We start from the raw sequence: 54,772 nt of genomic DNA, 5'->3' as shown, positions 1-54,772 counted from the left end.
AGCTGGTGCTGTACCTGTTCGGCACGCCGGGCCAGCAGCGCTTCGTCGAGCTGTGGGAGGACATGGCGCGGGGCTCGCTCGGCGCGCTGCTCCTCGTCGACCCGGCTCGTCTCGCCGACACCTTCCCGGTGATCGACCTCGTCGAGACGTACGGGCTGGAGTACGCGGTCGCGGTCAACAGCTTCGACCCGTACTCCCGGCATGCCGAGGACGAGTTGCGCGAGGCTCTCGATCTGCTGCCGGACACCCCGGTCGTCTACTGCGACGCCCGGGACGAGAAGTCGTCCGCGCAGGCCCTGATCCATCTGGTTCAGCACCTTCTCGCACGGGTGGCCTGACCTCTGCTCCGTACGCCGGCACGGGGTCCCTGACCCCGTTTTCCGTCCACCGTCCGGGCCCTGCGAGGCCCGCGATCACACCGAGGAATCACACATGGACTCTCAGCCGGGAGCCACCCCGTACAGCGCCCCCACCGGGTGCCCGATGCGCGGTGAGCGGCAGACATCGCTCTACGGGCCGGAGTTCGCGTCCGATCCGCAGCGTGTGTACGACGAGTTCCGGGCGCACGGGCTCGCCGCTCCGATCGAGCTGGCTCCCGGAGTGGAGGCCACCCTGGTCGTGCAGCACGAGGCCGCGCTCCGGGTCCTGCAGAACCCCTCCTTCTTCGCCCGTGACTCACGACGGTGGGCGGCGCTGCGGGAGGGCCGCGTACCGCTCGACAGTCCGGTGCTGCCCATGATGGCGTACCGGCCCAACTGCCTGTTCACGGACGGCACCGAGCATCTTCGCCTGCGCAAGGCGGTCACCGAGAGCCTCGGCCGCCTCAACACCACCCGGCTCAGCCGGGATGTCGAGCGCATCGCCGACTATCTCATCGACCAGTTCATCGAACGCGGCAGCGCCGACCTGCTGGGCGACTACGCCAAGCTTCTGCCGCTGCTGCTGTTCAACCAGCTCTTCGGCTGCCCCGGTGACATCGGCGACCGGCTGACCCGTGGCATGTCCGCGATCTTCGACGGCGAGGACGTGCTGCGGGCCAACGCCGAGCTGACGGAGTGCCTGATGGAGCTCGTCGCGCTCAAGCGGCGGCAGCCCGGCGACGACATCACGTCCTGGCTCATCCAGCACCCGGCGGGCCTGCGGGACGAGGAGCTCAAGGACCAGCTCGTCATGCTGATGGGCGCGGGCATCGAGCCGGAACGCAATCTCATAGCCAACGCGCTGCTTCTCCTGCTGTCCGACAGCGCCGGGGGTCCGCAGCGGCGAGGTACGGGGATGCTGGTCGAGGACGCCCTCGACGACGTGCTGTGGAACAACCCGCCGATCGCCAACTACGCGACGCACTACCCGGTCCAGGACGTCGACCTGGGCGGCGTGACGCTGAAGGCGGACACCCCCGTACTGATCAGTTTCGCCGCCGCGAACAGCGATCCCGCGCTCACCGATGCCCGCCAGACCCTGAGCAAGGGCGCCCATCTGGCCTGGGGTGCGGGCCCCCATGTCTGCCCGGCGAAGTCCCCTGCGCAGCTCATCGCCCTCACCGCGATCGAGAAGATCCTCAACACCGTGCCGGATCTCACCCTCGCCGTGCCGGCCTCGGCGGTCGAATGGCGGCCGGGTCCGTTCCACCGGGCGCTGGTGTCCCTGCCGGTCCGGTTCAGCCCGAGTGCCGCGCGCCATGCGGCGACGGCCGCACAGTCGCCCGTTTCGTCCCGGATCGCCGCCTCCGAGGAGGTTCCCGCCGCGCGCTACGACCATGTGGAACCGCAGAAGAAGGCGAAGGGCTGGTGGAGTTCCTTCCTGGACGTCTTCCGCGTGTGACGGAGGGGCGACCCATGGATCCTGGCGACTCGCGCGCATAACTGCGCGTCATACAGGCTTGAGGCAGGGACTGTTCGACATATGGCAAGGGGTCAACAAGCCGTTTTCCTGTGACACGGGCAACAGAGAACGACGCATGGCACACACATGCGGAGGGGTAGGTTCTGGCCGTAACCATGAGCCCAGGACAAGGAACTCTGCGTGAGCGCAATATGTGGCACAGACAGGCCCACCACCGTCGACCGCCGTGCCCTCATTTCCCTCCTGCGGCGTCTCAAATCACCGGAGGGGCAGGGTGATCCCTACGCCCTCCTGGGCGAGCTGAGATCCATGGGTGATGTCGTACGCGCTCCCTGGGACGCGTACTTCGTCACCGGCTTCGACACCTGCAGCGAGGTGCTGCGCGGCCGCAACTGGCTGGCACCGGACTTCGCCTGGCAGGAACGCCAGGCGGACACCGAGCGCTGGGACGCGGTCGCCACGCAGGAGATGACCAAGACGCTCTCTCGCCTCAACGCGCCCGAGCACACATGCCAGCGCCGCAGCCTCGGCAACCTCTTCGACCGCTCCACCATCCAGCGGCTTACCCCTCAGGTCGAGGAGCATGTGACCCGCCTTCTCGACGAGCTGGCCGACAAACTGCGCTGGGGCGAGACCGACTTCGTCAGTACGGTCAGCGAGCAGCTCCCGATCAGCACCATCGGCTCCTGGCTGGGCATCCCGCCCGAGGACTACGCCCACATCCTGGAGATCACCCACAACCAGGTGCACGCCCAGGAGCTGTTGCCCACCAAGAGCGAGCTCGCCGTGTCCGCCGAGGCGACCGTTCATCTGCGCGCGTACTTCACCGAGATGGTGAAGCAGCGCCGTGCGAACCCCGGCAACGATATCCTGACCGGCTGGATACACACCTGGGACGCCATGGAGCCCGACCGCGAGGCGGCGGACGAGATCCTCTACCGTCTCACCATGTTCGTCACCATCGCCTCACTGGAGACCACCGCGACCCTGCTGTCGACCATGGTGGGGCTGCTGCTGAGGGAGCCCGGCCGGTGGGCGTGGCTCGCGGAGCACCCCGGATACATCGACGCCGCCGTCGACGAGGCCCTCCGGTACGACCCGCCCATCCACATCAACACCCGGATCGCCGCCGACGACACGGTCCTGGCGGGCGTGCCGATCGCGAAGGACAGCATGGTCCACGTCATGTACGGGGCCGCCAACCACGACCCCCGGCGCAACGAGGACCCGGATTCCTTCGACATCGAGCGCGCCGGCACCCACCTCACCTTCGGGGGCGGTGTGCACTACTGCCTGGGCGCGGCCCTCGCCCGCCTTGAGGCACGTACGCTCCTGACCCAGCTACTGAAACGTTTCCCCACCCTGCGCGCCGTCACGGGGCCCAGTTACGCGTCCCGTCTGGTCTTCAGGCGTGTGACCTCCATGGGCGTGGCGATATGAAGCTCGCGCTCCCCGACTACCTTTCCCCCTACCGGCGGCCGCGCACGGTACGCACCGTGCGCGAGGGCCCCGTCCTGCGCGTGGAGCTGAACTGCCCCGACACCGGCAACGCGGTCACCGAAGCGATGCTGGACGATCTGCTGACGGTCCTGGCCGTACCGGACCCCGACGTCCGGGTGCTGGTGCTCAGCGGTGCCGGGGACGACTTCTGCCTGGGCGGGGACCGGAACGAGTTCGCCGACTGGCTCGACCAGGATCCCACCGGGCGGGGCATCCGGATCGCGGGCGACAAGGCCCGCCGCGTCTGCGAGGCGATCTCCACCAGCCAGGCGGTCACCATCGCCAGGATCCAGGGCAAGGCGATCGGCGCGGGACTGGCGCTGGCCCTCGCCTGCGATCTGCGCGTCGGCGCCGACACCGCCGGTTTCCGGCTGCCGGAGCTGGCGCTCGGGCTGCCCACCGCCTGGGGCGGCGTGCTGCCCCGACTGATTCATGAGGTCGGCGCCGCCCGTGCGCGCGAACTCATCCTGACCGGACGCGCCTTCGACGCCGCCGAGGCGTACGAACTGTCGGTCCTCCAGCGCATCGTGCCCGCGGACGCCCTCGACGAGGCGGTCACCGCATGGACCAAGCCCATCGTGCGCCGCCCCGAGGCCGCCCTGCGCGTCACGAAGGCACTGCTCAACTCGTACGCCGCCCCGACGCGGCTGGCCGATCCGTCCGTCCTGGACGCGGAGCTGATGGCCACCGTCGCGGCCGCGACCCGCCGGACCCGCGATGCCGGGGGGACCGTACCGGTGCGCTAGGCCCGGTGCTCACGAGCTCCGACCGCACCCCTTCTGTGACGCGGGTCACGGGAACCCTCCCCGGGGTGCCGGACAGCTGAGGGAGGTGAGCACAGATATGCGTACCCGGGTACGGGCCGGGGAGCCGAGCGCGTTCGCGGAGCTTTTCGACAGCTACGCCCGCACGGTCTACAACCATGCGTTCCGGCTGACCGCCGACTGGGCGACGGCGGAGGACGTGATGGCCGCGACGTTCATGGAGGCCTGGCGGCTGCGCGACAGGGTCGACCCCGAGGGCGGCTCGCTGCGGCTCTGGCTGCTGGGCATCGCCACCAACACCGCGCGCAACCAGACCCGGAGCAACCGCCGCTACCGGGCCGCGGCCACCGCCGCCGCCCGGGCCGAGACGGCGGCGCCCGATCACGCCGAGGAGGTCGCGGGCCGGGTCGACGACCGGCGGCGCCTCGCGGCCGCACTCACCGCACTGGCGGCGCTGCGCAGACCGGAGCGCGAGGTCCTCACCCTCTGCCTGTGGGAGGGCCTGGAGTACACGGCCGCCGCCGAGGCGCTCGGAATCCCGGTCGGCACGGTCCGTTCCCGTCTCTCCCGGGCCCGCGCGAAGCTGCGCAGGCTCGCCGACACCGAACTGGCCTCGACGGCGACCGGACCGATGGTGAGAAATCGGGAACCCGTGCCGGGTCTCGGACAGGTAAGAGGCGATCGCGGAACCGCGGTCCGGCCCGCACAGGAAGGAATCCGATGACCGCGAACCCGTCCCGGCAGAGTCCGGCCGAGTGGGAGGAGAGCGCACAGCTGCTCCCGCTGACGACTCGCGAACTGCCGTCGGGCCGCCACCAGTTCCACAAGGAGCGTCTGATGGCCCGGATCCAGCAGGAAGAACGTACCGCGACGACAGCAGCCGCCGAGCCGAAGGCGCGGCGCTTCACGATGCCGCGCCGCGCCTTCGCCGTACCCGCGATGGCATGCGCCCTGGCCGGGGCAGTCGTCGTGGGAGCCTCGGTGTTCACCTCGGACGGCGAGGGCACAGGTGCGGCCGACGGGTCGGTCCTGACCACGTCGGTCGGCGCGGCCACCACCAAGGGCGTGCCCCAGTTGCTCGACCAGATCTCGTTGGCGGCGGCCGAGGTGCCCGACCCGAAGGCGGGCCAGTACGTCTACATCGAGTCGAAGACGGCCAACAGCTACGAGAAGGTCGTCGCCGGCGGGTCCAGCCTGGCCATCGACAAACTGCATCGGCGTCAGATCTGGATGTCCCTCGACGGCACCAAGGGGTGGCTGATCGACCCGGCCGTCAACGAGAGCCCCGAGGGCGAGACGCTGAGCCTTCCCGACGAGCAGGGCAACGTACCGGTGGCCACGTTGAACGGGCCGTCGTACGACTACCTGGCCAAGCTGACCACCGACCCCGACAAGCTGCTGCAGAAGATCTACAAGGAGACCGAGGGCCAGGGCAACAGCCCCGACCAGGAGGCCTTCGAAACCATCGGCGACCTGCTCGGCGAGAGCTACCCGCCGGCCAGGCTCTACTCCGCCCTGTTCAAGACCGCCGCGAAGATCCCCGGGGTCGTGGTGGTGGAGGACGCGGTGGACGCGGCGGGCCGGCACGGGGTGGCGGTGGCCCGGCTGGACGAGACGAGCGGTGAGCGCATGGAGTGGATCTTCGACAAGAAAACCCATGTCTTCCTGGGCGAGCGCAGCGTTCAGGTGAGGGAGGACGGCGGAGACAGCGGTGTCATCAAGCGCGGCACGGTGACGAACACCAGCGCCATCATGAAGCGGGCCATCGTCGACGACATCAAGCAGACCCCGACCGAGGGCGGCTGAGGTCTCCCGCCTTCGCCCATGGGCCTCCGGTGGCAGCCCCCGCCACCGGAGGCCCGCGTGTTTCACGCGCACGGCAGCGGATCGGCCGTCGCCTCGACGAGCCGGTCGAGTACGTGGCGGATGGTTGCACAGCCCACGTGGCGGATGGTTGCACAGCCTGCCAGTGACATCCGACACAGAGCTTTTCGTGGCTCAGGGCATTGGTTAGTAGATGCCGCCTCGACGGCATGGTGCCGTTTGTCCGTCTTGGCGCAGATATGCGCGTGCGAGCTCCGTCCGCATGCGGTCCGCTCGTCGTTCCCGCCCGTTCGGCGGGCGACCAGAGGCTTCTGACGGCGCGACAGCGCCTTTCCGAAGCGTGAAGGCCGTCGTCGGCACGCCCCTGCGCCGGTTTCAAGCGCCGTCCGGATCTACGAGCGGAGGTAGTACTTCCGCTTGTTGCCCCGCCCCGAATGCCGTTCCAAGAATGACGACCGCAAGGCGCCTGCGAGCCAGGGCGCGGGAGCGCGCGGAGCCGGCCGGAACTGCTCCGCGACTATCGAGCGAGGTCACACGCATGAGGAAGCACCGCAGGAAGACGTCCTACCGGAAGATCACCGTCGCTGTCGTCGCCGTGGGAGCCGTGGGTGTGCCCTCTGCCGCCATGGCCTGTTTCGCCCCCCACGAGAAGCCGGCTGCGGAGGCGTCGCGGACCCACACCGCACACCGCACCGCACACTGGGGCGCACCGAAGACCGCCGCACCCGCGAGCGCACCGAAGCCCGCCGCATCCACAAGCACACCGGAACCCGCCGCTCCGGCGTCAGGTGCCGCCGCCCGCATATTGACGCTCGTCAACAGCGAGCGCTCCAAGGCCGGTTGCTCGCCGCTGACCGTGAACGCGAAGCTGACGAAGGCCGCCCAGGACCACAGCGCGGACATGGCTTCCCACCGGAACATGTCCCACACCGGCTCCGACGGCTCGGCCCCGGGCGACCGGATCACGCGCGCCGGATACCGGTGGAGTGCGTACGGCGAGAACGTCGCCTACGGCTACACCACCCCCGAGAGCGTCATGGCGGGCTGGATGAACAGCCCCGGCCACAAGCGCAACATCCTCGACTGCTCGTTCAAGGAGATCGGCGTGGGCCTCGCGCAGCCCGGCAGCTACTGGACGCAGGACTTCGGAACGGCCCGATAGAACTTCGGAAACAGTCCGATAATCAGCCCACTTCACCGCGGTCGCGGTGAAGTGGGCTCAGACGCGTACGGAATTCTCGACCTCACTCCTGCGAGTCTGCAATGCACCAAGCGATCAAAAGTCTTCACTTACAGGGAAATGTCTGACACCCGTCACTGACAACCGGGAACGTTCCGATGCGGGTTTGCTCGTCGCAGCGTGGGCCAGGTGCGGACCGCCGGAGGCGGCGAGGACACCGGAGGCCAGGCTGCGTGCAGGTCGTTCACGAGTCGGACGCTTCCCGCAGCACCCTCTTGAAGCCGTTCCCACGCGAACATCGAGTATCGAGTGAGGTCACACACATGAGGAAGCACCACGCGAAGAGGTCCCGCCGAGGGACGGTCACTGCTGTCGTCGCCTTGGCAGTCGTGGGAACCCTCGGCGTCGCGGAAACCGCAGAAGCCGCGGATATGCCCGCCGCCTCCGCCGCCTCGGCCGCATTCGGCGCTCATGCGAAGGAAGCCGCCCGCCTGCTGAAGCTTGTCAACAGCGCGCGCAGCGCGGTCGGTTGCTCGCCGCTGACGTTGAACGCGAAACTCACGAAGGCCGCCCGGAAGCACAGCGCGGACATGGCTTCCCACCGGAACATGTCCCACACCGGCTCCGACGGCTCGGACCCGGGCGACCGGATCACGCACGCCGGATACGACCGGAGCGCGTACGGCGAGAACGTCGCCTACGGCTACACCACCCCCGAGAGCGTCATGGCGGGCTGGATGAACAGCCCCGGCCACAAGCGCAACATCCTCGACTGCTCGTTCAAGGAGATCGGCGTGGGCCTCGCGCAGCCCGGCAACTACTGGACCCAGGACTTCGGACAGCCCGACAGGCAATCGGCCGAGTAGGCGCCTCGCTCAGCAGACACCGTTCCCAGCCAGTGTGCATGAGTGGGTCCTGGACCCACTGCTGCGTTCTGGGCGCCGACGGCATGCGCACGCATGCGTACGGCGTACGCCACCGGGTCGGCGGCCCCGATTCCAGCGCGCGGGCGGGCGGTCGGCTGGCTAGCGTGAAAAGCCGGACAACCCCACCGAGCACGAAGGAGTCGAAGTCATGGCTGTACACCCGGAGGGCACGCCGTGCTGGGCCGACGCGATGTTCCCCGACCTCGACGGCGCGAAGAGCTTCTACGGTGATGTGCTGGGCTGGACGTTCGGCGAGTCCTCGTCCGAGTTCGGCGACTACACACAGGCGTACGCCGACGGCAAGGCGGTCGCCGCCGTCGTGCCCCCGATGCCCGGCCAGGAGGGACAGTCGGCCTGGTGTCTGTACCTCGCCTCACCGGACGCCGCCGCCACCGCCGCGAAGATCCGCGAGAACGGCGGCGAGACTCTGATGGACCCCATGGAGGTGGGCGAGTTCGGCACGATGCTGCTGGCCCGCGACCCCAGCGGTGTCGTCTTCGGCGTGTGGCAGGCGGGCAGCCATGAGGGCTTCGAGTCCCAGGGCGTGCCCGGTGCGTTCTGCTGGGCCGAGGTCTTCACCCGGGAGCCCGAGAAGTCGGACGCCTTCTTCTGCGCCGTCTTCCCGTACAGCATGGTGAAGATGGAGGACGACGCCGTCGATTTCAGGATGTTCAACCTCGGCGACAAGACAGTCATGGGACGGATGAAGATGGGCGACGAATTCCCGCCCGAGGTGCCGCCCCACATGAATGTGTACTTCACTGTCGCGGACTGCGACGCGGCCGTGGCGAAGGCGACCGAGCGCGGCGCGGTCCTGCGGTTCGGCCCGATGACCATGCCCTTCGGCCGCTTCGCCGCGCTGACGGACCCGCAGGGCGCGGCGTTCTCCGTGATCGACGTCGACACGACCGAGGGCGAGGTGCCCAGGACGTCCCCGGTGTCCTGACCGGTCCGGGACCATGCGTCCCTGCCCCGGCTCACCCCCCGGCGCCCGGCACCACCAGACCGGATTCGTACGCCGCGACCACCGCCTGGGTGCGGTCGCGCAGACCGAGCTTGTTCAGGATGCGGCTGACATGGGTCTTGACCGTCTCCTCGCTGACGCTCAGCCGGGCGGCGATCTCCGGATTGGACAGGCCCTCGGCGAGCAGGCGCAGTACCTCCGTCTCACGCGGCGTGAGCGCGGTGAGCGGGGCGGTGGGCACGGCGGGGGGCCTGCGGCGCAGGCGGGCGAATTCGCCGATGAGGCGGCGGGTGACGGTGGGCGCGAGCAGGGCCTCGCCCGCGGCGACCACCCGTACCGCGTCGAACAGGTGCTCCGCGGTGACATCCTTCAGCAGGAAGCCGCCCGCCCCGGCGGCCAGCGCGTCGTAGACGTGCTCGTCGAGGTCGAACGTGGTGAGGATGAGGATGCGCGGGCCGCCGCCGTCCGGGGCGGCGGCCCGGATCTGCGCGGTGGCCTCGATGCCGTCCGTGCCCGGCATCCGGACGTCCATCAGCACGACGTCGGGGCGCTGTTGCGCGCAGACACGTACGGCCTCCGCTCCGTCGGAGGCGGTACCGACCACCGTGAAGTCCGGCTGGGTGTCCAGGAGTCCGGCGAAACCGGCCCGTACCACCTCGTGGTCGTCCACGACGACGATCCGTGTGGCCGTCGCGGTCATCGCAGAGCCTCCTTCGTGCCGGTGGGGAGCCGTACTTCGATAAGGAATCCGCCGCCCGGCGCCGGGCCCGCACTCAGTTCGCCGCCGACCGCCGCGACGCGCTCGCGCATGCCGAGCAGGCCGTGACCGGAGGCCCGGGCGCCGGACCGGTCCGGTCCCGGTCCGTTGTCCCTGATGCGCAGGTCGAGGGTCTGCGGGGCGTAGCGCAGCTCGACGTCCACGGCCGCGCCGGGAGCGTGTCTGCGGGCGTTGGTGAGGGCTTCCTGGACGATCCGGTACGAGGTGAGCTCGATGCCCGGGTCGAGCGGGGCCACGGGGCCGCTGACGATCAGCCGGGTGCTCGCGCCGCCGGCCGCGCGGGCCTCGTCCAGCAGTTCGTTGAGCTGGGTGAGGCCTGGCTGGGGCTTGCGGGTGACCGGTGGTGCGCCGGCGTCCTCGCGCAGTACGCCGAGCAGCCGGCGCATCTCCGTCAGCGCGGCGCGTGCCGTGTCGCCGATGTCCAGCAGCCGTTTCGCCCCGGCCTCCGGCATGTCCGGGGTGGTGAGGCGGGCGGTCTCCGCCTGGACGGAGATCATCGAGATGTGGTGGGCGACGACGTCGTGGAGCTCGCGGGCGATGCGGGCCCGCTCGCCGCGTGCCGCGTGTTCGAGGAGCGTGTTCGCGATGGCCCGTTCGGTGGCGTCGCGGGCCACCGCCTCGGCCCGGGTGCGACGGCCGTTGCCGTCCGCGACCGCTGCCGCCGCGAGTACGGCGGCCGGAACGGCGTACCCGCGCAGTCCCGTGTCGTCGGGGTCGGTGAGCGCCACCGCGACGTACGGCAGCACGAGCAGCACGGCCAGGCGGCGGGAGCCCCGGCTGCCGAGGTGGTGCAGTACGAGCAGCTGGGCGACCAGTCCGGCGAGGGTCAGGTCCCGGTAGCCGACGAGTGCCAGGAGACTCGCCGCGGTGACGGCGGTGGCCGCGGCGGCCGGGTGGACGCGCAGGAGCGCCAGCGGCACCGTGGTGCACAGGCCGAGCAGTATGGCGAGCGGCAGCGTGAGCGGAAGGTCCGACGGCCCGGCCGCGGCGCGGACGGCGCTCTCCACGGCCGCGAGCAGCCCCAGCGCGGCCGCGGCCACCGCCGGGCCGTCGGGCGAGTCGGCGATCCTCCGCGTCCTCCGCGTGATTCCTTCGCTCATGCACGCCATTGTCACGGCGTCGGCGCCCATTGGCGTCCCCCTGCCCAGCCGTCCTCGCCGTCCCCCGCGCGGGGGATGGCGACAGGCCGCCGTCCCCCGCGCAAGGGGCGTTGAAGAGCCCTCCGTCGCGTGACGACCGCGGGCCTGCCGTCTCCCTAGCCTTCTGCACCATGGAAGCAACCGTGGCAGCAACCATCCAAGTCCGGGGACTGCGCAAACAGTTCGGGCAGACCGTCGCCGTCGACGACCTCTCCTTCACCGTGCACCCCGGCCAGGTCACCGGCTTCGTCGGACCCAACGGCGCGGGCAAGTCCACCACCATGCGCATGCTCCTCGGTCTGGACGCACCCGACGCGGGCAGCGCCCTGATCGGCGGGCGGCCCTACGCGTCGCTGCGTCGGCCGCTGACCGAGGTCGGGGCCCTGCTGGACGCGGCGGCCGTGCACCCGAGCCGGCGCGGCCGCGACCATCTGCTGTGGCTGGCGCACACGCACGGGCTGCCGGGCCGGCGGGTGGAGCAGGTGCTGGAGCAGGTCGGTCTCGCGACGGCCGCACGGCGGCGGGCGGGCACCTACTCGCTGGGCATGCGGCAGCGGCTGGGGATCGCGGCGGCACTGCTCGGCGATCCGCCGGTGCTGCTGCTCGACGAACCGGTCAACGGGCTCGACCCGGAAGGCATCCGGTGGATCCGCGGCTTTCTGCGGGCGCTGGCCCGCGAGGGCCGTGCGGTGCTGGTCTCCAGTCATCTGATGAGCGAGCTCCAGGACTCCGCCGACCATCTGGTGGTCATCGGCCGCGGCCGGCTCATCGCCGACACCCCCGTGGCCGAACTCCTGGCCGCCGCCTCCGGCGACCGGGTCGCGCTGCGCACCTCCGCACGTACGGATGCCATGTCGCTGCTGGCCCGGGAGGGCGGGACCGTCGCCGCCAACGGGCGGGACTCGCTGACCGTCACCGGCCTGCCCGCGGAACGGATCACCGCGCTGCTCGGCGCGGCCGGGGTGCCGTTCTCCGAAGTCGGCTCGGACCGGGCGACGCTGGAGGAGGCGTACATGGAACTGACCCGGGACGCGGCGGAGTTCCGGGCCGCGGAGGGGTTCCCGGCCGACACCGCCCGCGACGGCCAGGAGCTGACCTCATGACCGCACCCGCCGTCACCCCCTACCGATCCCCACTGCCACCCGCACGCGACGGATTCCCGCAGTTGCTGCGCTCCGAGTGGACCAAGGCCCGCAGCGTGCGCCGGTGGAGCGTCACCCTGCTCGCCGCCGTCGTGATCACCGTCTTCGTCTCACTGCTCTCCGCCCTCAGCGGCAGCTTCGACGTCAACGGCAGTCCGCCGCCACCGACGAAGGGCCCGGACGGCGCCCCCGTCACCGACAGCTTCCCCTTCGTCCACCAGCAGCTGACCGGCGACGGCAGCATCACGGCCCGGGTGTCACCGCTCACCGGCCGCGAAGGGCACATCGCACCCTGGGCCAAGGCCGGGGTCATCATCAAGGCGAGCACCGACGCGGGAGCGCCGTACGCGGCCGTCATGCTCACACCGGCGCACGGGGTCCGGCTCCAGTCGGACTTCACCCACGACACGGCGGGCAGCAGCGCCTCCGGCGCCGAGCCGCGCTGGCTGCGGCTCACCCGCTCCGGCAGCGTACTCACCGCGTCCGAGTCGGCCGACGGCAAGAAGTGGAGCGAGGTCGGCAGGGCCACCCCGGCCGGACTGCCAAGAACCGTCCAGGCGGGCCTGTTCGCCGCCACGCCCGAACTCGTCACGGTGCAGAGGCACTTCGGCTCCACCTCCGTCGGCGGCGGTCCGTCCGAGGTCACCGCCTCCTTCGACCGGATCACGGTCGACGGCGACCGGGGCACGGTGGTCGACGGCGACCAGGGCACCGGCACCTGGCGTCAGGACCGGGTCGGTGCCGATCCCACCAGGGCCGCCGGGAGCCCGGACCGCTCGACGCGGACGTCCAGCGCCTGGACCCTGACCGGCTCCGGCGACATCGGCCCTCTGATCCCGGACGCCGATCTCACCCAACGGTCTCTCAGCGGGGCCCAGATCGGGCTGATCCCGCTGGCAGCGCTGGGGGTGCTGTTCATCACCGCCGAATACCGGAGGGGCATGATCCGTACGACGCTGACGGCGGGCCCGCGCCGGGGCCGGATGCTCGCCGCCAAGGCCCTCGTACTCGCCGGAATCGCCTTCCTGACCGGGCTGCTCGCCGCCGTGCTCTCCTTCCTGCTCGCCGAACCGGCACTGCGGGACAACAGACCCAACCCCGCGTCGTACCCCGAAGCCGCGCTCAGCGACGGCCCGGTGCTGCGCGCCGTCCTCGGCACCGCCCTGCTGCTGGCCGCCGTCGCCGTGCTGGCGCTGGCCGTGGGCGCACTGCTGCGGAACACGGCCGCCGCGGTGACGCTGATCGTGGTGGTGTTCGTACTGCCGATGGTCCTGCTCGCCGGACTGCCCGTCGACGCGGCGCACTGGGTGATGAAGGTGACTCCGCTCGCCGGGTTCGCCGTGCAGCAGACGACACCGCGATACGACTTCGTGAACACCGTCTGCCTGCCCGAGAACAGCTGCTACCCGCAGGGCCCGTGGACCGGACTCGCGGTGCTGTGCGCGTACGCGGCTGTCGCCCTGGGCCTCGCCATGTGGCGGCTGCGCAGGCGGGACGCATGAGGGGCGCCCTGCACGCGGAGTGGACGAAGCTCCGTACTCTGCCCAGCACTTGGTGGCTGCTGCCGGCCGTCGCCGCACTCACGGTGGCGCTCGGCGCGACGGCCACCGGCTCCGTCTCGACCGACCAGTGCCCGTCCCCGGCCGAGTGCCACGAGGACACGGTCGAGCTCTGCCTGACCGGTGTCTGGCTCGGCCAGGCGGCGGTCGCCGTTCTCGCGGTGCTGGCGATGAGCAGTGAGTACGGCACGGGCACCATCCGCGTCACGCTGGCGGCGGTACCCGGCCGCGCCCGGGTCCTCGCCGCGAAGGCGACGGTCGTCACCGGGGCCGTCGTGGCGGCGGGCACACTCGCGGTCCTCGGCTCACTGCTGGCCGGCCGTCTCCTCCTCCCCGGCAACGGCTTCGGCACGGCCGCGCTCTCCCTCACCGAACTCCCGACCCTGCGCGCCGCCGCGGGCTCGGTGCTCTACCTGGCCCTGATCGCCCTGCTCTCCCTGGGGACGGCGACAGTCGTACGGGACACGGCCGGTGCGATCACGGCCGTGCTCGGCCTGCTGTACGCCTTTCCCGTGGTTGCGCTGATGGTCGCCGACGAGACCTGGCGGGAGCGCCTGCAGGAGCTCGCCCCCTCGTCGGCGGGCCTGGCGGTCCAGGCCACCCAGAACCTGGACACCCTGCCGATCGCTCCCTGGCCGGGCCTCGGCGTCCTCGCGGCCTGGGCGGGAGCGGCGCTGCTGGCGGGGGCGGCGATGTTCCGGCTGCGGGACGCGTGAGGGGCGGTTGCCCGGCTTCCTCACGTCCCCGGCCGCTCCAGCAGGGCGGGGAGATCGGCGAAGGAGTCGATCACATGGTCCGGGGTGCCGTCGGCCGCCCGGTGTGTCTCGGGGAGGTACTTGCCGGTCCTGACGAGTACGCCGGTGAGCCCGGCGCGCTGGGCCGCCAGGACGTCGGACTCGATGTCGTCGCCGACCATCAGGGCGTGGGGCGCGGTGGCGCCGAGATGTGCCAGGGCCGTGGCGAAGAACGACCCGGCGGGTTTTCCGGTGATCTCCGCCTCGACGCGGGCGGCTCGCTCCAGTCCCAGGAGGAAGGCCCCGGTGTCGAGGTCGAGCCCGGCGGCCGTGCGCCAGTACATGCTCCGGTGCATGGCGACGAGCCGGGCACCGCGCTGCACATGGCGGAAGGCGCGGTTGAGCGCCGCGTAGGTGAAGGCATCCCCGGCCCCGCCGAGGACGACGACATCCGGCGCCCCGCCATCAGCCGATTCCTCCTCGTCCTCGTCGACGAGTGTCACGCCCGTCAGATCGTCCCGGATGTCGCCGGTGTTGATCAGCAGGCAGCGAGCTCCGGGATGGTGTTGTCGCAGGTGAGCGGCGGTGACGGCGGGGGCGGTGAGAATGTCGTCGGCGGAGACGGGGAAGCCCTCGCCCACCAGTTTCCGGGCGATCGAGGCGCGGGTGCGGGAGGTGGTGTTGGTGACCAGCGCCAGCGGGATGCCCGCCTCGCGCAACCGTTCCATGGCCGCCACGGTGCCGGGCAGCGGCTTCCAGGACACCGTGAGCACACCGTCGATGTCGATCAGGACCGCTCCGATTCGTTCCATGCAACCGACCCTGCCCGAGTTGCGCGGCCACCGCACATGGAGTTGTTTCGAAGTAGGGAACCAGGTGGGGTGCGTACTCACGTGGTCCCTGACTCTCCCCTGGTTGGGGGTGAACAACCGTGTTGTTCGCCGATCGCGAGGACGCGGGACAGCAGCTGGCCGAGGCGCTCCGGCATCTGGAGCGGGAGAACCCCGTCGTGCTGGGCCTGCCCCGCGGCGGAGTCCCGGTGGCCTTCCAGGTGGCGCGGATGCTCGGCGCCCAGCTCGATGTGATCGTGGTCCGCAAACTCGGTGTGCCGCACCACGAGGAAGTGGCGTTCGGCGCCATCGGCGAGGGCGGGGTACGGGTCATCAACGAGGACGTCGTCAGCCACCTCTGGGCCGGGAAGCAGGATCTCGCGGCGGTCGAGCGGGTCGAGGCGACGGAACTCGTACGCCGGGCGCAGGCCTACCGCGCGGGCAGGCCACGGACGCAGCTCGAAGGCCGGACCGTCATCGTCGTGGACGACGGCGTCGCGACCGGCGCCACGGCCGAGGCCGCCTGCCAGGTGGTACGGGCGCAGAACCCGGCGCGTCTGCTGGCGGCCGTACCGGTGGCGCCACCGGACGCGGTAGCCCGGCTGCGGCAGTGCGCGGACGAGGTGGTGTGTCTGTCCACGCCTCGCCTGTTCTTCGCCGTCGGCGAGTGGTACCGGGACTTCTCGCAGACCTCCGACGAGGAGGTCGTCTCCCTGCTGGCACAGGCCCGGTACACCGGACATGTGCCGCCCGGCAGCGACTGAACGGCGGACGGCCGGGCCGCCGTCCGTGAAGCAGGCGCGGCGGAGGATCTGTGCGACAGAGCGGCGCCGGCCCACGGCGGGCGCTGCCCCGCGCAGTCCGTTCAGTCCGCGCAGTACGTGTCCCGCTCCGGCCGCTTCCCCGTCGTCAGGAACGTGGTGACCGCGCTGTCGCCGCAGGCGTTGCCGTTGCCCAGGTAGACGGCGTGTCCTCCGTGGTCGACGGCGACGAGGCGGGCCCGGTCGCCGAAGGCCTCGCGCATCTTCAGGGCGCCGGAGTACGGGGTCGCCGGGTCGCGCAGGCCCTGGATCATCAGGATGTTGGACGGCCCCTCGTCCGTGATCCTGGTCGGCCGGTCCACGGGGGCGTCCTTCCAGAAGGCGCACGGTGTGATGTTCGCCGTCATGCCGGCGGTGAGCGGGTGCTTCACGCGGTCGGCGGCGACGGCGCGCCGGTACGACGGGATATTGCCCGGCCAGCGCACGTCGTTGCAGATCACGCCGACCGTGACCGCCGCGTCCTGGTCCGGCATCGGCCCGGCCAGTTCGGCGGGCAGGACGGGCTTCACCGACGCGTCCCGGGCCTCCTGGACGAGCCCGGCCAACCGGCCGAAGGCACTGTCCCTGTACAGGGCGAGCTGGATCGCCTGCCGCAGCCGGTTGCCGGTCAGCGGGACGCCCGCCGTGGTGGACTCCTTCGGCTCACGGTCCAGCCGCGCCGCCAGCTCCAGGACCAACGGCCTTACGTCCTCGGCGCGTTCGGCCAGCCGCAGCCCCTCCGCCTCCCGGGCCGGATCTGCGGCCCATCGTGCGAAATCGGGGAAGCGGTCGTCCGCGCCCACCGCCATGTTCGCCAGCCAGCCCTGCTCGACGCGGGACGGGTCGGGATCGCCGCTGCTGTCCAGCACCAGGCGGTCCGTGTGTCGCCCGTACTTCTGGGCGTACACGGCAGCCACATAGGTGCCGTACGAGCTCCCCCAGGCCGACAGCTTCTCCTCGCCCAGCGCCTGCCGGAAGCGGTCGATGTCCCGCACCTCGTTGGCCGTGGTCAGGCTCCGCAGCACCGCTCCCCCGTTGCGGGCACACGCCTCGGCGACCCGCCGCGACCGCTCCACGTTCTCGGTGATCGAGCCGTCCGCGGCGGGCCAGGACCGCAGGTTCACCATCTCCCGGTCCTCCGGGGCGAGCCCGCAGCTCGCCTTCGTGCTGCCGCCGACGCCGCGCGGGTCGAGGCTGACGATGTCGTACTGCCCCGCCGTCTCCCGCTGCAGCTGCTCCCCCTTCTGTGTCACCCGCTGCACCCCTGACGAGCCGGGACCACCGGGAATCACCAGCAGCGTGCCGCGCCGGGCCGAGGGGCGGTCGCTGCGCAGTCGGGTCACGGCGAGGGTGAGCTGCGGGCCGTCCGGCGCCCGGTAGTCGAGCGGTACGGGCAGATCGGCGCACTCCTGCGCGGCGGGGCCGCCGGACTCGGCGCAGGGCCGCCAGTCGAGTGCGGGTAAGGCGCCGGCGGCGTGGGCCGGCGGGGTCGCGGCTCCGGTGAGAGCGGTGGTGGCCACGGTGACGGACAGGGCGATGAACGCGGCGGATCTGCGGTAAGTCGTCATGGCGCAAGCCTTGTTGAACCGAGGCCGTCGGCCCATCCGGGAGGCACGACGGAACGGGGTGGGGTTAGCCCCCGAACTCCCGTCCCGAAATCAGTGGTTGTTCCTGCCGAACAACAGCTTCCACGGCGCCAGCGCGGACTCGATCTGCACGCTCAGGCCGAGCTTCGATTCGCCCTCGACCCGCTCCTCGAATCGGATCGGCACCTCGACGATCCTCAAATGACGCCTGACCGTGCGGTAGTTCATCTCCACCTGGAACGAATAGCCGTTGCTGCGGACCGAGGAAACATCGATCGCCTTCAGCGTCGATGCCCGCCAGGCCTTGAAACCGGCGGTCGCGTCCTTCACCCGCAACCGCAGGATCGCGTTCACATAGAAATTCGCCCATGCGGAGAGCGCCTTGCGGTGCCAGGGCCACTCCGTGGCGAGCGAACCGCCCGCCACATAGCGGGAGCCGATCACCACGGCGGCGTCCTCGGCGAACAGTGTCTCGATCATGACCGGGAGCCGCGACGCCGGGTGGGAGAGGTCGGCGTCCATCTGGACCACCACGTCCGCACCCTCGGCGAGTGCGCGGGTGATGCCCGCCACGTAGGCGCGTCCCAGCCCGTCCTTCTCCTTGCGGTGCAGCACGCCGACCGTTTCGGCGGTGTCGGCCGAGAGCTTGTCCGCGACCTCGCCGGTGCCGTCCGGCGAATTGTCGTCCACCACGAGAATATGCAGGTCGGGCAGGCCCAGATCCATAAGGAGACTCACGAGGACGGGCAGGTTCGTCCGCTCGTTGTAGGTGGGCACGACCACCACAATCTTCGGCGAGGTCTTCTCCACGGCCATTTCCTCGTGCCCCCTTGAGGTGCTTTTGCGTCCCCCTGCGTCATCCCCGGATGTTCTCCGGTTCGTCCCCCGCGCAGGATCGCGCGCGAGCCTAGCATCCGGGCATCCTGACCCGACAGAAAGCGGAATGCTTCATTCTGCTCTGTATCCGCCGAACGAAGCACCTCGAATTCACCACGAGAACTGCAGGTGGCGCCGGATTCCCGGGCCGCTCGTCACACTTTCCCTCCGGCATCCGTCAGTGTGGTGAAGGCGCGGCGGGAACGCGGCCGCGACGGATATCGAAGGAGAGTCATCACATGCAGGCACGTATGCAGAACCCGGCCGAGATCATCCCCGAGGCGTTGCCGCCCCTGCTGGGGCTCGTCAAGGCCATCAACAAGGGCGGCCCGGCGGAGACGACGCTCGAACTCGTCGGTCTGCGGGTGAGCCAGATCAACGGCTGCACCTTCTGCGTCGAGGGACACGTACGCAACGCCAGGAAGGCAGGTGAGAGCGACGAGCGGCTCTTCGCGGTGTCGGCCTGGCGGGATGCGCCCTGCTTCACGGACGCGGAGCGGGCCGCGCTCGCGCTCGCGGAGGCCTCCACGAGGCTCAGCGACCGCTCCGACCCGGTGCCGGACGACATCTGGAACGCGGCCGCCGCTCACTTCACCGAGAAGGAGCTCTCGGCCCTGGTCCTCTCCATCGGTCTGACGAACCTCTTCAACCGCATCAACGTCACCACCAGGCAGCCCCCGGGCAAGACCTGGTAGGCCCGCGTCCGGGCCCTCGGGCCGCACCGGGGACCGGCGCCGCCCGGGGCCGTCGGCTCGACGGCTTCCGGGCGGTCTCCCTTTTCGGTACCGAGTGGCGGGTGACGGGCCCGACACGCTCCCTCGGGGCGGCGGCGATAGCCTGGTGCGTGTAGCAGGCAGGAGACATGCAGGCATGGGAGCCCGGAATCCCCGAGGTTCCGTCGTCGCGGTGGTCGCGCTCGGCGGTGCACTCGGAGCGTGCGCCCGCTACGGGGCCACGCTGATCTGGCCCACCGCCCCGGGCGGCTTCCCCTGGACGACACTGATCGTGAATGTCGTCGGCTGCGCGGTGATCGGCGTGTTCATGGTGGTGATCAGCGAGGTGTGGACGGCTCACCGGCTGGTGCGGCCGTTCTTCGGTACGGGGGTGCTGGGCGGGTTCACCACGTTCTCCACATACGCGGTGGACATCGAGCGCCTCGTCGACGCGGGCCGGGCCCGTACCGGCCTGGCGTATCTGGGACTGACACTGTGCGCGGCCCTCGCGGCGGTGTGGAGTGCGGTGTGGGCAACCCGCCGCGTGCTGGCGCGGAGGCAGTCATGACGACGCCGAACACGGAACGGGCACTGCGCCTGACGGTCTTCGTCGGCGAGTCCGACGGGTGGCACCACAGGCCGGTGTACACGGAGATCGTGCACCGGGCGCACAAGGCGGGACTGTCGGGCGCGAGTGTGTTCCGCGGGATCGAGGGGTTCGGCGCCTCGTCGATGATCCACACCCAGCGGCTGCTCTCACTGAGCGAGGACCTGCCGGTGGCGGTCGTGATCGTGGACGCGGAGGAGCGGATCCGTGCGTTCCTGCCGATCGTCGAAGAGCTGGTCGCGGACGGCGGCCTGGTCGTCCTGGACAGCTGCGAGGTCGTCCACTACGGCGACGACCGGGAGCGGAACCGGTGAACTGGCTGCTGGTGATCGTCGGTGCGGCGGTCGGGGCACCCCTGCGGTATCTGACCGACCGGGCGGTGCAGTCCCGGCACGACACCGTCTTCCCGTGGGGCACCTTCGCGGTGAACGTGACCGGATCGCTGATCCTGGGCCTGCTGACCGGCGCGGTCGCGGCCGGCGCCGCCTCCTCGCACCTGCAACTGCTGCTCGGTACGGGACTGTGCGGGGCGCTCACCACGTACTCGACCTTCGGTTACGAGACGCTGCGGCTGGCCGAGGACGGGGCGAAGTCCTACGCCGCGGCCAATGTGGTGGCGAGCGTGGTGGCGGGGCTGGGCGCGGCGTTCGCCGGTGTCTCGGCCGCCGAGGCGCTGTGGTCGTAGGAGGTGGAGGCTCACGGCCGTCCGTCTCCACCCCACCGTGCCGGCGCAGATCGTCGCAGAGACGGTCGGCGTCCCCCGCCACCGCAATGCGAGGCGATGGCAGGGGAACGCCGTTGAGGAGGAGCCGTCACCGGCGCCGGGCGATTCAACCCGTTCCACGCCGACAGCGGTCCGTCAGCCGCCGACCCTAGGCACCCGGCCCGTCCCGGACCGCACACCACGCCAACGGCCAGCCCGGCGCCACTCCAACAGCGGGCGCCCGGGATGCTCGCGGGAGCCCGGGCGTCACCCGACCGGGGGGCCTCGATCCACCTGTGACCTTGGTCCAAAAGGCGTCCGGGGGAGGCGTTCTCCGTACAATCCGAGAACGACGTGACCGGCATGACCAGAGAGCGCGAGGTTCCTCCAGTGGCAGTCAGCAGCACCACTCCGTCGTCGCGCCCCGTCACCGTCGTCACGGGCGGCAGTCGCGGGATCGGTGCCGCGACCTGTGTCCGTCTGGCATCCGAAGGGCATGACCTCGCACTGGGCTTCGTGAGCAACGCCGAGGCCGCCGAGCGGACCGCGGCGGCTGTGCGGGCCGCGGGGGCGCGCTGTGTCACGGTGCGGGTGGACACCGCTGTGGAGGCCGATGTGGAACGGCTCTTCGACGCGGCTGCCGCGCAGCTCGGTCCCGTCACCGGACTGGTCAACAACGCGGGAGTGACAGGTCCTCTCGGCCGTCTCGTGGACACCTCCACCGAGACACTGCGCCGGGTCCTGGACGTGAATCTCCTCGGCTGTCTGCTGTGCTGCCGCCGGGCCGCGAAGGACATGACGGCCCGTGGGTCCGGCGCGATCGTCAATATCTCCTCCGCCGCTGCCACCCTCGGCAGCCCCGGGGACTTCGTCCACTACGCCGCCACGAAGGCGGCGGCGGACGCCCTGACGATCGGGCTGTCCAAGGAACTGGGGCCCGACGGAATCCGGGTCAACGCGGTCGCCCCCGGCATGATCGACACCGAGATGCACGCCACCGCGGGCGACCCCGACCGCGCGGCCACGGCCGCGGCCGGCATTCCGCTCGGCCGCCCGGGAGCTGCCCCGGAGATCGCGTCCGCCATCGCGTGGCTGCTGTCGGGCGAGGCGTCGTATGTGACCGGAGCGGTGCTGCGGGTAGCGGGCGGACGGTAGCGGGGCGCGGCGGGTCAGGGCCCATCACCCGGCCCTCGCCATCCCGTGTCCGCAACGCCCCCACCACCACGACCCCGCACGCCCGGCGCTGTGCAATTCATGGAGTCTTCGCCCGGCTGTCGCCGTTACGAGCCGGTTCCTCACCCACTTCGCGGCTAGCTTGCAGACGATCACCCCGACGTTCGTCCTCCGCGGAGACATCCATGTGCAGCCCCCTCCACCAGCCCGACGGACCGCTTCTGCCCGGCGCGAGCCGTCGTACGTTCCTGCGGGCAACCGCGCTCACCGGTGCCGCCACCGCAGCCACGGGGCTCGCTTCCGCCACGCCCGCCGCGGCTCTTCCCCAGCAGAACACCGGTGCCGTCACAGCCGGTTGGCGACCCGATCCCGAGAGCCCCAGGTTCACGCTCGTCGTCATGCCGGACACCCAGTACCTCTTCGACGGGGCGAGCATCGACAAGGCGCCGGTCGAGGCGTCGTTGCGTTACGTACTCGATCACGGGCGCGACGAGAACATCGTCTTCCTGTCCCATCTGGGCGACCTCACCGAGAGCGGCCAGGCAGGCGAATTCGCGGCGATAGGCGAGGCGTTCGAGCTGCTCGACCGGCGGCGGGTCGGCTACAGCGTCGTCGCGGGCAACCACGACATCAAGTCGTCCACCGACGACCGGCGCGGCCGCACCCCGTACCTGGACACCTTCGGCCCGCAGCGGATGCGGCGCCTGCCGACGTTCGGCGGGGCGACCCCGGACGGCTACAACACGTACCACCTGTTCCGCGCCGCCGGGCGCGAGTGGCTGGTGCTGGCGCTCGACTGGCGGCCGTCGGCGGCCGGGCTCGCCTGGGCGAGGGACGTCATCGCCCAGCACCCGGACACGCCGGTCATCCTCACCACCCACGAGCTGGTGTACGCGGAAGCGGACGGCGACGAGGCCGAACTCTCCGACCACGGAAAGCATCTGTGGGACGAGCTGATAGCCGGGCACGACCAGATCTTCCTCACCCTCAACGGCCACTACTGGCCCGCCGGGCGCACCACCGTCAAGAACACCGCGGGCAACGACGTCCATCTGCACATCACCAACTACCAGAACCGCTACTACGGCGGCAGCGCCATGATCCGCCTCTACCGCTTCGACCTGGCCAGGAACACCATCGACGTGGAGACGATCTCGCCGTGGATCCTCGGCCGCGCGGGCGAGAGGCTCAACGACCTGGAGCGCGGCGAGATCGAACTGACCGGTCCGCAGGACCGCTTCGCCGTCCCCATCGACTTCGAGAAGCGTTTCGCGGGCTTCGCGCCCGTGCCCGTGCGCGGCCCCCGCCCGGCGAAGCAGCTGCTGATACCGGGCACCGTCGCCTACTGGCGCTTCGACTCCCCTTCGCACCAGGACGGTTCCGCCGCCGACGCCGGCCTGCGCGTCCCCGACCTGTCCGGGCACCGCAACGACCTGGTGCGCGAAGCCGTCCCCGGCAGTGCGCCCGACGCGCTGCGCTGGTCCACCGCCCACCACCCCGACCAGCCCGGCCACGGCAGCCTCTACTTCGACGGCTCGAAGCCGCCGCTGCGGGGCGCATATCTGCGTACGGAGAACAACGCACCGCTCAACACCAAGACGTTCAGGTCCGGTTACACCATCGAGGCCTTCCTCCGCCTTCCTGCCGACTGGGACGCCGGACGCAACGCCTGGGGCGCCGTGCTCGGCCGCCGCGGCACGCTCGGGGCAGCCGGCAAGACCTCCGGCGACCCGGAGGAGCCCGTCACCACCCTCTCCGTATCGGACGGCCCCGGGCTCCAGTGGGCGGCGGCGCCGCTGAACCAGCCGGGGGCCGTCACCAACTGGAGCCATGAGCTGCTGCGTGAGCGGTGGTGGCACGTGGCCGTCGTCAACGACGAGAAGCACACGACGATGTACGTCGAAGGCTGCATGGTCGCCCGCAACCCCGCCACCCGCACCACCGGTCTCACCACCCTGGGCCTGCCCTGGCTGCTCGGCGCCTACGAGTACGGAGGCAGGCTCGACCAGTTGATGCACGGCTGGCTCGGCGACATCAGGATCGTCGAACGCGCCCTGCCCGTAAGGGACTTCATGATCGCCTGAGGGTCGCGGCCCCCGGGGTCACGCCGCCCGGTTGGTGCGGCGCTGCTTGGCGGCGGCGCGCGCCTCCGGTGTGGGCAGGTCCGAGCGGCGCGACTGCCCGGACCGGACGGGACGGCTGCGCCGGCCCCGGGAGGGCGCGCCACCGCTCCTGGGCCGCTCGGTCAGCGGTGCGGTGATGGTGACGGGCACCCCCGAGGGAGTCTGCGCGCCGGTGATCCGGCTCAGCTCGGCCTCGCCGGAGCGAACCTGGGCGATCTTGGGAATGATCCCGGCGTCGGCCATCAGACGGGTCATCTCACGGCGCTGGCCCGGCAGCACCAGTGTGACGACGCTGCCGGACTCACCGGCGCGGGCCGTGCGTCCGCCGCGGTGCAGGTAGTCCTTGTGGTCGCTCGGCGGGTCGACGTTGACGACCAGGTCGAGGTTGTCGATGTGGATGCCGCGCGCCGCGACGTTCGTGGCGACCAGCACCGTGACGTGCCCGGTCTTGAACCGGGCCAGGGTGCGGGTGCGCTGCGGCTGGGACTTGCCGCCGTGCAGCGCGGCGGCCCGCACCCCGCTGTTGAGCAGATGGTCGGTGAGCTTGTCCACTGCGTGCTTGGTGTCCAGGAACATGATCACCCGGCCGTCGCGGGCCGCGATCTCGGTCGTGGTGGCGTACTTGTCGGCACCCTGCACGTAGAGCACGTGGTGCTCCATCGTCGTCACGGCGCCGGCCGCCGGGTCGACCGAGTGGACCACCGGGTCGTGCAGATAGCGGCGGACCAGCAGGTCGACGTTGCGGTCCAGGGTCGCCGAGAACAGCATCCGCTGGCCCTCCGGCAGCACCTGGTCGAGCAGTTCGGTGACCTGCGGCATGAAGCCCATGTCGGCCATCTGGTCGGCCTCGTCGAGGACGGTGATGGCGACCCGGTCGAGCCGGCAGTCGCCGCGCTCGATGAGGTCCTTGAGCCGGCCGGGCGTGGCGACGACGACCTCGGCCCCACCGCGCAGCGCGCTGGCCTGCCGGCCGATCGACATGCCGCCGACGACGGTGGCCATGCGCAGCCCCAGCGAGCGGGCGTACGGGGTGAGCGCGTCGGTGACCTGCTGGGCCAGCTCCCGGGTGGGGACGAGCACGAGGGCCAGCGGGCGTCGGGCATCGGCCCGGTTACCCGCGGTACGGGCCAGCATGGCCAGGCCGAAGGCGAGCGTCTTGCCGGAGCCGGTCCGGCCGCGGCCCAGCACATCGCGCCCCGCGAGGGAGTTCGGCAGGGTGGCCCCCTGGATCGGGAACGGCGTGGTGACGCCCTCGGCGGCGAGCGCCGCCAGCAGGGGCGCGGGCATGTCCAGGTCCGCGAAGGCCTCCACGGCGGGCAGCGCCGGAGTGATGGTCTTCGGCAGCGCGAACTCGCCCTGCTTGGCCGCGGGCCTGCGGCCGGAGCCGCCGGAGCGCCGGTCGGGCGCGCCGTAACGGCCGCCGCCCTGTCCGCCCTGGCGGCCCGGGGACTGCGAGCGGAACCCGCCGCCGGAAGCGGTGGAGCCACCGGAGCGGGTGCGGGAGTATCGGTCGTTCGGGCGAGCTGTGCGTTCGCGGTTCATTCAGAACCCTTCCTCGATATGGCGCGTATCGAGGAATTCACTGAGCGACGAGCGGCGCAGGAATCGCAAGAACGGGCCGTTGACATACGTGTACCGAGCCCGGCTGCGAAGAATGAGCCGTACCGGACGCGGGAAAAACAACGAGCTGGGGCCCGCACCCGAAGGTGCGGACCCCAGCTGCGCATATGCGTCACAGCGCGTCAGCGCCGGAGCAGCGGGATCAGGCAGGGGTGATGTTCTCCGCCTGCGGGCCCTTCTGGCCCTGCGTGACGTCGAAGTTCACCTTCTGGCCTTCCTGCAGCTCACGGAAGCCGCTGGAGGCGATGTTCGAGTAGTGGGCGAAGACGTCAGCGCCGCCGCCGTCCTGCTCGATAAAGCCGAAGCCCTTTTCTGCGTTGAACCACTTGACGGTGCCAGTAGCCATGTTTTTTCTCCTTCTGGGGCAGTGCCCGGGGATTCACACTGTGCGAATCCCGCGTCGCCGCGATGATTACCCCATCCGGAACAAAGCGCCGGAAAATACAAAAGTGCACTCATCGACGCATTAAGCCGAAGAGAGCACTTGGAGTCTTTGGGAACCACAACTGCAACTGCATCCACAGTAGCACGGTGGAAGCGTCCGGGCGCGGCAAGTAATTACACTCCACCGGATACGCCATAAACCCTTGCCGCGCATTGCATGAAATTCTGCGTCGTCGGCAATAGATATTCACCCGCCCCCGGCACCACATCCACCTGTCCCCGGCCGGGACGCACGCCCGGGTCCGTCCTCCTCAGATGCCCGCAGCCCCGCCGGATTCCGTCGCGGGCCGGCGCAGCTCCGCGTTGAGCCGCAGGGCCTCTTCGAGCTGGTCCTCCAGGATCACGATGCGACAGGCCGCCTCGATCGGCGTGCCGCCGTCGACGAGTTCACGGGCCCTGGCCGCGATTCGCAGCTGGTAGCGGGAGTAGCGACGGTGGCCGCCCTCGGACCGCAGAGGAGTGATCAGACGGGCCTCGCCGATCGCCCGGAGGAAAGCGGGCGTCGCGCCGATCATCTCCGCGGCGCGGCCCATGGTGTAGGCGGGGTAGTCGTCGTCATCGAGCCGGTCGGTGGCGTGCGGAGGAGTTCCTGTGGGCATTTGCACCTACCGCGTATCGCTGACTTCGTTGACCGAAAGAGAAAATCTCATTGTGCGAGCCATCGCTTCTATCATAGCCGCGACAGATTTCCCTGGTCCGGGCGGGGAAATCAGCTGCCCCGAAGCCGTGCAACCGGCCCGCTCCCCGCCGGCACACCCCACAGACGCGCCCCTCCGGCGCACGCCGCACCGTCCGGTCGACCGGTACGACGCAGCTCCGGCGCGGGACAGGTCCGACGCGGCGGCCCCGCACCCCCAACACCCACTGACCGGTCGGTCAGTTGATGACGACCTGACCAGCAGCCATAATGTACGTGTAGCCCTTCGCGCATCCCCCGTCGTGAAGGGCTACACCATATGCGGACCATGCCCCTTTTGCCCGGGACGACTTCACGGGCAGGGGACTCCCCTCGTGGTTCCCTGCCCGTGTTTTTTCGAGTTAACAGTGACGCAGAGTTCTTGCGCAAGCCCGCTCCCGTGCAGCGTTGCGAACCGCCTCCCACACCGAGGACGCCACGTCAGGGTTCGTTACAGTACGAGCCGGTTGACCGAATCGAAGACCGTGCCGCACCGGTCGGACGGTGGCGGATACGTGGGGGCCGGATGGACAGCGGCGAGGAACGCGCGCCGGAGCTGCGGACGTTGCAGCAGAAGGTCGAGTACATGGTGGAGAAGACGTTCCCCGGTCAGAAGATCTCGGGGCGGGTCTTCACCGACCTGGTCAAGGAGCGCGGCGGATCCCTCTCGCACAGCTACTTCTCCAACATCCTTGCCGGAAAGGTCACCCAGCCGTCCGAGGACATCCTCAAAGCGCTCGGTCTGGGCTTCGGCGTGGACTGGCGGTTCTTCAAGGCGGAGTCCGAGGTCGTCGACGATGTCGTCGCCGGTCTGCAGTTCCTCGCGAAGCGGCGTACGGGGGAGATCAGCGGACCGGCCGGACGCGGCCTCGACGAGGACGGTCTCCCGCCGGAGCTGCTGCAGTTCGCGCTCTCCCTGCTGGAGGACGCCAGGGGCCGGCAGGGCCCGGCCGGCGACAACGGCGCCACACCGCATGGCGAGCCGGAGAAATAGCGCCTGGCAAATCCCCCTCTCCCGCCCCGTCGCCACCCGCCGTCGCGGCCTGTTCCGCCGCACCTGACACCGGACCTCCCACAACATGACCCCCACCGGGACCACCGACGCCCCCGCATCGCCGAGCACCGGCGCCGCGCGCACCGTCACCGACATCTTCCAGCCCCGCAACGTCCTGCTGGTCGGCATGCTCGGCATCGGCCTGGCCGCCGCCGGTCACTGGACCGGTCTGCTCTGGGGGTTCCTCGGTGCCCTGTGTGCCGGGATCGTTCCTGCCGGGTACATCGAATGGGAGCGCGGGCGCGGTACCTGGGGCGACCGTCATGTCGTCGACCGCACCAAGCGAGCCCCGATCTTCTTCGTCATCCTCGGTTCCATAGGCGCTGGTTCGGTGGTGATGATCCTCGGCCACGCCCCCACCGGCATCCTCGTGGCGATGCTCGCCCTCTGGGCGATGACCGTGATCCTCCTGGCCGTCAACACGGTCTGGAAGATCTCGGTGGACGCCGCGGTCGCCTCGGCCGTCATCGCACTGCTCGCCCCGGTCCACTCGCCGTGGTGGCTGCTCGCGTACGCGATGACGGTCGCCGTGTGCTGGTCGCGCGTCGCGCTCGGGTACCACTCGGTGGCGCAGACCGTCGCCGGGGCGTCGCTGGGGGCCACGACGGCGGGCGCGTTCCTGTTCGTCTGACCCACGCCGGTCCGCCGGGCAGGCCCCGTCCGGCATTTGAGGACAAAACCCTCACCGCCGTGGGCGGTCACCCCGGACCGCCGTCGGCTGCACACCCCTGCCCTCCCCGCGCCGCGACCGCACGGTCCTGACCACGAGGACGAGCGCCGAGCCCGCGCACAGCACCGCCGTGATCAGCAGCCAGTTGCCCAGGAACACGTCGGGGGACAGCCCGCTGTAGGGCTCGTACCGCACTGCGTGCCGGGTGATCAGCGGAAACCACATCAGCAGGAGCAGGCCGGAGAGAAAGGCCGGTACACGGATGTGGTTGACCAGCCCGGAGCGGGGTCCGAGCGACCGCCGTACGACCAGGTCGGCCGACGCGTACAACGGCAGCAGCACCAGATCGTGCAGGAGGGCGGAGCCGATGAACCACACCGCGACTGCGAACGTGTCACCCGCCAGGAGCCGTACGCCCGCCCAGCCCGCGAGGGCGAATGTCGCGGCCAGCAGAAGGAGATGCAGCGGCCCTTCCCCGTACCAACGCCTGAGGACCGCCCGAGGATTCACCCGGTTCCCCGCCTTCCCGCTCACAGCGCCCCGAACGTCAGCCGGGACACCCATTTGGTGTTGAGCACACCTGGGGCCGCCGGGACGATGATCCGCGCCGGAAATCCGTGATCGAGCGACAGTTCCTCGCCGTTGACCTGCAACGCCAGCAGCGAGCGCGGGTCGCGCACCTGGTTGTCGCGGAGCGCCACCTCGCGGAACGCCCCACGGCGCTGGACGGACTCCACCAGCACTGCCGGCGGCCGGTCCCGATACCCCGCGAGTGCCGCCAGATCACTCAGCCGCACTCCGCGCCACCACTGGTCCGACGTCGCCCAGCCCTCCACGCACGCGATCGGCAGCGCCGCGCTGTACTGGTCCATGGCCAGCAGCTGTTCCCGGCTGAGCCGGATCTCCCCGGCGGGCCCGCCGACGGTGAGCCGCCAGCCCTTCCCCGTATCGGCCGCCGTCACTCCGACGGCCGCGGCCGTCTTGTTGATCTGGAAGCCGTTCGGCCCCGAGCCCGGTTCGGCTGCACCGTGCGGGGTGAGGAGCGCCATCTGCCGCAGCGGCCCGTCGAAACTCCGGCCCGCCGACGTGATCAGCAGCAACAGCGACCCGCCGCCCACCATGGCGAGCGCGCCGCGCCGGGAGACGGTCGGCACGGCAGGGGCGGGCGAGGCCAGTTCATCCGCCTCGCCCGGCGCAGAGCCCTCCAGCCGGCCGCCCCGCAGCACCCGTACGGCCCGCGGCAGCTTCAGCCCGGTGTGGGCGAGGAACGCGGCGAAGAACACCCACGCCCCGTAGAAGTGCAGCGGATAGAACGACCCCGGAAACACGTACTCCAGCTGGATGTTGAGCAGTCCGGTGATGAACTCGAACAGTGCCCCGCCGACGAGCAGCAGCAGCGACACCCGCTCCAGCGCATGGCCCACCGACCGGGCCGGCGGCAGCGTGAAGAGCTTCGGGATCACCGACCAGAGCTTCGCCAGCAGCACAGGGACGAGGGCGATGCCCACCGTGACGTGCAACCCCTGCGTCAGCCGGTACAGCCAGTGCGGACCGGTCGGCCAGGCGAAGAGATAGAAACCCAGCAGGCCCTTGCCCGGCGTCTTGTCGTTGACCGGCGCAAGGTCCGGGTTGTACGCGGCGTACGACAGCAGACCTGTCACGAACAGCAGGGTGAGCCCGGCGAGCAGGACCAGCCCGAGCACCGCCGTGAACCTGACGCCGCGCACCGGGCTGCGCCAGAACCCGGGCGAGGAGGGAAGCCGCTCCAGGAAGGCCGGGCCGCGGCCGGCGGACCAGCCGGGGCGGCGGAACGGGAAGGAGATGGCTCTGTCCAGACGTTTGTCGCCCATGCGCCGAAGCTATGCCCAGAACACCTGGCCGCGGCGCGTACGACTCCTGACGAGACCATGACGTCACACTCCGGAGCGAGCGAGCGGCGCAAGATCTGACGGTTCGATGACGCGCCCCGGTGGCAGCACACACGGCGACCCTGCTGTGCATAGCGTGCCTGCGTGAAGACCGAGGACCGCACAGCGCGCCCCGTCGAGGACGACACCGGGCACCGCACCGGCCGCCGCCGCGACCTGATCGCCGCCGCCGCGGGCGTTCTGCTCGTCACCGCCGCCGTGCTCGTCGGCAGGTCGATCCAGGACGCCGACGGAAGCCTCTACGTCCACTGGCCACCCCTGCTGGCGTCCTGGTACCCGCACACCGGCCCCGGCACCCCGGCCGCCGTCGTCGTGGCAGCGGCCGTCATCGCGTACGGGCCGCCGCTGGCCGACCGCGTCCGCCGGCGGGCGCTGCTGCCGACCGCCTGGGCGGCGTCGCTCGCCTGGGTCCTCTCGCTGGCGCTGATCGACGGCTGGGGCCGGGGCATCGCCGAACGGCTCACCACCAAGCATGAATATCTGCAGGTCATCGACCGTTTCCAGGACATCGGTGCGGCCCTGCGCGGTTTCGACGACCACATCCTGATCGGCTCCCAGGGCAACTGGCCGGCCCATGTCGCCGGACACCCGCCGGGAGCCACGCTCACCTTCGTCCTGCTCGACCGCATCGGGCTCGGCGGCGGCGCCTGGGCAGGGGTCTGGTGCATCGTGGTGGGCAGCTCCGCCGTCCCGGCCGCCCTGGTCACGCTCCGTGCCCTGGCCGACGAGCGCCTCGCACGCCGCGCCGCTCCGTTCCTGGTCCTCGCACCGGTCGCGGTGTGGACCGGCACCTCGGCGGACGCCTACTTCGCCGCCGTCGCCGCCTGGTCCGTGGCCCTCCTCGCCCTGGCCGCGACCCGTTCGGTCCGCCTCCCCCGCGCCACCGCATTCGCCTCCGGTCTGCTGTACGGGCTGACCTGCTACCTCAGTTACGGTCTGACGCTGATCGCGGTCCTGCTCCTCACCGTCCTCGTACTCACCCGCACCGCCCGCCCCTTCCCGCTCGTGCTCCTCGGAGCACTGGTCGTCCCCGCCGCCTTCACTCCGGCGGGCTACAACTGGTGGGAGGGATACCGCCTGTTGGTCGAGCGCTACTACCAGGGCGCGGGTGGCCTGCGTCCGTACTCCTACTGGGTCTGGGCGAATCCCGCCTGCACCACGATCGCCGCGGGCCTCGCCACGGTCGCCGGACTCCGCCGCGCCGCGGCCGGCGCCCCCGGTGCCGTACGCACCCTGCGCACCGGCACCACCTGTGCGTCCCAGCGGCTGATTCTGCTCACGCTGATGGCGCTCCTGGCACTCCTGGCCGCCGACCTGTCCGGGATGAGCAAGGCGGAGACCGAACGCATCTGGCAGCCCTTCATCCTCTGGCTGCTGCCCGCCGCCGCCCTTCTACCCACCGGCACCCGGCGCGGCTGGCTGACCGCGCAGGCCGTCGTCGCCCTGCTCGTCAACCACCTCCTGTGGACCGGGTGGTGACGGAAGAACCACCGTTGAACCGATCGCCCGCGGGGTACAGGTGCCCCGTGCCGAACTTCGAGATCACCACCGCAAGCGCCGACGACCTCACGATGCTGACCGAATGGGCCCACGCGGAGGGCTGGAATCCCGGCCTGACCGACCGCCACGCCTTCTTCGCCGCCGACCCGCGCGGCTTCCTGACCGGCCGGCTCGACGGCAAGCCGGTCTCCTGCGTCTCGGTGGTCCGCTACGGCTCCGGCTTCGGGTTCCTCGGCTTCTACCTCACCCGTCCCGAGCTGCGCGGCCAGGGCTACGGCAGCCGGCTGTGGCGGGCCGGCATGGCACGGCTGGACGGGCGCAACGTCGGACTGGACGGCGTGGTGGCCCAGCAGCCCAAGTACCGCAAATCCGGCTTCCGTTCCGTATGGACGAACATGCGTTACGAGGGCCTGCCACCCGCCGCTGCGACCGTCCCGCCCGGCACCGCTCTCGTCGATGCCCGCACCCTCCCCTTCGGTCGACTGGCCTCCTACGACCGCCGCTTCTTCCCCGCCGACCGCGACAGCTTCCTCGCACTGTGGATCTCCGGGCCCGCGCGCACCTCGCTCGCCGCCGTCCGCGACGGGGAGCTGCGGGGCCTTGCCGTGATGCGCCCCTGCCGCACGTCGTCCCGCATCGGTCCCGTGTACGCGGAATCGCCCGAAGTGGCGGGCGCCCTGGTCGGCGCACTCGCGGCCACCGACCCCGGCACCCCGGTGGCGATCGACGTACCCGACATCAACCCGGGCGCCGTGCGCCTCGCGGAACAGCTGGGCCTCACCCCGTCGTTCGAGACCGCCCGGATGTACACGGGCCCGACACCGGACGTCGACCACACCGGACTCTTCGGCATCACCAGCCTGGAGCTGGGCTGACCTGTCAGTCCCTTCCGGCGACTGCCCGGATCAGGAGGTGGCGCGGGGGCGGGTGCGCGAGGCCAGTACCGCGATGTCGTCCTCCGCACCCGGCCCGAACCGTGCGAGGACCTCGTCCAGCAGGTCCTCCAGGCTCCCGCCCGCGGGCAGGGTCAGTTCCCTGAGGCGGCCGATCGAGATGTCTATGTCCTCACCGCGCCGCTCCACCAGACCGTCGGTGTACATGAACAGCACCGTGCCCGGCCCGATCTCCACCGGCGTCGTCCGGTACCCGCCGAAGCCGGTGCCCAGCGGCGGGCCCACCAGCACTTCGTCACACACCCTGGTTCCCGCCTGCCCCGGGTCGATGAGCACCGGTGGCAGATGCCCGGCGCTCGCCACATCGCACGCCTCGCCGAACCGGTCGACGACGGCCAGCAGACAGGTCGCCGCCCGGTCCGGTCCGGACCGTTCGACCATCCGGTCCAGCTGTTCCAGGATGCGGTGCGGCGGCAGATCGTCGTCGGCGAGCATCCGCAGCAGCGAGCGGTAGTGGCTCATGGCGACCGCCGCCTCCATCCCGTGACCCATCACATCGCCCATCGCCTTCAGATGCCGCCCGTCCCGCAGCGGGATGACGTCGAACCAGTCGCCGCCGACCATCACGCTCCGGTCGGCCGGCAGATAGCGGGTGGCGATCTCGATGTGCGGGTGCGGCGGGCGCGGCTCGGACAGCAGGGAGCGCTGCAGCTCCAGGGCGATGGTGTGCTCGTGGGCATACCGGCGGGCGTGGTCGAGATCGACGGCGGCCCGGCCGGCGAGCTCCCGGGCGACCACCACGTCCTCGTCCGTGAAGACCGGTGAGTCCCCCGCCCGGATCAGGCCGAGGACGCCGAGCGGACGGCCGCGTACGGCGAGGGGCACGATGACCGCCGAATGCATCCCCAGGGCACGGTAGGCGGCGACCCGTTCGGGGGCCGGGGCGGAGCGGGCGAGCTCTTCGTCACTCGTGTGGTTCTCCACGACCGGCCGGCCGGCCGCCAGACAGCGCTGTACGGCCGCGCCCTCCTGGTAGTCGACGTACTCACCGGTCAGTCCGAATCCCGGCAGCTCGGCGCGCAGCCCGGCCACCGCCGTCAGCGCCGCCCTGCGCAGCCGCAGCACACCGGCGGGCGCGGGGCGTACCGGGGCGGCGACGTCGGGCGGGAACACCTCGACCGTGGCGAGGTCCGCCAGCCCCGGCACGACGAGGCCGACGAGTTCCGCGCAGGTGGTGTCCATGTCGAGCGTGGTGCCGATCCGGGAGGCCGCTGTGTCGAGCATGGTCAGATGCCGCCGGGCCTGTTCCAGCTCGCGCCGTCCCTTGTCCGAAGCCATGACCTCCAGCACGATCCCGGCCACGCCCACGATCCGCCCGCCGACCTCGAGCCGGTGGTACGCCCCGTGCCAGTAGCGCCGGACCGAGCCCGCCGCGGCGGCGGTGACTCCGCTGGACGTGATCTCGCGGGGCTTCCCGTCGGCGAGCACGGCCCGCATCATGTCCTCGCCCGCGTCGACTCCCGGGAGGACCTCGGAGACGGTGCGGCCGAGGTGTTCGGCGGCCGGAATGCCGTTGAGCCGTTCGAGGGCCGGGTTGACGTACAGATAGCGCAGCCCCGTATCGAGCACGCCCACACCCGCCATGGTGCCGTCGACCAGGGCCGCCAGAGCCATGGGGTCGAACGGCACCGCGCTGTCGGCGTACGCATCGGCCTGCACGTCAACCTCCTGGGACGGACACGGACGTCCCGCTGCCCGGCAATCAATCGTCGGCCGCCCGCCCCCGCCGCGCATCCGCAGCCGGGCCCCGTCATGTCCACATTCGCCGGACGGGCCCGGGCTCCCCCCTCAATGCGCGTGCGGCCCGCCGGTCCCCTCCGGCTTCCCGCGGGGCACCAGCAGCCCGGCGACGACCGCGCACGCCCCTGCTGCCGCCGCGCACACCGTGAACGCGTCCGCGAACCCGCTCACCGAGCCCGCCGCCCCCTCGATGCCCGCCGCGGCCACCGTGGACACGACCGCCACCCCGATCGACCCGCCCGCCGGCCCCCGCGCCGAGGCCAAGCGGCAGGCCATCGTCAAGGCCGCACGGGAGGCCTTCCTGCGTGAGGGATTCGGCGTCGGCGTGGACGCCATCGCCGCCGAGGCGGGCGTGTCGAAAGTGACCGTCTACAACCACTTCGGCAGCAAGGAGGCGCTGTTCACCGCCGTCATCACGGGCGCACTCGACGAGCCCCTCGGCGGCCCGTCCACCAAGGCGCTCGCCGGTCTTCCCGACGCCGCCGATCTCCGCACGGCCTTCCTCGACACGGCCCGCGCCTGGGTGTCCGCCGTACGCGGCAACGCCGACGTCATCGCCCTGCGCAACCTCGTGGCCGCCGAACTCCACCGCTTCCCTGAACTCGCCGGGGCATGGCATCACCATGGCCCCGCGGGTCACCACCCGGCCGTGGCCGACGCCCTGCGCAGCCTCGCGGAACGGGGCCGGCTGGACATCCCCGACCTCGAAACGGCGATCATTCAGCTGTACGCGCTACTGGTCTTCCCTCACATGGTCTTCAGCTCGTACGGAACAGCCCTCGACGACGCCACCACGGACCGTCTGATCACGAGCGGCGTCGACATGTTCCTGGGCCACTACGCCCCCGGGGGGCGGCGGCCCGCAGGCGGGGACCTCAGGTGAGCGGGTGCGATGTCCGGCCGGACGCCTCGTCGATCTCGTCGTGCGCCTTCGTCAGCATCTTCATCGCCAGCTCATTGAGTGCTCTGGCTCCCGCGATCTCCTCGCCGACCCTCGGCTGATCCTTGTCGGAGGGGTGACGGCTCGCATATCCATGAGCCCGCACCTCGTTCCCGTCCGGAAGCCGCACCAGGGCGGCCGCGCGGGTGCGGTGGGTGTCCTCCTCGAATTCCAGGTCCACATGCCACCCGACAGTTGTGTGCATCATGACGATCACCTCCCTACCAGGGTGCGCCCGTTCCCCCGCTCCTGCACCACGACACCTCCCCCACCGCCCGCTATAGGCTCCGCGTCATGAGCGTCGAGGTAGAGATCGTCCACGAAGCGACCGGGGAGATCGTGGCCGCCTTCGCCCGGCTGTTGCCCCAACTGTCCTCGACCGCCCGGCCACTGGATCACGAGGCGATCGACCGGCTGGTGCGGTGCGAGACGAACACAGTGCTCGTCGCTCGCGCCGCGGGCAGCATCGTCGGAACGCTGACGCTGCTTCTGCTTCCCGTGCCGACCGGGCTGCGGGCCCGTATCGAAGACGTCGTGGTCGACACCGAAGCGCGTGGGCAAGGGATCGCGGCCCTGCTGACACAGGAGGCGCTGACGCTGGCCCGGGAGGCGGGCGCGCGGACCGTCGACCTCACCTCCCGGCCGGACCGCGCCGCCGCGAACCGGCTGTACGAGCGTCTGGGCTTCCGGGCGAGGGAGTCGACGGTCTACCGATTCCCGATGGACGGCCCGGAGCTGCGCCCGGTCCGGTCGTAGTCCGGCCGGCCGAGGTCCAGCCGGTCGAGGTCGAGGGTTCCGTGCGTCGCCGGAGCGTTTGACGGGAGCCGGAGTGCGGCCGCGACCGCCTCGGGGAGCGGGGCCAGGCCCAGCAGGCCGGTGGCGACCCGTGTCGTCAGCGCGTGCCAGGTCCGGGCGCGCCGGAGCATCGCGTGGTCGCTGCGCCGGATCGCGACGAGACAGGCGTGGGCACCGGCGCGGCGGGCGCGGCCGGTGAAGGACTGGGATGCCCGGGGGCTCGTGATGCGGTCGCGGGTGCTGTGCAGCAGGACGACATCGCGGCCGTCGAGTTGGGTGACCGGATCGTCGGCCGGACACCATGGGGCGAGGCCGACCACCCCGCGTACCAGCGGATGACCGGCGGCGCGGAAGGCGGCGCGGGCGCCCATCGAGTGGCCGACCAGGACCACCGGGATCTCGCCGGCCTCGCGGCGCAGGGCGTCGAGGGAGGCCACGACGTCGTGGAAGGGGTCCTCGCGGGGGCCGTTCCAGCCGCGGCGGGTGTAGCGGGCGGTGCGTACGAGAACATCCGTTGCGCCGTCGCCCGTCGCCGTGGCGATGGCCCGCGCGAACGGGCGCATCCGCACGGCGGGCAGGTTCAGCGGGCCGGGCGGGGGCGGACCCAGGCCCGTTTCCGCGCCGCCGTGCAGCAGGAACACGGCCGCGGACGGGCGGACGGCGGACGACGGTTCTGTCATACGTGCCTCCTGGTGCGAGAGCCGGACCCGTGACGAGCATGCTGTAGAACACGAACCGGAAGACTTCCGCAGCACCGGACCACGGAGGAAACGACATGGGATCGTCACCACAACTCGGCAGTACCGTCCAGGACTTCACACTGCCGGGCGGCGCGCTGACCGGCGAGACGTTCGAGCGCCGCGACTACACCCTTTCCGCCGCACGCGGCCGTGCCGTGGTCCTCGCGTTCTACCCGGGCGACAACACGGCCGTGTGCACCAAGCAGCTCTGCTCGTACTCCTCGGGCATGGAGACCTTCGGCGAGCTCGACGCGGAGGTCTGGGGAATCAGTCCACAGGGTGTGGACAGCCATGAGTCGTTCGCCCGCGCCCACGGGCTGCGGATGCCGCTGCTCGCGGACACCGGACGGGAGATCGCCCGGGCGTACGGCGTCGCGGCGCCCGGGATCGGGGTGCGCCGCGCGGTCTTCCTCATCGGGCCGGACGGCGTACTGCGCTGGAAGCATGTCGCCGTGCTCGGAGCCACGTTCCAGTCACTGGACACACTGACCGAACACCTGTCCGGCATCAAAAACGCGTAAAAGATTGCCGGAACCCGGCAGTATCCGTTGCCGGGTGCGTATGGGATCATCCAGGCAGTTCGACGGAAATGTTCGGGGGAGACATGTCCGGGGGATTTCGCAGATGGGGGAGGGCGATCACATGACCTTGTTTCTCGGTCTCGGCATTGCGGGAATCGCCCTGCTCGCCCTGTCCCTGATCTTCGACGGCATCCTCGAAGGTCTCTTCGGAGGCGTACTGGACGGCCTCTTCGACGGCCTCCTGTCCCTCCCCGTCATCGCCGGATTCCTCTCGATGCTCGGCTTCGGCGGCGCGATCGTGCTCGGCACCACCGGCGCCGGCACGGTCGCCGCCACCGCCGCCGGAGTGCTGGCCGGGATCGTCGCGGCCTGGCTGACCTGGAAGTTCAGCCGGGCCCTGATGCGGGACCAGACCAGCGTCACACCGCGCGGCGACGATCTCGTCGGCACGTCCGGGTCGGTCGTCACGGCCATCCCGGCCGACGGTTACGGCGAGGTGCTGCTGCAACTCGCCGGTCAGACAGTGAAGTTGGCGGCGAAGAGCCCGGTGCCGGTCGAACGCGGCACCGAGATCTGGGTGGAGGCCGCACTGTCGACCACCTCGGTCGCGGTCCGCCCCGTCGAGCGCTGACCACCGCCCGAGCCGATACACCGCCCGAAATCAAGCTGCCGTCCCCGCAGGGAGGCAGGGGGGACACCCTTATGAGCCCAGTCGTGACCGCAGTCATCGGAGTCGTCGTACTCCTGGTACTGCTCGCCCTCGTCGTCATCACCCGCTACAAGGTCGCCGGGCCCAGCGAGGCGTTCATCATCACGGGACGCCGCGGCAAGAAGTCGACCGACCCGGTGACCGGCCGCACCAGCATCGACAACAGCGGCCAGAAGGTCGTCGTCGGCGGCGGAGTCTTCGTCGTCCCGTTCGTCCAGCAGAAGTTCACCCTGGACCTGTCCAGCCGGCACATCCCGGTGGCCGTGCGCGGAGCCGTCACCCTGCGCGGCGTGAAGTCCAACCTCGAAGGCGTCGCGATCGTCAAGGTCGGCGGCAGCGAGGAAGCGATCCGGGCCGCGGCCCAGCGATTCCTGCAGCAGCAGGACGGCATCGTCGGCTTCACCCAGGAGGTGCTCTCCGGCGCACTGCGCGCCATCGTGGGCCGGATGTCGGTCGAGGACATCATCCGCGACCGTGCCGCGTTCGCCGGCCAGGTCGCGGAGGAGGCCGAGGCCAGCCTCTCCGGGCAGGGCCTGATCCTGGACGCCTTCCAGATCCAGGACATCACCACCGAGGGCTCCTACCTCGAAGACCTCGGCCGCCCCGAGGCCGCCCGCGCCAAGCAGGAGGCGGACATCGCAGAGGCGATCGCCAAGCGCGCCTCCGAGCAGGCCAGGCTCAAGGCCGCCGAGGAGATCGCGATCGCCGAGCGGACCTTCTATCTCAAGCAGGCCGAGATCAAGGCCGAGACGGAAGCCGCCGCGGCCAAGGCCAACGCGGCGGGCCCGCTCGCCGAGGCGGCCCGCCAGCAGGAAGTCCTCGCGGAGCAGGAGAAGGTCGCCCAGCGCCAGGCCGCACTGACCGACCGCGAACTCGACACCAAGGTCCGCAAGCCCGCCGACGCCGCCCGCTACCAGGCCGAGCAGGAGGCCGAGGCCCGCCGGATCGCCCAGGTCAAGGAGGCCGAGGCGGACGCCGAGAGGTCCCGGCTGACCGGTCAGGGCGAGAAACTGCACCGCTCGGCCCTCGCCGACGCCGTGCGCATCGAGGGCGAGGCGGAGGCCGCGGCCATCGCGGCGAAGGGTGCCGCCGAGGCCGAGGCCATGCAGAAGAAGGCGGACGCGTTCGCGCAGTACGGCGACGCGGCCGTGCTCCAGATGCTGGTCGAGGTGCTGCCGCACGTCGTCGCCAAGGCGTCCGAGCCGCTGAGCGCCATCGACAAGTTGACCGTGATCTCGACGGACGGCGCGAGCCAACTGTCGCGTACGGTCACGGACAACGTCGCCCAGGGCATGGAACTTCTCAGCTCCACCACGGGAGTCGACCTGGCGGCCCTGCTGAAGAACCTCAAGGGCGGTTCGGCTTCCGCGACTTCGGCCGATCTGCCGGACCGGGCACCGGACGCGGCCCCCGCCGCATCCGCCAACGGGAAGATCGAGATCACCGACTGATCCGACCCGCACCACGCGCGTGCCCGGCCGACACCGCACCGGCCGGGCACGCGCACGTCCAAACCGGTGGAGGCCGGCGTCAGTCCGCCAGATCCACCCGCACCGTCAGCAGGTTCGTACCCAGGGCCCGCACCACGGCGCTGTTGTAGCGCGGCAGCCTCTTGAGCCGGGCCCGGGCGTCGTCCTCGGGGAGGGGGTGGGCGGTGCCGGTGTGCCACTGGCCCTTGATGCGGACCCGGACCCGGGGGTCGGCCTGGATGTTGCGTACGTACTGCGACTTCTCGCCGTACTCCGAGACCAGCCAGAACTCCTGGCCGACGCGGCTGCCGCCGACCGGAGTGCGGCGCGGGAGGCCGGAGGTGCGGCCCGTCGTCTCCAGGAGGGTCTGCGACCGCGACTGTCTGGCGAGCGGGTTGACGACATGCCGCTGGAACGACGTGACCGCCCGGAACTTGAGCTCTCGGCTGCGCGACATTCTCGGCCCTTCCGCCGGTTCCTGCGGTCGCCCGGAAGGCGGCCTCGGCCACACACCGGCCCGGGTGAGTTTAGTCATGGGCCCCGCCCCGCGCCCGTACGCCGGAGGCGGCGGGAGCCTCCGGATAAGGTAATGCGCAGCTAAAGAAATCACCAAGTACGTCAATGAACCGCCGTACCTCTCGGGAGGAAGCCATGGGAACCCACCGCACCACGCTGCCCGGAGTCGGTGTGCAGTACGACTACACGACCGAGTCGGGACAGCACATTTCCGTCGTCGTCCACCACGACGGGCGGCGGTTCATCGGCTTCTACGACCAGGACGATCCTGATTCGTGCCGGCTCTCGGTACCCCTGACACCGCAGGAGGCCACCGGTCTCGCGCACCTCATCGACTCCGCGCCGATCGACGCCGTACGGACCGAGGGCATCGATCTCGTCACCGAGCACATACCGCTCGGGACGCGCTCTCCGTACGGCGGGCGGCTGCTCGGGGACACCCGGGCGCGGACGCGGACGGGGGCCTCGATCGTGGCCGTGCTGCGGACGCACAGTGCGCACCCGTCGCCGGGGCCGGACTTCCGGCTGGCCATCGGGGACACGCTTGTCGTCGTCGGTACACGTGAGGGCGTCGACGCGCTCTCCGAGATCATTGCGGAGGGCTGACCGTGCACGACACGACCGCACTGCTGGTGGAGCTCGGCTCCGTCATCCTGGGGCTCGGGATCATCGGCCGGTTCGCCGGGCGGATAGGGCTCTCGCCGATTCCGCTCTATCTGCTGGCCGGCCTGGCATTCGGGGACGGGGGGCTGCTGCCCCTCGGGGCCAGCGAGGAGTTCACCGCCGTCGGCGCCGAGATCGGCGTCATTCTGCTGCTGCTCCTGCTGGGGCTGGAGTACAGCGCGTCCGAGCTGGTGACCAGCCTGAAGACGCAATATCCGTCCGGGGTCGTCGACTTCGTGCTCAACGCGACGCCCGGCGCGGTGGCTGCGCTGCTGCTCGGGTGGGGGCCCGTCGGGGCCGTCGCACTGGCCGGGGTCACCTGGATCTCCTCGTCCGGCGTCATCGCGAAGGTGCTCACCGATCTGGGGCGGCTGGGAAACCGGGAGACGCCCGTCATTCTCGGGGTTCTGGTCATCGAGGACCTGTCGATGGCCGTCTATCTGCCGCTGCTCACCGCGATGCTCGCGGGCGTGGGCTTCGCCGGGGGCAGCATCGCGCTGCTCGTCGCGCTCGGCACCGTCGGGTTCGTGCTCTATCTGGCGCTGCGGCACGGGCGGCTGATCAGCCGGGCCGTGTCCTCCGACAATCCGGAGATGCTGCTCCTCGTCGTCCTCGGGCTGACGGTCCTGGTGGCCGGGGTGGCCCAGCAGTTGCAGGTCTCCGCGGCAGTCGGGGCGTTCCTCGTCGGGATCGCGCTCTCGGGGGAGGTGGCGGAGGGCGCCCGCAAGCTGCTGACGCCGCTGCGCGATCTGTTCGCCGCCGTCTTCTTCGTGTTCTTCGGACTCTCCACCGATCCGGCCGAGATTCCGCCGGTACTGCTTCCGGCGGCACTGCTGGCCGTCGTCACCGTCTTCACCAAGATCGGCACCGGGTGGTACGCGGCCCGGCGGGCCGGGATCGGGTCGCCCGGGCGGTGGCGGGCCGGTGGCACGCTGGTGGCGCGCGGTGAGTTCTCCATCGTCATCGCCGGCCTGGCCGTGGCGACCGAGCCCCGCATCGGGCCCATCGCCACCGCGTACGTCCTCATCCTCGTCATCGTCGGACCGCTCACCGCCCGCTGGACCCAGCCGGCCGTGACCCGGATCCAGGCGTGGCGGGACCGGAACGGCAAGGACGGGACAGGGGCCGGCGAGGTTCCCGCCACCCGTCCGGCGCCCGCCGCGCAGGAGGAGTTCGTCTCCTCGGCCGACTGAGAGCCTGTCGGGTGACCTCTGAGGTCAGACGTCGTGGTGGGCGGGGAGGTCGGACGTCCAGCCCAGCGGGTACCCGTCCGAGCCGTCCCCCGGCACAGGAGGTTCGCCGCCCGCGACGGTGAACGCGGTCAGCGCGTCGATCAGGGCGGTGCGCTGCTCCGGGGCGAGGCGTTCGACGATCGCGGCGATCTCCCGGCGGCGGCCCGCCGTGACGTCGTCGACCAGCCGGCGGCCCTCAGGGGTCACCCGAAGCACCGTCTCACGGCGGTTGGCGGGGTTCACCTCCCGCTCCGCGAGACCGGCGGCGATCAACCGGTCCAGCATGCGCATCGCGGTCGAGGGGTTCACCCCGAGCCGATCGGCGAGCGTCACCAGCTTGGCGTTGCTGTTCGTGGACAGCACGACAAGGAGCCGGAACTGGGGCAGCGTCACCCTGTCCTCCACCGCCGCCAGTGAACGTGCGGAGACGGCGACGAGCAGCCTGGAAGCCGTCAGTACGGCGCGCGTCACCTCATCGACGTCGTCGTCCCCGCCCCGGTCCGGGGGTCGGTCCTCACGTGGTTGTTCGTGCGCGGCCATGCCTCTTTGTACCGTGCCGGCCGGTGGTACTCGAATCGGTACGCGCCCCGCGCGCCGGGCACTGGCACAAACATTTGGACTGTGCAACGTTTGCATAGTGACGTATCAGCCTTCCGGTCCCTCCGAGCCGCACCGCCCGCCCCCGTCGACCGGCCGGCGGCGCAGGATCGAACGGCTGCCGGCCCAGCTCTTCCGGATGGGGCTCGGGCCGCTGTTCCGGGGGCGGGCGCTGCTCCTCGTCCACACGGGGCGGGTGTCCGGCCCGGCCCGGCGCACCGTCGTCGAGGTGGTCGAGACCGCGGTGGTCGACGGTCGGCGTTGCTGGACGGTCGTGTCCGGGTCCGGGCCCGACGCCGACTGGTACCGGAATCTGATGCGTACTCCCCAGGCCACCGTGCAGGCCGGCCGCCGGTTCCATGTGGTGACCGCGCAACCCGTGCCGCCCGGGGAGAGCGCGGAGCTGATGGCCCGGTACGCGCCGCGGCGCTCCGGGCTCGCGCGCCGGCTCTGCGCGTACATGGGGCTCGGTTGCACGGGCTCCGGCGTCGACGCGAGCGCGGACGGCTGTCGGCGCACCGGCGAGCCGGCCCCCTTCGTACGGCTCATAGCGGGGTCGCCGCGTGCAGGATCCGCACCAGCGCCACCGCCGCGTTGAGCGACGAAAGCGCCGAGACCGCGGTGCCCGCCGTCGCGACGAGTGCCGCCAGGGCGGCATGGGCGGACGACGGGGGCCACAGCCGGGCCTGCGGAACCGGGGCGAGCAGCGCCGCCACCCGGCGCGGTACGGGGCCCGCCGCCGGAGCGGAGCTCGCGAAGGCGGCGAAGCCGACCGAGGCGTCCGGGGCCCGGTGCGAGAAGAGCGCCGCCTTCCCGACCGCGACCGCCACCACACGCCGGTCGCCGACCACACGTGCGGCCTCCTCGTCCGCCCATCGTTCGGTACTGAACGCCACCGCCGTGCGCAACGGCAGCAGGAACGGGTTGGCGCGCGCCGCGAGTTGGGCGGCCAGCAGATAGCGGTGGTGCCGGGCGGCCAGATGGGCCCGCTCATGGGCGATCAAGGCCCGGCGCTCACCGGCGTCCAGGCACCGGGTCATCGCGGTCGAGACGACGACCCGGCCCGGCTTGCCGGGCAGTGCATAGGCGTACGGCTCCGGGTCCGGGAGCACGGCGACATCGTCCGAGGTGACGGAAGGGGCGGCGGACAGGGCGCGGCCGGCGCGGATGCGCAGCCGCACATGGCGGTACACCGTCCACCCGCACGCCCCGATCACCGCCGCCAGCACGCCGATCGCGGCGATGCCCGCATTCACCTCGTACGGCACCGCGTCCCGCACCTGGGGGTCCGACCAGCTGTCCGGCAGTGGATTGCCCGGGAGCTGGGCCGTACCGACCACCACCAGCAGGCCCAGACACAGCGTGCTGCACAGGGCGAGCAGCGTGCCGACGACGGCGAGCAGCCGGGTCGCGCTGCGGGGGTGCAGATGCTGTTCGGCGAGGCGCGCGATCGGCAGCGCGGTCAACGGCAGCACGAGCGGCAGACAGACGAAGACACCCATCGGACCGCTATCGGCCTTCCATGCCAAGGGGGTTGTCCGGGTCGTCCGGGGCAGCCGCGCGGGCCAGGAGCGCGCGCAGCCGTTCCTCGTCGCCGGGGGACAGGGCCGAGATGAAGCGGGCGAGCACGGCGTCCCGGTCCCGTTCGCCGTCCAGTACGCGGCGCATCCGCAGGGCCGCGAGACCGGCCTCGTCGGAGGCGGACGTCCAGGTGTAGGAGCGGCCCTCGCGGGACCTGGTCACGGCGTTCTTCGCATAGAGGCGGGAGAGGATCGTGATGACGGTGGTGTACGCGAGGTCGCCGTCGAGGTGTTCCTGCACCCAGCCGGCCGTCGCGGGGCCGTTCGCCGAGTGCAGTACGGCGAGGACCTGGGCCTCCAGTTCGCCCTGCCCGCGCCTGCGGAGCCGCCGGCTGTCGGGGCGTACGGGATCGGGACCCACGGCGTCGGGCACTTCCTCGCGGGGCGGCTCGTTGTCCGGGTGGTGGCCGGGCCTGGCCGAGTCCATCTGGGGTCCGCCCTTCTGCGATACCGCGTCAGCCGCGGCGTCGCAGCATCCTACTTACCGATGTTCCCGGGACACAGCGGGCACCCGTCCTGCTAACTTCTACACGTCTGTAGAGTTGGAATTCATTCCGGCAACACAACGCAACGCAACGTATGGAGACGTCATGGCACTGTGGGATCGGATCAAGGAATCCGCTTCGTCGATGCAGTCGCAGCTGGAAGCGAAGAAGAACGACCTGAAGAGCGGCGCGTTCCGTGACGCGAGCATGGCCATGTGCGCCCTGGTCGCGGCGGCCGACGGTTCCATCGACCCGTCCGAGCGCCAGCGTGTCGCCTCGTTGATCGCCTCCAACGACGTTCTGCAGAACTTCCCGGCGGACGATCTGCAGCGCCGCTTCAACGACTACGTGAACAAGCTCACCGCCGACTTCGCCTTCGGCAAGGTCAGCGTGCTCCAGGAGATCGGCAAGGCGAAGAAGAAGCCTGCCGAGGCTCGTGCCGTCATCCAGATCGGCATCGTCATCGGCGGCGCCGACGGCGACTTCGACAAGACGGAGCAGGCCGTCGTCCGGGAGGCGTGCTTCGCGCTCGACCTCCCGCCGCACGAGTTCGACCTCTGACCCTTCCCCTGCCCGACGGACCGGCTCCGGCCGGTCCCACCCCCAGAGCGCCGGATCAACCACGGGCCGACCGACCACCGGCCCGTGTCCGGCAGGCCGGGGGTGTGCCACCCCCCGATGCACACCTCCGGCCACTTCCTTCCGAGACCCCGCTCCCCGCAGCACGCATCAGCGTCGCGTCACGGGTGCGGGGTCTCGCGTCAAGTGCGTGTCAGGGCCGTACCGGCTCCCCTCACGTACGGGCATAACGTGAGGGGTGCAGCACGCATGCACCCGGGCCCGTCGAGGAGGCACACCATGTCCGACAGCAGCGGAACGGACGACCCCGAACCTCTTGAACCCGGCCCGGCCGGACCTCTCTTCGTCCCCGTCCGGCCGGGACCGGCCGGTTGCCCCACCGGATGGACGGCGCGGTTCTTCCGCACACCGCTGGGCGACCGCACAGCCGTCGGTTTCACCTCCGCGCACCGGCTCGCCGCCACCCTGGGCGACGGTCAGTCCTGGATCAGGCTCTCCGAACCGGCCCTGCGCGCGCTCGGCATGCCGCTCGGTGTCACCGCCCTCACCGTCGATCCCCAACTGACCGCGCAGGCTCCCGGACGGGCCGACGCCCCTGCGGCCGGGGCCCGTCGGCGCAGCCCGTATCCGAGGTCCGGGACCACCGCCGCCACCCGGTGCGGGCGTTGAAGAAGAGGCGGGAGAGTCACGGACCCCGCGGATGAGGTCACGGATCCCGCAGGTGCGGCATCGGTGCGGACCGGGTCACACCTCCTTGGCCGGCCAGTCCAGCAGCCGGGCGCCGATGACCGCCGTCTGCAGGGTGTAGCGGTGCACCGGGTCGGACGGATCGGAACCGGTCAGCTGATGGATCCGCTCCAGCCGGTACGTGAGCGCCCGCACGCTCAGCGACAGCCGACGGGCCGTCTCGGCGGACACACAGCCCGCGTCGAAGTAGACGGTGAGCGTCTTCAGGAGGGGTTCGGCGCCGCCGCGCGCCTGCTTAAGGGGACCCAGCTGACTGCGCACCAGATCGGCCATCGCCTGCCGGTCCCGGGTCAGCACCGGATAGACCAGCAGGTCGGCGGCGTACAGCACCGGATCGTCCAGATCCATCCGTTCCGCGAGATCCAGTGCGTCGAGCGCCTCGTCGTACGACTGGACGACGCCTCCGGGGCCCGGGTGCGGGCGGCCGACGGCGACCCGCCCGCCGTCCGTCGCCGCGTGCGACTGCTTGGCGAAATACCGCAGGACATCGGGCTGGCTGCCCGGGGCGATACAGACCAGCCGCCCGTCCTTCGTCGTGATCAGGATCTTCCGGCCGCTGAAGCGCGCGAGCAGCGCCGCCTCGACCGCGCGCGGCACGGAGTCGGTCTCCGTGTACGCCTCCGGGCCCGTCGCCACCGCGACCGCGTGGGCGCGCGAGAGGCGCAGCCCGAACCGGGTGGCCCGCTCGGCGAGCCGGCCCAGATCGCTGCGCCCGTACAGCAGATCGTCGATGAACTCGCGGCGCGCCGCCTCCTCGCGCCGAACGGTGAGCCGCTGGGCCCGCTCGAAGCCCGCGGCGAAGGCGTCGACGGCCTGCTCGACCGCTGCCAGCACGGAGTCGGTGGACGCCTCGTCGGTGACGGCGGCCTGCGGCCAGGAGGTGCGGGTCGCCGCGAGATGGAGGCCGACCAGGGCGCGCAGCTGGAATCCGGCCTCGGCCGCCTCCCGGCCCAGGAGCCGGCGGGTGTCCAGCTCGTCCCGGGTCAACCGGCGGCCGGTGGTGGCGACATCGGCCAGTATGCGGGCATAGTCCCCCAGATACTCGTCGGGAATCTCCGGCTCCGGCACGCGCACTCCTCAAGTCCTGACGCAACGTTGACACTCACCCAACGCATACCGGCCGGTGCCTGTGCCCGGCATCAAGGACGTACAAAGATTGCCGGACTCCGGCAGTGCCTCACACGGCCCCGAGTGACACGATCGATCAGCACCAACCGGGGGAACACGGGGGATACGGGGGAAGGCCCGGCTGCTGCGGCACCGCTCTGTGCGGTGCCGCAGCACCGGGGTCACCACCGGACCGCCCGCAAGGAACAGGGGGCGGACCGATGCAGGAGTTCCTGAGTGCGGCAACCGCCTTTCCCGCCGTGCTGTTCGGCGCCGCGCTGGGCGTCGTCGTCTTCTTCTGGCTCCTCGTGCTGGCCGGTGCGGCCGACCACCATTCCTTCGACGGAGACCTCGACACCGGCATGGCCGGGATCGGCGGGGTGCCGGTCACCGTCTCGGTGTCCGTGATGGTCGTCGTCGGCTGGTTCACGAGCCTGACCGGTACGGTCCTGCTGCATCGCAGCGGTGTCACCGGCATCACCCGCGCGTGGCTCGCCTGTGCGGTGTTCGCCGGGGCGCTGCTGATCGCCTGGGCCGTGATGCGGGTGCTGGTGCGCCTGGTGCGCCGGCGTTTCCCGGACGAGCCTCCTCCGTCGCGGCAGGACTTCCTCGGCCGGATCTGCACGATCCGTACCGGTTCCGTCAGCTCCGACTTCGGCCAGGCCGAGGTCGCGGCGGCCGACGGTTCCACCGCGATCGTCCAGGTCAGGCTGCTCGGCCCGGCGGACGACGCGGTTCTCACCTCGGGCAGTGCGGGGCTTCTGTACGCGTACGACGACGAGGGCGAGTTCTTCTGGGTCTCGCCGTACGACAAGGCGCTGGACCCGGGACCACCGAAGCCGCGCCCGGGTTCCCGCCCGGATGCGCGCCGGACTCCGCGTCGCTCCGGCTGACCGTCCCGCCCGTCGCGGCCGCAGCGCCGAATCCGCCCTGCCGTCCGGCCATCCGGGCGGGAACCTCCGACCTCTCCACCTTCCTCACCAGCCGCCAAGGACTGTCATGGATGCCATCACCCTGGGCTTCGGTGTGCTCGTAGCCGTTGTCCTGCTCATCGCCGTCGCCCTGCTTCTCGTCATCAGCCGGCTCTTCCGCAAGGTGGAACAGGGCAAGGCTCTGATCATCTCCAAGACCAAGAAGGTCGATGTCACCTTCACCGGGGCCGTCGTCCTGCCGGTGCTGCACAAGGCCGAGTACATGGACATCTCGGTGAAGACCATCGAGATCCGGCGCACCGGGCGCGAGGGCCTGATCTGCCAGGACAACATCCGCGCCGACATCCACATCAACTTCTTCGTACGGGTCAACAAGACCGTCGAGGACGTCATCAAGGTCGCCCAGTCCATCGGTACGGAGCGGGCCAGCGACAAGGTCGCGATCCAGGACTTCTTCGCCGCGAAGTTCGCCGAGGCGCTCAAGACCGTGGGCAAGCAGCTGGACTTCGTCGATCTGTACACCAAGCGCGAGGAGTTCCGGGACCGGATCATCCAGGTCATCGGTACGGACCTGAACGGCTACCACCTCGACGACGCGGCGATCGACTTCCTTGAGCAGACGCCCATGACGCAGCTCGACGGCGCCAACATCCTCGACGCACAGGGCATCCGCAAGATCACCGAGCTGACGGCGATCGAGCACGTACGCACCAACGAGTTCCAGCGCACCGAGCAGAAGGAGATCACCCGGCAGAACGTCGACGCCCGCGAGACCATTCTGGAGCTGGAACGCCGGCAGGCCGAGGCCGAGATCAAGCAGCGCCGCGAGGTCGAGACGCTGCGGGCCCGTGAGGAGGCCGCGACCGCCCGGGTCCAGGAGGAGGAACGGCTCGGCGCCCAGACCGCGTTCATCCGCACCGAGGAGCAGCTCGGCATCCAGCGCGAGAACCAGGCCCGGGAGATCGCCGTCGCGCAGAAGAACCGCGAGCGTGTCATCGCCGTGGAGAACGAGCGCATCGAGAAGGACCGGCTGATCGAGGTCATCGGGCGCGAGCGGCAGACCGAACTCGACCGGATCGCCGCGACGAAGGAGGTCGAGGCCGAGCGCCGCGAGGTCGCCGATGTGATCCGGGAGCGGATCGCCGTGGACCGTACGGTCGCCGAGCAGGAGGAGTCCATCAAGACGTTGCGGGCCGTCGAGGAGTCGGAGCGCACCCGGAGGTCGGTCATCATCGCCGCCGAGGCGGAGGCCCAGGAGAAGCTGGTCAAGGACATCAAGGCCGCGGAGGCCGCGGAGGCCGCGGCCACCCACCTGGCCGCCGAGCAGCTGACGCTCGCCGAGGCCCGGCTGAAGACCGCGGACCTGGACGCCAAGGCGAAGCTGCGGCTGGCCGAGGGCATCCAGGCGGAGTCCGCGGCGCCCGGACTCGCCGAAATTCAGGTACGTGAAGCGGAGGCCGACGTCATCGAGAAGGCCGGTCTCGCCGAGGCCGAGGCAACGTCCGCCCGTCTCAAGGCCGAGGCGGAGGGGGCCAGGCTCAAGGCGCTCGCGGCGGCGGAGGGTACGCAGGCCCAGGCGACGGCCGACGCGGCGGTGATCGGCGAGAAGCTGAAGGCCGAGGCGGCGGGGCTCACCGAGAAGGCGGCCGCCATGGCGGCGCTGGACGACGCCTCGCGCGGCCACGAGGAGTACCGGCTGCGGCTCGCCGCGGAGAAGGAGATCCGGCTGGCCGGGCTCGATGTGCAGCGGCAGGTCGCCGAGGCGCAGGCGACGGTGCTGGCCACGGGGTTGGAGAACGCCGACATCGACATCGTCGGCGGGGAGTCGGTCTTCTTCGACCGGCTCGTCTCGTCCATCGCGATGGGCAAGAGCTTCGACGGGTTCGTCGAGAACTCGGACACGGCGAAGGCGCTCGCGGGGCCGTGGCTGAACGGCACGTCGTCGTTCACGGACGATCTGACGCGGGTGCTGGGGTCGGTGTCGACGGGGGACGTGCAGAACCTGACGGTGTCGGCGCTGCTGATGCGGATGATGCGAGCGCCGGGGGCGGGGGTTGCGCCGGGGCAGGTGCAGCAGCTGCTCGCCGCGGCACGGGAGTTGGGGCTGGCGGATGTCCCGGTGTCCGCGGTGGCGGGGGCGTCCGACGTACCCGCTTCGCAAAACGGGTCGCCGGTCGCATAGAGCGAACCCCGCTCGCCGGACGGGCAGGACGGATCGAGCCCGTCGAGGGGGTCCCCCCATGCCCTTAAGGCTATGGGGGAGATCGAGGACACGGCCCGGCAGCGGGACGCCCCCGCACCACACACCTCGTAGCCCGTAGCCCGTAGCTCGTAGGGAGAGCAGCACGTATGGAAACCGACACCACGACCGCACCGCCCGCCGGCGGCCCCGTGGACGCGGGGACGTACGACGTGCTGCGCCGCAGGCTGACCGCCCGGGCCGCCGATCTCGCGAGCCGCGCCGAGGCGCTCAACGCGCGGCGCACGGAGGAGTTCGGGTCGACCGAGCTCCGGCTCACCGGCACCGAGCAGATCCGTACCGAGCAGCCATCCGTACCCCGCGACCTGGTGGCCGTGGGCGGCCGGCTGCTGTTCGGGTTCGAACGGGGCCCGGGGGCAGCGGAACCCGCCGGGGTCGGCGACGTACTCGTGCTGTGCGGCCCCGCGTTGGAGGAGGCACCCCACGGCGCGGGCGGTCTGCTCGAGGACGAAGCCTTCGTACGCGAATTCACCGACCTGCACCGTTACTACCGCGACGCCCGCCTCCTGCGGCTGCGCCGCGTGGACGGCAGGCTGCTCGCCGTCTTCCGTACCGGCGAGAGTGCCGACGGCATCCGCGTGCTGCGCTGGGCGCTCGCCCCGGACGGGTCGCCCGGCGCGTTCCTCGACGCGCGCGGCGACCGCGATCACGTCTTCCCGCCGTCGCACGACTTCACCTGGACCGTCGCGGGCCGCGAGGCCCACGTCCTCGGCCGGCACCCGCACATCGCCGTGGGCGGGGACGGGGACGGCACGGGCGCCGTCCTCTTCGTCGACACACTCGGCGGCACCCTCACCGTCAAGACGGTCAACGACACCGACACCCCCGAAGGGATCTACGAGGAACCGGTCACCGAACCCCTCCAGTCACTCGCCGACGCGGATGTCGAGCATGCCGTGATCGGCCCGCTGGTCCTGCTCCGCGTCCGCCCGTACAACGAGGAGTCCTGGCGGTATCTGGTCTTCAACACACTCCTCGGTACGGTCCTGCGTCTGGACCTCATCGGGCCCGCCTGCCACCGGCTCCCTGAGGACCAGGGGATCATCTTCCCCGGCGGCTACTACCTCACCACCGGCACCGCCAAGACCTTCGACATCGCCGAGCCGCTCACCGAGCCGGTCTTCGAGGGCGCGGTCCGCTCGCCGAACGGCGAGGACGTCCTGTACGTCTTCCGCTCCCCCGACGACGGCCGCAGCCTGCTCCTGCCCTACAACCTGATCCGGCAGGAGGTCGCCACTCCCCTCCAGGGCCGCGGCCACGCCCTGCTCGACGACGGCACGCTCGTCCTCCTGCGAGGCACCGCCACGGGCGACGAACCGGCTCGGGTTCACCCCTTGCAGCGCTGGCGGACCCCGTACGTCTCCGACACCCACGCGGCCTCCCGCCCCGCAGGGACCGGCCCGCTGGCCCGGGTCGGCAACGCCGATCTGGTGCGCGGGATCTCCGACTGCCTGGCGCTGGCGCACAGCGCCGCCGAGACCACACCGACCGCCGCCGTGTACGCACAGCTGGTCGCGGACTGCACCCGCGCCACCGACCGGTACCACTGGCTCACCGACGCCGAACTCGGCGCACTCGCCGCCCCGTTGGCGGAGCTGAAGGCCACCGCCGAGCAGGTCCTGACCGAGTTCGAGACCGTGCGGGAGCTGACCCGGCAGGCAGCCGACGCACTCGACGAGACGGCCGACCGGCTCACCGCGCTCGTCCGCCGCATCCGCGGCGAGGCCCCCCGCTCGGCCGCCGCCTGGGTGGGCCGGCTCACCGAACTCCGCCGCGCCCACGGCCACTTGGCGACGCTGGCCGAGATGCGGTACGCGGACACCGGGCGGATCGCCGAACTCTCCGCCTCGACCGCCGCCGACCTCGAATCGGCCGGGCAGCGCGCCGTCGCCTTCCTCGGCCGGGACGACGCCTTCACCGGCTACCACGAGTCCATCGCCGATCTCACCGCCGAGGCGTCCGGGCTCGCCACCGTCGCGGACGCGGCGGCGCTCGGCGAGCGGCTGAACGGCATGACGGACGGGCTGAGCACCGTCACGGACGTCGTCGCCGGTCTCGACATCGGGGACACGACGGTCCGCACCTCGATCCTGGAGCGGATCGCCGAGGTCCTCGGCGGGGTCAACCGGGCCCGCGCCACGCTCGAAGCCCGCCGCCGCGAACTCCTCGACCACGAGGGCCGCGCCGAGTTCGCCGCCGAGTTCGCGCTGCTCGGGCAGGCCGTCACCGGGGCGATCGCCGCCGCGGACACCCCGGACGCCTGCGACGATCAACTTTCCAAGTTGTTGCTCCAGCTGGAAAACCTGGAGTCGCGGTTCGCGGAGTTCGACGACTTCCTCGCCGAGCTGGCCGAGCGCCGGACGGAGGTGTACGAGGCGTTCTCGGCCCGCAAGCAGAACCTTCAGGACGCCCGCGCCCGGCGCGCCGAGCGGCTGGCGCAGTCTGCGGCCCGGGTCCTGGAGACCGTCTCCCGGCGGCTGTCCGCGCTGCCGGACCTGGACGCCGTGAACACCTTCCTGGCCTCCGACCCGATGGCCGCCAAGATCCGCCGCACCGCCGACGAGCTGCGCGAACTCGGCGATCCGGTGCGGGCCGAGGAGCTCGACGGGCAGCTGCTGGCCGCCCGCCAGGAGGCCGGGCGGGCGCTGCGCGACCGCAGTGAGCTGTACGCGGACGGCGGCGCCGTGATCCGGCTGGGCCGACATCGGTTCGCGGTGAACACCCAGCCCTTCGACCTGACGCTCGTCCCGCACGGGGACCGGCTCGCCTTCGCGCTCACCGGCACGGACTACCGGGCGCCGGTCACCGACCCGGAGTTCGAGGCGACCCGCTCGTACTGGGAGCAGACCCTCCCCTCCGAGTCCCCACAGGTCTACCGGGCCGAGCACCTGGCCGCCCGGCTCCTCGACGAGCGGGGCGCGGACACCCTCGCCGCCCTGCCCCCGGCCGAACTCGCCTCTCTCGTACGGGAGTCGGCCGCCGCCGCGTACGACGAGGGCTATCAGCGCGGTGTCCACGACGAGGACGCCACCGCGATCCTCACCACCCTGCTGCGGCTGCACGCCGGGGCCGGCCTGCTGCGCTGCCCGCCCGCCGTCCGGGCAACTGCTCAACTTTTCTGGGCGTACGGCACGGACGAGGCGCGGCGCACCTCATGGACCCGGCGGGCCCGCTCGCTGGCCCGCGCCCGCGAGACCTTCGGGCTCGCCCCGGCCGTCGACGCCCTTCAGGAGGAGTGGGCGGCCGTCATCGGCGGCGAGGCCCCGTCCGCCGTCGCCGCGTACCTCTTCGAGGAGCTGACGAGCGGCCCGGCCGGCTTCGTGACCAGCGCCGCCGTCCGCACGTTCCTGGACAAGTTCCGCCGTACGACAGGGACTTCGGCGTACGACGAGGATCTCGCCGCGCTGGGCGACGACCTGCCGGCCCGCCGCCAGCTCGTCGAGGGCTGGCTCGCCTCGTACGCCACCGCGAGCGGCACCGCGATCGACGCGGGCGATCTCGCGGAGGCCGTCGCCGTGGAGCTCTGCCCGGAGCCGGTGCTCGACCGGTACGACTGCGAGGCCCCGCTGACCGCACGGGTAGAGGGCCTGCTCGGCACGCACCCGCGCGTCGACCGGGGCGCGCTGGCCCTCCGGATCGACGAACTCCTCGCCCGTACGGCCGAGTTCCGTACCGCGGCCGTCCCCGGCTTCCGCGCCTACCAGCGTCGGCGCACCGCGCTCGTGAACGCCGAGCGGGCCCGGCTGCGGCTGGACGACCACCGGCCGCGCGTCATGTCGGCGTTCGTCCGCAACCGGCTGCTGGACGAGGTGTACCTGCCGCTGATCGGGGACAGCCTCGCCAAGCAGCTCGGCACCGCCGACGCCGACCGGCGCACCGACTCGCAGGGCCTGCTGCTGCTCGTGTCGCCGCCCGGCTACGGCAAGACGACGCTGATGGAGTACGTCGCCGACCGGCTCGGCCTGGTCCTCGTCAAGATCAGCGGCCCGAACCTCGGCCACGACGTGACCTCACTCGACCCGGCCCAGGCCCGCACCGCGACCGCCCGCCAGGAGATCGAGAAGATCAACTTTGCTCTGGAGACGGGCAACAACACGCTTCTCTACCTCGACGACATTCAGCACACCTCGCCCGAACTGCTCCAGAAATTCATTCCGCTCTGCGACGCCACCCGCCGTATCGAGGGCGTACGGGACGGCGAGCCGCGCAGCTACGACCTGCGGGGCAAGCGGTTCGCGGTGTGCATGGCGGGCAATCCGTACACCGAGTCGGGGGCCCGGTTCCGTATCCCCGACATGCTCGCCAACCGGGCCGACGTGTGGAATCTCGGCGAGGTGCTGAGCGGCCGCGAGGACGTCTTCGCGCTGAGCTTCGTCGAGAACGCGCTGACCGCCAACCCGGTGCTGGCCCCGCTCGCCGGTCGCTCCCGCGACGATCTCGCCCTGTTCGTGCGGCTCGCCTCCGGCACGGACCGGGCAATCCGCGCGGACCGGCTCGACCACCCGTACACGCCTGCCGAGGTGGACCGGATCGTCTCGGTCCTGCGTCATCT

54 protein-coding genes and 1 pseudogene (2 of these 55 cut by a window edge) are annotated in these 54,772 nt (G+C 71.1%); 36 read left to right on the top strand and 19 right to left on the bottom strand.

What is annotated here, in order from left to right; all coding sequences use genetic code 11:
* The 9 genes from IEZ15_RS13690 to IEZ15_RS13650 all read left to right on the top strand — a co-directional run.
* A protein-coding gene (locus tag IEZ15_RS13690; RefSeq protein WP_114245365.1) for a GTP-binding protein crosses the window boundary here: on the top strand, positions 1-338 show its 3' portion. Its footprint begins 253 nt before the window's first position; 338 of the gene's 591 nt are visible here — the last part of the coding sequence; the start codon falls outside the window, past its left edge; its stop codon occupies positions 336-338.
* Between the two features lie 94 nt (positions 339-432).
* Positions 433-1,821 (top strand): cytochrome P450 family protein, encoded by a 1,389-nt coding sequence (locus IEZ15_RS13685; RefSeq protein ID WP_114245366.1) that lies wholly within the window; start codon positions 433-435, stop codon positions 1,819-1,821.
* Between the two features lie 330 nt (positions 1,822-2,151).
* The gene (locus IEZ15_RS13680; protein WP_189276921.1) at positions 2,152-3,282 is read left to right on the top strand and encodes a cytochrome P450; all 1,131 of its coding nucleotides are present in this window, start codon (positions 2,152-2,154) and stop codon (positions 3,280-3,282) included.
* The gene (locus IEZ15_RS13675) at positions 3,279-4,088 is read left to right on the top strand and encodes an enoyl-CoA hydratase/isomerase family protein (RefSeq protein ID WP_114245368.1); all 810 of its coding nucleotides are present in this window, start codon (positions 3,279-3,281) and stop codon (positions 4,086-4,088) included. The genes IEZ15_RS13680 and IEZ15_RS13675 overlap by 4 nt, the downstream gene beginning before the upstream one ends.
* Before the next feature lie 97 nt (positions 4,089-4,185).
* Positions 4,186-4,830, top strand: coding sequence for an RNA polymerase sigma factor (locus tag IEZ15_RS13670; protein ID WP_229845873.1), 645 nt, complete (start codon positions 4,186-4,188; stop codon positions 4,828-4,830).
* The gene (locus IEZ15_RS13665) at positions 4,827-5,912 is read left to right on the top strand and encodes a CU044_5270 family protein (RefSeq protein ID WP_189276826.1); all 1,086 of its coding nucleotides are present in this window, start codon (positions 4,827-4,829) and stop codon (positions 5,910-5,912) included. The genes IEZ15_RS13670 and IEZ15_RS13665 overlap by 4 nt, the downstream gene beginning before the upstream one ends.
* 556 nt (positions 5,913-6,468) lie before the next feature.
* Positions 6,469-7,092 carry a CAP domain-containing protein gene (locus IEZ15_RS13660; RefSeq protein WP_189276824.1) on the top strand — a complete coding sequence of 208 codons (624 nt, stop codon included), beginning with the start codon at positions 6,469-6,471 and terminating at the stop codon, positions 7,090-7,092.
* A 341-nt stretch (positions 7,093-7,433) separates the two neighbouring features.
* Entirely contained in the window at positions 7,434-7,976 is a 543-nt protein-coding gene (locus IEZ15_RS13655; RefSeq protein ID WP_189276822.1) for a CAP domain-containing protein, read from the top strand.
* A 208-nt stretch (positions 7,977-8,184) separates the two neighbouring features.
* The gene (locus IEZ15_RS13650) at positions 8,185-8,982 is read left to right on the top strand and encodes a VOC family protein (protein WP_189276820.1); all 798 of its coding nucleotides are present in this window, start codon (positions 8,185-8,187) and stop codon (positions 8,980-8,982) included.
* Positions 8,983-9,013: 31 nt separating this feature from the next.
* Here IEZ15_RS13650 and IEZ15_RS13645 read toward each other — a convergent pair whose 3' ends face one another.
* Together IEZ15_RS13645 and IEZ15_RS13640 are read right to left on the bottom strand one after the other, a co-directional pair.
* Positions 9,014-9,700 (bottom strand): response regulator, encoded by a 687-nt coding sequence (locus IEZ15_RS13645; RefSeq protein ID WP_189276818.1) that lies wholly within the window; start codon positions 9,698-9,700, stop codon positions 9,014-9,016.
* On the bottom strand, positions 9,697-10,878 hold the full coding sequence (locus IEZ15_RS13640) for a sensor histidine kinase (protein ID WP_229845872.1): 1,182 nt from the start codon (positions 10,876-10,878) through the stop codon (positions 9,697-9,699). The genes IEZ15_RS13645 and IEZ15_RS13640 overlap by 4 nt, the downstream gene beginning before the upstream one ends.
* A 170-nt stretch (positions 10,879-11,048) precedes the next feature.
* Between IEZ15_RS13640 and IEZ15_RS13635 the strand changes: the two genes are divergently transcribed.
* The 3 genes from IEZ15_RS13635 to IEZ15_RS13625 are packed head-to-tail and all read left to right on the top strand — an operon-like array spanning position 11,049 to position 14,334.
* On the top strand, positions 11,049-12,020 hold the full coding sequence (locus IEZ15_RS13635; protein WP_189276816.1) for an ABC transporter ATP-binding protein: 972 nt from the start codon (positions 11,049-11,051) through the stop codon (positions 12,018-12,020).
* Positions 12,017-13,561, top strand: a complete 1,545-nt coding sequence (locus tag IEZ15_RS13630; protein ID WP_189276814.1) for an ABC transporter permease — start codon at positions 12,017-12,019, stop codon at positions 13,559-13,561. Before IEZ15_RS13635 ends, IEZ15_RS13630 begins: the two co-directional genes overlap by 4 nt.
* On the top strand, positions 13,558-14,334 hold the full coding sequence (locus IEZ15_RS13625) for an ABC transporter permease (RefSeq protein ID WP_189276812.1): 777 nt from the start codon (positions 13,558-13,560) through the stop codon (positions 14,332-14,334). The genes IEZ15_RS13630 and IEZ15_RS13625 overlap by 4 nt, the downstream gene beginning before the upstream one ends.
* A 20-nt stretch (positions 14,335-14,354) precedes the next feature.
* On the opposite strand, the gene IEZ15_RS13620 is transcribed toward IEZ15_RS13625, so the two are convergent.
* Positions 14,355-15,164, bottom strand: coding sequence for an HAD-IIA family hydrolase (locus IEZ15_RS13620; protein WP_189276810.1), 810 nt, complete (start codon positions 15,162-15,164; stop codon positions 14,355-14,357).
* 119 nt (positions 15,165-15,283) lie between these two features.
* Between IEZ15_RS13620 and IEZ15_RS13615 the strand changes: the two are divergent.
* Positions 15,284-15,910: pseudogene (locus tag IEZ15_RS13615) on the top strand (phosphoribosyltransferase); the annotation flags it as partial.
* A gap of 137 nt (positions 15,911-16,047) precedes the next feature.
* Here IEZ15_RS13615 and IEZ15_RS13610 read toward each other — a convergent pair.
* Positions 16,048-17,550, bottom strand: coding sequence for an alpha/beta hydrolase (locus IEZ15_RS13610; RefSeq protein ID WP_114245380.1), 1,503 nt, complete (start codon positions 17,548-17,550; stop codon positions 16,048-16,050).
* 90 nt (positions 17,551-17,640) lie between these two features.
* Positions 17,641-18,384, bottom strand: a complete 744-nt coding sequence (locus tag IEZ15_RS13605) for a polyprenol monophosphomannose synthase (protein WP_198676819.1) — start codon at positions 18,382-18,384, stop codon at positions 17,641-17,643.
* A 299-nt stretch (positions 18,385-18,683) separates the two neighbouring features.
* Here IEZ15_RS13605 and IEZ15_RS13600 point away from each other — a divergent pair, with 299 nt between their 5' ends.
* The 6 genes from IEZ15_RS13600 to IEZ15_RS13575 all read left to right on the top strand — a co-directional run bounded on the left by IEZ15_RS13600 (position 18,684) and on the right by IEZ15_RS13575 (position 23,724).
* The gene (locus tag IEZ15_RS13600; RefSeq protein ID WP_189276806.1) at positions 18,684-19,139 is read left to right on the top strand and encodes a carboxymuconolactone decarboxylase family protein; all 456 of its coding nucleotides are present in this window, start codon (positions 18,684-18,686) and stop codon (positions 19,137-19,139) included.
* Between the two features lie 175 nt (positions 19,140-19,314).
* Complete coding sequence (gene crcB, locus IEZ15_RS13595; protein WP_114245382.1) at positions 19,315-19,725, top strand: fluoride efflux transporter CrcB; 411 nt, start codon at positions 19,315-19,317, stop codon at positions 19,723-19,725.
* Positions 19,722-20,078, top strand: a complete 357-nt coding sequence (locus tag IEZ15_RS13590; protein ID WP_189276804.1) for a DUF190 domain-containing protein — start codon at positions 19,722-19,724, stop codon at positions 20,076-20,078. Before crcB (IEZ15_RS13595) ends, IEZ15_RS13590 begins: the two co-directional genes overlap by 4 nt.
* Complete coding sequence (crcB, locus tag IEZ15_RS13585; RefSeq protein ID WP_189276802.1) at positions 20,075-20,449, top strand: fluoride efflux transporter CrcB; 375 nt, start codon at positions 20,075-20,077, stop codon at positions 20,447-20,449. The genes IEZ15_RS13590 and crcB (IEZ15_RS13585) overlap by 4 nt, the downstream gene beginning before the upstream one ends.
* Before the next feature lie 408 nt (positions 20,450-20,857).
* Entirely contained in the window at positions 20,858-21,622 is a 765-nt protein-coding gene (locus IEZ15_RS13580; protein WP_229845870.1) for an SDR family oxidoreductase, read from the top strand.
* A gap of 203 nt (positions 21,623-21,825) precedes the next feature.
* Entirely contained in the window at positions 21,826-23,724 is a 1,899-nt protein-coding gene (locus tag IEZ15_RS13575) for a LamG-like jellyroll fold domain-containing protein (RefSeq protein WP_189276798.1), read from the top strand.
* Positions 23,725-23,742: 18 nt separating this feature from the next.
* On the opposite strand, the gene IEZ15_RS13570 is transcribed toward IEZ15_RS13575, so the two are convergent.
* The 3 genes from IEZ15_RS13570 to IEZ15_RS13560 form a co-directional block, all read right to left on the bottom strand.
* A complete protein-coding gene (locus IEZ15_RS13570; RefSeq protein WP_189276796.1) occupies positions 23,743-25,305 on the bottom strand; it encodes a DEAD/DEAH box helicase in 1,563 nt (520 codons plus the stop codon).
* Between the two features lie 220 nt (positions 25,306-25,525).
* Positions 25,526-25,729: a cold-shock protein gene (locus IEZ15_RS13565; protein WP_073727988.1), complete on the bottom strand. Its 204-nt coding sequence runs from the start codon at positions 25,727-25,729 to the stop codon at positions 25,526-25,528.
* Positions 25,730-26,078: 349 nt separating this feature from the next.
* Positions 26,079-26,426, bottom strand: a complete 348-nt coding sequence (locus IEZ15_RS13560; protein ID WP_114245387.1) for a MerR family transcriptional regulator — start codon at positions 26,424-26,426, stop codon at positions 26,079-26,081.
* A 603-nt stretch (positions 26,427-27,029) separates the two neighbouring features.
* On the opposite strand from IEZ15_RS13560, the gene IEZ15_RS13555 reads away from it, so the two are divergent.
* Both IEZ15_RS13555 and IEZ15_RS13550 read left to right on the top strand, forming a co-directional pair.
* Positions 27,030-27,497 (top strand): hypothetical protein, encoded by a 468-nt coding sequence (locus IEZ15_RS13555; RefSeq protein WP_189276794.1) that lies wholly within the window; start codon positions 27,030-27,032, stop codon positions 27,495-27,497.
* Positions 27,498-27,582: 85 nt separating this feature from the next.
* A complete protein-coding gene (locus IEZ15_RS13550; RefSeq protein ID WP_189276792.1) occupies positions 27,583-28,188 on the top strand; it encodes a phosphatase PAP2 family protein in 606 nt (201 codons plus the stop codon).
* Between the two features lie 51 nt (positions 28,189-28,239).
* Here IEZ15_RS13550 and IEZ15_RS13545 read toward each other — a convergent pair whose 3' ends face one another.
* Positions 28,240-28,791, bottom strand: a complete 552-nt coding sequence (locus IEZ15_RS13545) for a hypothetical protein (protein ID WP_373302563.1) — start codon at positions 28,789-28,791, stop codon at positions 28,240-28,242.
* A complete protein-coding gene (locus IEZ15_RS13540; RefSeq protein WP_189276788.1) occupies positions 28,758-30,077 on the bottom strand; it encodes a molybdopterin-dependent oxidoreductase in 1,320 nt (439 codons plus the stop codon). Before IEZ15_RS13540 ends, IEZ15_RS13545 begins: the two co-directional genes overlap by 34 nt.
* A 162-nt stretch (positions 30,078-30,239) precedes the next feature.
* Between IEZ15_RS13540 and IEZ15_RS13535 the strand changes: the two genes are divergently transcribed.
* On the top strand, positions 30,240-31,634 hold the full coding sequence (locus IEZ15_RS13535) for a hypothetical protein (protein WP_189276786.1): 1,395 nt from the start codon (positions 30,240-30,242) through the stop codon (positions 31,632-31,634).
* Positions 31,635-31,681: 47 nt separating this feature from the next.
* A complete protein-coding gene (locus IEZ15_RS13530) occupies positions 31,682-32,530 on the top strand; it encodes a GNAT family N-acetyltransferase (RefSeq protein WP_189276784.1) in 849 nt (282 codons plus the stop codon).
* 30 nt (positions 32,531-32,560) lie between these two features.
* On the opposite strand, the gene IEZ15_RS13525 is transcribed toward IEZ15_RS13530, so the two are convergent.
* Complete coding sequence (locus IEZ15_RS13525) at positions 32,561-34,267, bottom strand: SpoIIE family protein phosphatase (protein ID WP_373302562.1); 1,707 nt, start codon at positions 34,265-34,267, stop codon at positions 32,561-32,563.
* A gap of 129 nt (positions 34,268-34,396) precedes the next feature.
* Positions 34,397-34,564 (bottom strand): hypothetical protein, encoded by a 168-nt coding sequence (locus IEZ15_RS13520; protein ID WP_229845869.1) that lies wholly within the window; start codon positions 34,562-34,564, stop codon positions 34,397-34,399.
* On the opposite strand from IEZ15_RS13520, the gene IEZ15_RS13515 reads away from it, so the two are divergent.
* A complete protein-coding gene (locus tag IEZ15_RS13515; RefSeq protein ID WP_308427401.1) occupies positions 34,557-35,231 on the top strand; it encodes a TetR/AcrR family transcriptional regulator in 675 nt (224 codons plus the stop codon). The two genes, IEZ15_RS13520 and IEZ15_RS13515, sit on opposite strands and share 8 nt — an antisense overlap.
* On the opposite strand, the gene IEZ15_RS13510 is transcribed toward IEZ15_RS13515, so the two are convergent.
* Positions 35,224-35,496, bottom strand: coding sequence for a DUF1876 domain-containing protein (locus tag IEZ15_RS13510; protein ID WP_189276777.1), 273 nt, complete (start codon positions 35,494-35,496; stop codon positions 35,224-35,226). The two genes, IEZ15_RS13515 and IEZ15_RS13510, sit on opposite strands and share 8 nt — an antisense overlap.
* A gap of 86 nt (positions 35,497-35,582) precedes the next feature.
* On the opposite strand from IEZ15_RS13510, the gene IEZ15_RS13505 reads away from it, so the two are divergent.
* Positions 35,583-36,044 carry a GNAT family N-acetyltransferase gene (locus IEZ15_RS13505; protein WP_189276775.1) on the top strand — a complete coding sequence of 154 codons (462 nt, stop codon included), beginning with the start codon at positions 35,583-35,585 and terminating at the stop codon, positions 36,042-36,044.
* On the opposite strand, the gene IEZ15_RS13500 is transcribed toward IEZ15_RS13505, so the two are convergent.
* A complete protein-coding gene (locus IEZ15_RS13500; protein WP_189276773.1) occupies positions 35,996-36,763 on the bottom strand; it encodes an alpha/beta fold hydrolase in 768 nt (255 codons plus the stop codon). The genes IEZ15_RS13505 and IEZ15_RS13500 overlap by 49 nt on opposite strands.
* A gap of 95 nt (positions 36,764-36,858) precedes the next feature.
* On the opposite strand from IEZ15_RS13500, the gene IEZ15_RS13495 reads away from it, so the two are divergent.
* The 3 genes from IEZ15_RS13495 to IEZ15_RS13485 all read left to right on the top strand — a co-directional run bounded on the left by IEZ15_RS13495 (position 36,859) and on the right by IEZ15_RS13485 (position 39,504).
* Entirely contained in the window at positions 36,859-37,344 is a 486-nt protein-coding gene (locus IEZ15_RS13495; RefSeq protein ID WP_189276771.1) for a peroxiredoxin, read from the top strand.
* Positions 37,345-37,465: 121 nt separating this feature from the next.
* A complete protein-coding gene (locus IEZ15_RS13490) occupies positions 37,466-37,975 on the top strand; it encodes an NfeD C-terminal domain-containing protein (protein WP_189276769.1) in 510 nt (169 codons plus the stop codon).
* A gap of 71 nt (positions 37,976-38,046) precedes the next feature.
* Entirely contained in the window at positions 38,047-39,504 is a 1,458-nt protein-coding gene (locus IEZ15_RS13485; RefSeq protein WP_189276767.1) for a flotillin family protein, read from the top strand.
* A 79-nt stretch (positions 39,505-39,583) separates the two neighbouring features.
* Here IEZ15_RS13485 and IEZ15_RS13480 read toward each other — a convergent pair whose 3' ends face one another.
* A complete protein-coding gene (locus IEZ15_RS13480) occupies positions 39,584-39,979 on the bottom strand; it encodes a nitroreductase/quinone reductase family protein (protein WP_189276765.1) in 396 nt (131 codons plus the stop codon).
* A gap of 194 nt (positions 39,980-40,173) precedes the next feature.
* On the opposite strand from IEZ15_RS13480, the gene IEZ15_RS13475 reads away from it, so the two are divergent.
* Both IEZ15_RS13475 and IEZ15_RS13470 read left to right on the top strand, forming a co-directional pair.
* Positions 40,174-40,644 carry a cation:proton antiporter regulatory subunit gene (locus IEZ15_RS13475; protein ID WP_114245401.1) on the top strand — a complete coding sequence of 157 codons (471 nt, stop codon included), beginning with the start codon at positions 40,174-40,176 and terminating at the stop codon, positions 40,642-40,644.
* 2 nt (positions 40,645-40,646) lie between these two features.
* Positions 40,647-41,894 carry a cation:proton antiporter gene (locus IEZ15_RS13470; RefSeq protein ID WP_114245402.1) on the top strand — a complete coding sequence of 416 codons (1,248 nt, stop codon included), beginning with the start codon at positions 40,647-40,649 and terminating at the stop codon, positions 41,892-41,894.
* 24 nt (positions 41,895-41,918) lie between these two features.
* On the opposite strand, the gene IEZ15_RS13465 is transcribed toward IEZ15_RS13470, so the two are convergent.
* Positions 41,919-42,473: a MarR family winged helix-turn-helix transcriptional regulator gene (locus IEZ15_RS13465; protein ID WP_114245403.1), complete on the bottom strand. Its 555-nt coding sequence runs from the start codon at positions 42,471-42,473 to the stop codon at positions 41,919-41,921.
* A gap of 97 nt (positions 42,474-42,570) precedes the next feature.
* Here IEZ15_RS13465 and IEZ15_RS13460 point away from each other — a divergent pair, with 97 nt between their 5' ends.
* Positions 42,571-43,128, top strand: a complete 558-nt coding sequence (locus tag IEZ15_RS13460) for a nitroreductase family deazaflavin-dependent oxidoreductase (RefSeq protein WP_229845868.1) — start codon at positions 42,571-42,573, stop codon at positions 43,126-43,128.
* Here IEZ15_RS13460 and IEZ15_RS13455 read toward each other — a convergent pair.
* Both IEZ15_RS13455 and IEZ15_RS13450 read right to left on the bottom strand, forming a co-directional pair.
* Positions 43,076-44,032, bottom strand: coding sequence for a M56 family metallopeptidase (locus IEZ15_RS13455; RefSeq protein WP_114245405.1), 957 nt, complete (start codon positions 44,030-44,032; stop codon positions 43,076-43,078). The two genes, IEZ15_RS13460 and IEZ15_RS13455, sit on opposite strands and share 53 nt — an antisense overlap.
* A gap of 7 nt (positions 44,033-44,039) precedes the next feature.
* Positions 44,040-44,537 carry a BlaI/MecI/CopY family transcriptional regulator gene (locus IEZ15_RS13450; RefSeq protein WP_189276761.1) on the bottom strand — a complete coding sequence of 166 codons (498 nt, stop codon included), beginning with the start codon at positions 44,535-44,537 and terminating at the stop codon, positions 44,040-44,042.
* Positions 44,538-44,700: 163 nt separating this feature from the next.
* Here IEZ15_RS13450 and IEZ15_RS13445 point away from each other — a divergent pair, with 163 nt between their 5' ends.
* Together IEZ15_RS13445 and IEZ15_RS13440 are read left to right on the top strand one after the other, a co-directional pair.
* Positions 44,701-45,156 carry a tellurite resistance TerB family protein gene (locus tag IEZ15_RS13445; RefSeq protein WP_114245407.1) on the top strand — a complete coding sequence of 152 codons (456 nt, stop codon included), beginning with the start codon at positions 44,701-44,703 and terminating at the stop codon, positions 45,154-45,156.
* A 297-nt stretch (positions 45,157-45,453) separates the two neighbouring features.
* Positions 45,454-45,843: an SAV_915 family protein gene (locus IEZ15_RS13440; RefSeq protein ID WP_189276759.1), complete on the top strand. Its 390-nt coding sequence runs from the start codon at positions 45,454-45,456 to the stop codon at positions 45,841-45,843.
* Positions 45,844-45,918: 75 nt separating this feature from the next.
* Here the strand turns inward: IEZ15_RS13440 and IEZ15_RS13435 are convergent, their stop codons facing one another.
* Entirely contained in the window at positions 45,919-46,989 is a 1,071-nt protein-coding gene (locus IEZ15_RS13435) for a PucR family transcriptional regulator (RefSeq protein WP_189276757.1), read from the bottom strand.
* 260 nt (positions 46,990-47,249) lie between these two features.
* Here IEZ15_RS13435 and IEZ15_RS13430 point away from each other — a divergent pair, with 260 nt between their 5' ends.
* The 3 genes from IEZ15_RS13430 to IEZ15_RS13420 all read left to right on the top strand — a co-directional run.
* Positions 47,250-47,921: a hypothetical protein gene (locus tag IEZ15_RS13430; RefSeq protein ID WP_189276755.1), complete on the top strand. Its 672-nt coding sequence runs from the start codon at positions 47,250-47,252 to the stop codon at positions 47,919-47,921.
* A 106-nt stretch (positions 47,922-48,027) separates the two neighbouring features.
* Positions 48,028-50,142: a flotillin family protein gene (locus IEZ15_RS13425; protein WP_189276753.1), complete on the top strand. Its 2,115-nt coding sequence runs from the start codon at positions 48,028-48,030 to the stop codon at positions 50,140-50,142.
* 167 nt (positions 50,143-50,309) lie between these two features.
* A protein-coding gene (locus IEZ15_RS13420; protein ID WP_189276751.1) for a DNA repair ATPase crosses the window boundary here: on the top strand, positions 50,310-54,772 show its 5' portion. The gene runs 505 nt beyond the window's last position; the window shows 4,463 of its 4,968 coding nt (coding positions 1-4,463); its start codon is at positions 50,310-50,312; the stop codon falls past the right edge of the window.

It is taken from the genome of Streptomyces atratus, from assembly GCF_014648655.1.
GTDB lineage: Bacteria > Actinomycetota > Actinomycetes > Streptomycetales > Streptomycetaceae > Streptomyces > Streptomyces atratus.
This window is presented reverse-complemented; position numbering and strand designations above follow the sequence as displayed.

Excerpts from the sequence above, each read along its gene's own strand:
- IEZ15_RS13550 (WP_189276792.1), top strand. The coding sequence starts at position 27,583 with ATGACCCCCACCGGGACCACCGACGCCCCCGCATCGCCGAGCACCGGC.
- IEZ15_RS13480 (WP_189276765.1), bottom strand. The coding sequence starts at position 39,979 with ATGTCGCGCAGCCGAGAGCTCAAGTTCCGGGCGGTCACGTCGTTCCAG.
- IEZ15_RS13670 (WP_229845873.1), top strand. The coding sequence starts at position 4,186 with ATGCGTACCCGGGTACGGGCCGGGGAGCCGAGCGCGTTCGCGGAGCTT.
- IEZ15_RS13495 (WP_189276771.1), top strand. The coding sequence starts at position 36,859 with ATGGGATCGTCACCACAACTCGGCAGTACCGTCCAGGACTTCACACTG.
- IEZ15_RS13510 (WP_189276777.1), bottom strand. The coding sequence starts at position 35,496 with ATGATGCACACAACTGTCGGGTGGCATGTGGACCTGGAATTCGAGGAG.
- IEZ15_RS13450 (WP_189276761.1), bottom strand. The coding sequence starts at position 44,537 with ATGGACTCGGCCAGGCCCGGCCACCACCCGGACAACGAGCCGCCCCGC.
- IEZ15_RS13425 (WP_189276753.1), top strand. The coding sequence starts at position 48,028 with ATGGATGCCATCACCCTGGGCTTCGGTGTGCTCGTAGCCGTTGTCCTG.
- IEZ15_RS13455 (WP_114245405.1), bottom strand. The coding sequence starts at position 44,032 with ATGGGTGTCTTCGTCTGTCTGCCGCTCGTGCTGCCGTTGACCGCGCTG.
- IEZ15_RS13675 (WP_114245368.1), top strand. The coding sequence starts at position 3,279 with ATGAAGCTCGCGCTCCCCGACTACCTTTCCCCCTACCGGCGGCCGCGC.
- IEZ15_RS13505 (WP_189276775.1), top strand. The coding sequence starts at position 35,583 with ATGAGCGTCGAGGTAGAGATCGTCCACGAAGCGACCGGGGAGATCGTG.
- IEZ15_RS13685 (WP_114245366.1), top strand. The coding sequence starts at position 433 with ATGGACTCTCAGCCGGGAGCCACCCCGTACAGCGCCCCCACCGGGTGC.
- IEZ15_RS13560 (WP_114245387.1), bottom strand. The coding sequence starts at position 26,426 with ATGCCCACAGGAACTCCTCCGCACGCCACCGACCGGCTCGATGACGAC.
- IEZ15_RS13680 (WP_189276921.1), top strand. The coding sequence starts at position 2,152 with ATGGGTGATGTCGTACGCGCTCCCTGGGACGCGTACTTCGTCACCGGC.
- IEZ15_RS13635 (WP_189276816.1), top strand. The coding sequence starts at position 11,049 with ATGGAAGCAACCGTGGCAGCAACCATCCAAGTCCGGGGACTGCGCAAA.
- IEZ15_RS13630 (WP_189276814.1), top strand. The coding sequence starts at position 12,017 with ATGACCGCACCCGCCGTCACCCCCTACCGATCCCCACTGCCACCCGCA.
- IEZ15_RS13600 (WP_189276806.1), top strand. The coding sequence starts at position 18,684 with ATGCAGGCACGTATGCAGAACCCGGCCGAGATCATCCCCGAGGCGTTG.
- IEZ15_RS13610 (WP_114245380.1), bottom strand. The coding sequence starts at position 17,550 with ATGACGACTTACCGCAGATCCGCCGCGTTCATCGCCCTGTCCGTCACC.
- IEZ15_RS13570 (WP_189276796.1), bottom strand. The coding sequence starts at position 25,305 with ATGAACCGCGAACGCACAGCTCGCCCGAACGACCGATACTCCCGCACC.
- IEZ15_RS13440 (WP_189276759.1), top strand. The coding sequence starts at position 45,454 with ATGTCCGACAGCAGCGGAACGGACGACCCCGAACCTCTTGAACCCGGC.
- IEZ15_RS13640 (WP_229845872.1), bottom strand. The coding sequence starts at position 10,878 with ATGAGCGAAGGAATCACGCGGAGGACGCGGAGGATCGCCGACTCGCCC.
- IEZ15_RS13445 (WP_114245407.1), top strand. The coding sequence starts at position 44,701 with ATGGCACTGTGGGATCGGATCAAGGAATCCGCTTCGTCGATGCAGTCG.
- IEZ15_RS13655 (WP_189276822.1), top strand. The coding sequence starts at position 7,434 with ATGAGGAAGCACCACGCGAAGAGGTCCCGCCGAGGGACGGTCACTGCT.
- IEZ15_RS13590 (WP_189276804.1), top strand. The coding sequence starts at position 19,722 with ATGACGACGCCGAACACGGAACGGGCACTGCGCCTGACGGTCTTCGTC.
- IEZ15_RS13490 (WP_189276769.1), top strand. The coding sequence starts at position 37,466 with ATGACCTTGTTTCTCGGTCTCGGCATTGCGGGAATCGCCCTGCTCGCC.
- IEZ15_RS13605 (WP_198676819.1), bottom strand. The coding sequence starts at position 18,384 with ATGGCCGTGGAGAAGACCTCGCCGAAGATTGTGGTGGTCGTGCCCACC.
- IEZ15_RS13620 (WP_189276810.1), bottom strand. The coding sequence starts at position 15,164 with ATGGAACGAATCGGAGCGGTCCTGATCGACATCGACGGTGTGCTCACG.
- IEZ15_RS13540 (WP_189276788.1), bottom strand. The coding sequence starts at position 30,077 with ATGGGCGACAAACGTCTGGACAGAGCCATCTCCTTCCCGTTCCGCCGC.
- IEZ15_RS13500 (WP_189276773.1), bottom strand. The coding sequence starts at position 36,763 with ATGACAGAACCGTCGTCCGCCGTCCGCCCGTCCGCGGCCGTGTTCCTG.
- IEZ15_RS13475 (WP_114245401.1), top strand. The coding sequence starts at position 40,174 with ATGGGAACCCACCGCACCACGCTGCCCGGAGTCGGTGTGCAGTACGAC.
- IEZ15_RS13625 (WP_189276812.1), top strand. The coding sequence starts at position 13,558 with ATGAGGGGCGCCCTGCACGCGGAGTGGACGAAGCTCCGTACTCTGCCC.
- IEZ15_RS13645 (WP_189276818.1), bottom strand. The coding sequence starts at position 9,700 with ATGACCGCGACGGCCACACGGATCGTCGTCGTGGACGACCACGAGGTG.
- IEZ15_RS13465 (WP_114245403.1), bottom strand. The coding sequence starts at position 42,473 with ATGGCCGCGCACGAACAACCACGTGAGGACCGACCCCCGGACCGGGGC.
- IEZ15_RS13650 (WP_189276820.1), top strand. The coding sequence starts at position 8,185 with ATGGCTGTACACCCGGAGGGCACGCCGTGCTGGGCCGACGCGATGTTC.
- IEZ15_RS13575 (WP_189276798.1), top strand. The coding sequence starts at position 21,826 with ATGTGCAGCCCCCTCCACCAGCCCGACGGACCGCTTCTGCCCGGCGCG.
- crcB (WP_114245382.1), top strand. The coding sequence starts at position 19,315 with ATGGGAGCCCGGAATCCCCGAGGTTCCGTCGTCGCGGTGGTCGCGCTC.
- IEZ15_RS13555 (WP_189276794.1), top strand. The coding sequence starts at position 27,030 with ATGGACAGCGGCGAGGAACGCGCGCCGGAGCTGCGGACGTTGCAGCAG.
- IEZ15_RS13430 (WP_189276755.1), top strand. The coding sequence starts at position 47,250 with ATGCAGGAGTTCCTGAGTGCGGCAACCGCCTTTCCCGCCGTGCTGTTC.
- IEZ15_RS13545 (WP_373302563.1), bottom strand. The coding sequence starts at position 28,791 with ATGGGTGTCCCGGCTGACGTTCGGGGCGCTGTGAGCGGGAAGGCGGGG.
- IEZ15_RS13485 (WP_189276767.1), top strand. The coding sequence starts at position 38,047 with ATGAGCCCAGTCGTGACCGCAGTCATCGGAGTCGTCGTACTCCTGGTA.
- IEZ15_RS13660 (WP_189276824.1), top strand. The coding sequence starts at position 6,469 with ATGAGGAAGCACCGCAGGAAGACGTCCTACCGGAAGATCACCGTCGCT.
- IEZ15_RS13565 (WP_073727988.1), bottom strand. The coding sequence starts at position 25,729 with ATGGCTACTGGCACCGTCAAGTGGTTCAACGCAGAAAAGGGCTTCGGC.
- IEZ15_RS13665 (WP_189276826.1), top strand. The coding sequence starts at position 4,827 with ATGACCGCGAACCCGTCCCGGCAGAGTCCGGCCGAGTGGGAGGAGAGC.